This is a genomic window from Staphylococcus sp. FSL H8-0121 (assembly GCF_038008425.1).
In the GTDB taxonomy this organism is placed as follows: Bacteria; Bacillota; Bacilli; order Staphylococcales; family Staphylococcaceae; genus Staphylococcus; species Staphylococcus pasteuri.
In genome coordinates, this window is record NZ_JBBOZB010000002.1 from 1 (window position 1) to 57,671 (window position 57,671).

Sequence of the window (57,671 nt, forward strand, 5' to 3'; positions counted from 1 at the left end):
TTGTAAATATTGGAGCGGGTGATGGGAATCGAACCCACAACATCAGCTTGGAAGGCTGAGGTTTTGCCATTAAACTACACCCGCATGTAATTAAGTTATTTGGTGCGGCCGAGAGGACTTGAACCTCCACGGGATTTCTCCCACTAGGCCCTCAACCTAGCGCGTCTGCCATTCCGCCACGACCGCTGGCAAAACGCTTTAAAATATCGAACTACTTTTTAATAGCATAATATATTGTAAAACATTTGAAATGTTATGTCAACAAGTTTTTAATATTAAATTAATAATCTTAATTAACTTATAAAGTGATGTGTTTTGTTAACGCAACGTTATTTATAATAAATCATTGTAAAGACTATGTCAATAATAAAAATTATTAAAATTTCAAAAAGAGTACTATAGCAATATATTAACCATAGTACTCCTTGTTATATTTGATACTATTAATTTGCATTTAGATATTTGTAACTCATTTAGAAATGTGATCAGATAGTTTTAATTTTCCTCCACATTTTCCACATCTCATTTTATTTACATCTACTTTCCTAATTCTTAAATATTTTGTAAAACAATTTTTACATGAATATATATAATTAGCTCTTTCTTTATAAGATTTTGTAGGTGTACAAAATCTTGGTGCCCCTACTTTACTACTCAAAACTTTAAAGTCACTATCTCTATGTTTATAACCTTTTCCAGTTAAATGTAAATGATAATGGCATAATTCATGTTTTATTATATCAATAATTGCTTTCTTTCCATATTTTTCATATTGCTTAGGATTAACTTCAATGTTATGAGATTTTAACATATATCTGCCGCCAGTAGTTCTTAGTCGACTATTAAAGTATGCATCATGTTGAAAAGGAATTTTAAAATATTCAATGGATATTTCACACACTAAGTTTTTTAGTTCTTGATTATTCATTTGGGTTAATCATTGTCAATGCAACTTTATCCTTTTGTTTATCAATGCTCAATATCCAAACTTCAACTATATCCCCAACACTAACTATATCCATAGGATTTTTTACAAACCTTTTAGATAGTTTTGAAACGTGAACGAGTCCATCCTGTTTTACTCCAATATCTACAAATGCTCCAAAATCCACAACATTCCTAACGGTACCACTAAGTTTCATACCTTCTTTTAAGTCTTCAATAGATAGTACATCGGATTTTAATATTGGTGTTTCAAATTCATCACGTGGATCTCTATTAGGTGCTTTTAGAGAATTTATAATATCTTCGAGTGTTGGCTCACCTATATTAAGTTCTTCAGCCAATTCTTTTATATTAACCGAATCTAGTTTATTTTTTAATGTATCGTTACCTAAATCCTTAACTTTTAGATTTAATTGTTTAAGTAACTCATATGTTGCATTGTAGCTTTCAGGGTGAATAGATGTATTATCTAACGGTTCTGTACCATCAACTATTCTCAAAAATCCAATACTTTGTTCTAAAGTTTTTGCGCCTAGTCTTTTTACTTTTGCAATCTCTTTATGGTGCTTGATAGCTCCATTTTCTTCTCTATATTCAATAATATTTTGTGCTATTTGTGAAGTCAGACCAGATACATATTGTAATAATGAACGAGATGCTGTATTTACATCCACTCCTACTTGGTTAACCGCTGTTTCTACTACAAATGTTAATGCTTTTTCTAGTTCTTTTTGGTTAACATCGTGTTGATACTGACCTACACCAATTGATTTAGGGTCAATTTTAACAAGTTCACTTAACGGATCTTGAACCCTTCTTCCGATTGATACTGCACTTCTTTCTTCAACTTGGAAATCAGGAAATTCAGCTCTTGCAATTTCAGAAGCAGAATAAACTGATGCACCCGCTTCATTTACTATTATGAATTGAACATTCAATTTATATTTTTGTATAACATTAGCTATAAATTGTTCTGTTTCTCTACTAGCTGTACCATTTCCAATTGCAATAAGTTGAACACTATAATCATTAATCATCTTAACGATTACTTTTTCAGCATTATCTAATTTATTTACAGGTGGGTGTGGATATATCACATTTTTAGCTACAAAAGTACCATAAGGGTTAATCACCGCTAATTTACAACCAGTTCTAAACGCTGGATCCACACCTAATATTTGTTTACCTTTCATAGGTGGTTGTAAAAGTAAATTTCTTAAATTTTCACTAAACACATCAATGGCATGATTTTCAGCCTTTTCAGTTAAATCGCCTCTTATTTCTCTTTCTATCGAAGGCATAATTAACCTTTTTAAGCTATCTTTGATTGCATCTTTAACAATATATGTAGCTTCAGTTTCTTTTTTAATTTCTTGTTTTTCGATATCTTTTTCTACTTGCGTAGTATCAAATTCAATTTTTACAGTTAATACTTTTTCTTTCTCGCCTCTATTAACTGCTAATACCCTATGATTAGCCATTTTTTTAATAGGTTCAGCATAATCATAGTACATAGCGAAAATTTCTTTTTCATCTTCAGCTTTTTTCTTCTTAGTAGTAACTATTTGACCTTGGTGATAAACATTTTTCAAGATTCTTGAACGATATTTGGGGTTGTCAGAAATTTGTTCAGCAATAATATCTTGTGCCCCTTGAATTGCCTCGTCAATACTTTCAACTTCTTCATTAATGTAAATTTTAGCTTTAGCTTCAACCGCTTCGTCAAGTTGAGGTTGTAAAAGCCAAGTAGCAAAAGGTTCCAATCCTTTTCTTTTAGCTTCAGTAGCACGTGTTTTTTTCTTTTGTTTATATGGTCTATATAAATCTTCTACACGTTGCAATTTTGTTTGTTTTAGAATATCATTTTTCAGTTCATCAGATAGCATGCCTTGTTGTTCGATACTATGAATGACTTCTTCTTTTCTCTTTTGTAAGTTAACCATGTATTGATATTCATCTGAAATTTGTTTGATTTCAACTTCATCCAAGCCACCTGTTTGTTCTTTACGGTATCTTGCTATGAAAGGAACAGTATTTTTATCCTCTAATAATTTTAGTACTGATGTAATTTGTTTTTCAGAAAAATTGTACTTTTCGATGATTGATTTAATTAAATGATTGTCCATTGTTCTACCACACTTTTTCTTTAATTTATTTTTTTATTTTAACATAATCCGTTAATTTCTTATTGCTTAGATAGGTTTCATTAATAAATTTCTTTTTAAATGCTTGTTTAAATTAAAATAAGATTACTACTTCCTCAGAAATATAGTACTCATTTAGAATCTACATTTTGCTGAAAAAATAATAACCTTATTTTTTGTTATAATATTATATATTTAATTATTTACTGATTAGCTGCTTCTTGCAACTTTTTGATTGCAGTACGTTGTAATCTTGATACATGCATTTGGCTCAGACCTATACGTTCACCAGTTTCTTTTTGACTAAGACCTTCGATAAACGTACATTGTATGATTTCTTTTTCTCTATCTGATAATATTGGTAGAATTCTTTCTAGAATCATTCGTTTTTCAGTAAGGTCATAATTATCATCTTGTTGACCCATAATATCCAACAATGTAACTGTTGAACCATCTTTATCTGCTTCGATTGAATGATCTACACTTAGCGCATTATAACTTTGGCCCATTTCCATAGCTTCAAGAACTTCTTCATCAGTAACTTCTAAACGTTCAGCAATCTCACTAATTGATGGTGAGCGTTCTAATTCATTTGTAAGTTCATCACTAACCTTCTTTATACGAGGACCAATTTCTTTTATACGTCTTGGAACATGAACACTCCATGTTTTATCTCTCAAATATCTTTTAATTTCACCAATAACTGTTGGCACTAGGAATGCTTCAAATTTTCGATCAAATGACAAATCAAATCTATTTATAGCACCTATTAAACCAACCATTCCCACTTGAACTAAATCTTCATGATGTGATTGACCTTTAGAGTATTTATAAGCTAATGATTCAATTAGTTTTCGGTAATGACGAACTAATTTATCTTGAGCGCCACTACTTTGGTCTTCTTGGTGTTCTTTAATCCATTGGTTAATCTGTTCAGGTGATACATCATTAACTGATTTCGACTCTTTCGTCATTATTTCGCACCTGCTCTTTTTTAATATACTTAGTCATACTTATCGTAACACCAGATTCTTTGTAAACAGTAACCTCATCCATAAGAGATTCAATTAAGAATAAACCTAATCCGCCTTCACGTAAGAAATCTACATTTTCGTTATTATCATATGGTCCTAAGTTAGACTTAGTAGTTTCATAATCAAAACTTTCACCTTGATCTGAAATAACAATTTTAATTTTATCGTCAAATACTTCAAAGCACAAATTAATCATGCCTGTTTCAGGATTGTGTTTATAAGCATGTTTTACTGCATTAGTTACAGCTTCACTAACCGCAATTTTTGAATCTTCTATATCATCATATGATGCACCTGCTCTGGTAAACACACCAGACAGTGTTAATCTAATTAAACTTACATATTCGGCAGAAGCTGGTAACCGCATTTCAATATAATCTTGTTTTGATTGCATGTTACTCTACCTCCGTTCCTTCATTAACATGCATTAAATCTTTTAATCCAGTAATATCAAAGAGTCTTCCAATACGGTCAGATACTCCTAAGATATAAAGCTCTTTATCGTTTTGATTTAATGCTTTTAGTGTTCCTACAAATAGACCTAAACCTGTTGAGTCCATATAGCTTACATTTGCTAAATTTACATGGATGTCATGTGTACCTTCTTGTCTCATTGGCACAAGTACCTCTTCTAGTTCAGGTACTGTATAAACATCAAGTTCTCCGCCAACTTTAACTTCATAATATGTATCATGTGTGTCAGTTTCAATATTAAGATTCATTTAATTACACTCCTAATTGTATTTCGATTCTTCTAGTTTACTATTCAAGAATAATTATACCCATTGTCATAATTCCTTAATCATAAATTAAAGTTTAATTCACTCGTTTTATAATCAATATGGTCATATCATCTTTTTTATGAGGATTTTGTACTTTTAAAATAGCTTCATAAATAATTTGAACTATGTCCTGTGGGTGCATATGCTTATATTTTTTAATAAGATTCAATAATGTCTCTTTTTTTATAAATTCGCCTTCTTTATTTCTAGCTTCAGTTACGCCATCCGTAAGAATTATTACTAAATCATCAATATAAATAGGAATTTCTTGTTGGCTATACCGTGTTTGTTGACTAATACCTAACACGCGTCCTCTTACTTCTATTTCTTGAAATTCTTCAGTTTCAGCACGATAAACGTATCCAGGTTCATGTCCAGCTGAACTACAATATAATAAATGGTTCATTTCTTCATATAAACCATAGAACATTGTAACGAACATATTTTGATTTACGTTTTTTTCAACAACACGGTTAAGTCGCTTTAAACCTTCACTTGGTAATTGTGAATGTCCATAAGAATCCATACCAAATTTAATCATACTCATAGCTAATGCAGCTGGAATTCCCTTCCCAATGACATCTGCAACGGCAAAACTCATAGTTCCATCATTATGATCAATTAAGTTAAAATAATCTCCACTTACTTTTTGAGCAGCAACTGAAATAACGCCAATTTGTATACTATCAAACTGAGGAATATCTGTTTTTAACATAGTTTGTTGTAGTCTAGAAGCTAAATCAATTTCTTTATCGTGGTATTGTAGTTTATTGACTAATTTTTGATAGTCTCTATAACTATATCCAAATCCTTTAACAACTTCCTGTAAAACATCTAATGTGTTAAGTGCCTCATGTTCAGCTATGTCTAATGAAGAAATATAATTTTTATGTATTTCAACAATATCTTCTGGCAAAATATCTTTTTTTATAACTTCATTAGTGAATTCTTCACACTTCTTTATTAATTGTGTTTTGTTATTCGTGCTTAAGCTTTCATCTATCAATTTTTTATAATCTTTTTTAAATTCTTCCACGATTTTTGCCTCCTAACTACAACATTAATACTTGTTTCCCAATCGCTACATTTATGTTTTTTAATAGCATTACACAGTTTTGTTAACTATCTAAAAAAGACTTTAGGAGTGGAATACCTAAAGCCATATAACTAAACTTAAGACATCCTTTTATAATAAATAGTCCTTCGAAATAACTATCATTACTCTTAATATGTTAAAAATGCATGGTTCAACAATTAAAATAAATTAACTAGTTAAACATTCATGCAATTGTAATTATTATAAAGTTATTGTCTTTTATTTCATTATTTTATTTGTATTTGTTAAATACATACAATAATTTAAGTCTTTGGATGATTAAAATTATGTAATCCTAGACTGATGTCTAGGGCGTAATCTACTTCTTTCATTTTGTTATCTGACAAATATGTGAGCTTTTCTTTCAAACGATTTTTATCTAACGTTCGAATTTGTTCAAGTAAGATTACAGAATCTTTATCAAGTTTATATTTCTTCTTTTCTATTTCTACATGTGTGGGTATCTTAGCTTTGTTAATCCTTCCAGTAATTGCTGCAACAATTACTGTTGGACTATATTTATTACCTGTGTCATTTTGAATAATAACGACGGGTCTTACTCCCCCTTGTTCGGACCCTTGAACAGGTGATAAATCTGCTAGATAAACATCTCCTCTTCTAATCATTCATTCTTAGCGTTAGAAGTTAAATATGTTTCATTGCAATCGCACGCTTCACATTCAATTGGAAAAGCTTCGGTTGCTAGGGAGAGATTTAAATCAGCCATTTGTGCATAACCTTCTTTTAAAGATTGCTCTAAACTGTAACTTCTATTTTGATTAAAAGATAACATACAAAGAACCTCCATTGGTTTCAAAAGTAGCGTTTTTTAAGGTTTATTGATTTATCTTAATAATAACAAATTTTGAAAACAGTGACTATACTTATTTTAATAATTCATTAGTTATCTCAGTATTGTCATTTTCATAATAAATACGTGGCAATCTTCTTGATAAATTACATAAGACTTCATAATTAATCGTATCTTGTTTCTTAGCTAATGCTTCAACAGATTGATTCGTATCTGAATGATTATCTAATAATATAACTTTATCACCAACTTTAACTGTGTCTGGGACTTTTACAATTGTTTGATCCATACAGACTCTACCAATCACTTCACATTGATTCCCATTAACATTGACGAAAGCTCCTTGCATTGAACGTAAATAACCATCTGCATATCCTATAGGTAAAATAGCAATTCTTGTTGGCTCGGTTGCAGTAAATGTGCTGCCGTAACTAACAGATTCACCTTCATTTAATGTTTTTGTTTGAACAATTTCACTGACTAATTGTGTACTTGGCTTTAGATGAACTTTAACATTTTGATTTACATACTCTGATGGATAGTATCCATAAAGTGATATACCTAGACGAATGGCATTACAAAATTGTCCATCCATTAATAATGAACCAGCAGAATTTTGAGCATGAATATATGGTGGCTTGTCGACCTGATTAACTATATTTTGAAACAGTTGGTATTGGTTGGCCATAGAATCACCAGGTTCATCAGCGCTAGCAAAATGTGTATAAACGCCTTCGAACACTAAATCTTCATATTTACTAATAATATCTACGACTTCTTGATACTCTTCTACATCTTTCATTCCTAATCTGCCCATACCCGTATCAAGTTTTAAATGTAGCCATAATGTTTTTTCATTTTCTTCAGAAATATTTTTAATTGATTCTTTTAGCCATGCTTTTGATGGAACAGTCAATGCAACACGATGTTGTATAGCTTTATTAATATCTGTAGGTGGAATAACCCCTAATATTAAGATTTTAGCTTTAATACCATGCATACGTAGTTCGATTGCTTCATCTAAGGTTGCTACTGCAAAGAAAGAAGCCCCATGATCCATTAAATGTTGAGCGATCTTAACACTTCCTAAACCATATCCATTAGCTTTAATTACCGAGATAACAGTTTTATTAGCATGCAATTTATCAAAAGTTTGGTAATTGGATAAGATTGCATTCAAGTCTATATTTAAATATGTCGATCTATAAAATTTTTCTGACATAATCTTATTTCCTCCTTTAAAGCCTAACAACTCATTTCAAAACTCACCTATTTGAATTGTTTATTATCATCTAATTGTTCTAATAACACTTGGCTCATTGCATAATTATCAGTATGTGTAATACTTACATGAACTCGAAAATCCTTGTAATCAATACACGGTTTGCCTAAGTCATTGTTATAACAATTGATATCATTAAAAGCTATTGTTTTCCCCAAACCAGTTCCTAGCGCTTTACTAAACGCTTCTTTAGTTGAGAATCTTCCAGCTAAATATTCTATTTTACGTTTTTCCTGTGTGAATTGATTAAACGTCATTAATTCATCTTCTGAAAGAATTCTTTCCACAAATTTCATCTTTTGTTTATTAAATACTTTTCTAATTCTTTCTATCTCTATTAAATCTACACCTATTCCATATATCATTTTTCCGCCCCATTACTTTAGATGCTACATTACTTTTTTATTTTACATCATATTGATTATTATTTTGATTATTTCGTCTTTCTTTAATTAATCGTTTTATTTGCTGAGCATTCTTATTATTTATTAAAGAAATTTCAGAATTGCCACCTGCTGTTGATAAAGTAATTGTTGCAAGTTTGTATTTTCTCATTATTAAACCTTCATTAACATCAATGTTTTGAATTCTAAAGAAAGGAATGATATTCGTATTTATAAAAAATATACCTGTTCTAACATGGATCTCATTTTCATCAATTTTATATCTAAAGTTTTTATATCTAAATATAGGAATGATTATCAATGCTAAAATACAACATATAATAAACAATACAATTGCTCCTATTACTAGCGACCAAGAGTCTGATATATGGAAGAATTTACAGTTTAAAACCACAATAATAACGAGGATAACAAAGAGTATACTTAACCATATTAGATTAGCCATTATCATCACTTTTTTAGCTTTATCATCCATATATTTATAATTCGACATGTTGGTCACCTCCTACATACCAAGATTTTAGATATTTAATTGTTTTTTCATCCTTATATTTTAACCCTATCGATTGATGACTGGCTCCTTTTGCAATTAAAAATTCAAAATTACCAAGATGATTTCTAATTAAAAGTGGATGTGCATCAATTTCCATACCAATGATTTTGTCATATTTTACATAATATCTTTTGATGCTGAATAAATTTGATTTTTGAATTGTTAACTCATCATTTTTAAGCTTTAAGCCTGATAATTTAATATAAATTACAGCTTGTATAATTAAAGCTATAATGATAATACCTATAAAGAAAAATGACCATGCAGACCAGAAGTAACTACCTATTATCCCAATGATAACTAATATGATAGATGGAATTAAGAAATGTCTATGAAATCCTTTCCATGGCATACCTAAATTTGCAGTTTTAAACGCCATTTCAGGTATTAATTCATGTATAATCTCATAAGCCATTTTGCGCTTTATAAAAGGAATGATCATTATTTCACCATCACTACTAGTGTCGTCTTCAAGTTTTTCATCAATATCACTAGTTATTAATACATGTATAGCTGTAAAACCGAATAATTTTCTAATATAAGATTGGCGTTCAATAACAGCTTGTATGCGATTTGTAGGTACAGTTATATTCTTTTTTGTTAATAATCCATATTGAATTTTTAATTGATGTCCTTCTTGTGTCATGGTGTAACAATAATATCTAATTAAATTGATTAATGCCCCCACTATGTAACTTAATATCAAAATCAATCCTACTACTATGCTTATTACAATCGCTATAGCATTAGCAAAACTGAATAATTCATTTGTAATTCTATTCCATGGAATAAGATTAGAAAAACTACCTACAATTGGTGAAATAGTCGCTAATGCAACTCCTATAGCTCCGCTTGATAAAGACATTAATATTAAATTTTTAAATGATAATTTAAACACGCGTTTTCGTTGACCTGGCATATCATTTTCAAAATTCCCTTGAATGTTATCGACGCTTGAATCCACATTTAAATAAGAATCAAGATTAACATCCTTTTCATCATTATTACTTAATTGATTTTGTATGTCTTTAATTGTGTTTTCTATTTCAATACTTTGTGTTTTTGAGATGGTTGAAAGTTCTAAACCATCACTAGGTGTTTTTATCTGTAACTGCACACCACCAACAATCTGATTAATTATATCTTGAGAAGTGTCTACAGATTGAATACGACTTATATCTAATTCTTTACGTTCTTTATTAAATATTCCTGTAGTCAATATGAAATGATTGTTCTCTATCCAATACCGAGTATTATATACTTTTAAAATTTGACCAATAAACGATATTAAGAAAAAGATAGTTAATAATGCGGGAACAATATATTCACGTAAATTAGTAAAATCAAAATCTTTAAAATTAAAAACTAAAAAGATAATGATAACTATAAAATTTTGTTTGAAAGCTTCTATCAATCCGGAAACATATGATATCGGATGCAATTTTTGCGGACTATACATCATATTCTGCTCCTCTCAATTGACTAAATATCTGTTCTTGTATAAATTCTGCTTCTTCTTCGGATACAAATGGAAGTTCAAAACTATGACCAGCAGAAACAAATGTTATTTCATTAATTTTAAACTTTCTCGCTAAAGGATTAGTATTTATTTGTAAAAATTGTAGTCTTTCAATTTTAGAAATATCTTGATGTTTAAAGAAAAAAGTTGACTTAACTTCTATGACATTATTTTGAATTCTATAAAATAAATAATTGTATTTAAGTAAAGGACTTGAAATCAATCTAATTAAACTTACGATCCATAACACTATGTATATGTATATAATAAAGTGCCACCAATTAAATTGATACCAAAGATAAAAAAGAATAGCATAGATAATTATTTCAATAATAAAACTGAGTCCCGCTGTTAAGAAGTAGTATGTTAAAGCATTTTTTGGACTTTTATGAAATGTACTATTCATTAATTTAGCTCCTTTATAATTTTTAACCACATTATAGCATAGTCAATTTTTCTTCTAAATGTCGCTTCATTTTTATTAACGTTCATCACTTAAAAATTACTTTTATTTTCTATTCGCCAAGACAAAAGTAAGAAGCACACAATTAATTTAAATTAATTGTGTGCTTCTTTAGAAAACAAATTATATATTGAGTATTGATAAATTTTTATTTTTGATGGTCAGCGAATGTGCGACCTTTCATTGTTTTGTTTGAGTTTTGAGATGATTTATCTTTACGATCAAACTTTTTATTATTATTCTTCTTTGAAGAGAAACCTTTTGATGAACGTCTATTTTTATTATCGAATTTACCGCCACCACGTTTATTATTGCCTCTTCTAGAATTATTATTTCCTTTAGAGTTACGTCCTTTACGTGATAATGGTTTTTCGAATGTTAATTGAACTTCTACTTCATCGTTTGCTTCAACTAATTCTTGTAATAATGATGCAACTAGTTCAACATCATTATACTCTTCAAGTAATTCACTTGAAATTCGTTGTAAACGTGGTTCGTTTTCTTTAGACATCCAGTTTTGAACTTTTTCTTTGATGTCATCTTCACGTGCTTTTAAGACTTCTTTACGGTGAGGTGGTCTTAAAGCATTCATTCTTCTATTGTTAGCATCTTCGATTTGACGAATATAATCCATTTCAATTGGATTTACAAAAGTAACAGCGATACCTTCTTTTCCGGCACGACCTGTACGACCGATTCTATGAGTATAGCTTTCAGTATCTTGTGGAATATCGAAGTTATAAACGTGACTTACGCCTGAAATATCTAATCCTCTCGCTGCTACGTCTGTTGCAACTAAGATGTCGATTTGATCATTTTTGAATTTTTTCAATACTTCTAAACGTTTAGCTTGAGTAATATCACCATGTAAACCTTCAGCTTTATATCCTTTAGATAATAATGCACTTGTTAATTCATCAACACGGCGTTTTGTACGTCCAAATACAATTGCCAATTCTGGTTGATGTACATCTAGGAAGTTTGTGAAAGTATCGAATTTTTCTAATTCTTTAACAATTGTATAATATTCGTCGATTTGAGGATCTGACATTTCATTATTCATTGTTTTAATAATTTTAGGTGTTTTCATAAATTGTTGTACTAAAGTTTGGATAGCTTTAGGCATTGTTGCTGAGAATAGCATCGTTTGACGTTGCTCAGCTGGAATTTTATCCATAATAAATCTCATATCGTCGATGAATCCCATGTTCATCATTTCATCAGCTTCATCCAAAATAAGTGTATGAATATCATTAGTTTTTAATGTACGTCTATTTAAATGGTCAATAACACGTCCTGGAGTACCAACAACAATTTGTGGACCTTTTTTTAGTGCTTTAATTTGACGTTCGATTGGCATACCACCAAAAACTGTAACGACTTGTACATTTTGACCTTTACTAAATACTTTTAATTGCTCTGCAACTTGCATCGCTAATTCTCTAGTAGGCGCTAGAATTAATGATTGAACACCTTGTTCTCCAACTACCTTTTCAATTAAAGGTATTCCAAACGCACCCGTTTTACCAGTACCTGTTTGGGCTTGTCCAAGGATGTCGTATCCTTCTAACGCATAAGGGATACTATCTTTTTGGATAGGAGTTGGCTCTTTAAACCCCATTGATTCAAGTGTTTGAACCGTTTTATCCGAAATCCCTAGTTCTTTAAAATTTTGCAAAATAATTCTCCTTTTACCTGTTTATTTCTCAATATACTTATTTGCATATATGTTCATTTATGTTTTATCAACTTCTTAATAGTACCACCTAACATTTATTATAGCAATAAAGCAGTTGGTATATAGTGGTGAATAATGACTCTTAATTATGAAACATTTCCTTTTAAAATGGTGACGTGCATATATTGAAAGCGTTCCATAAATATATTTTATTTTTTAAATAAAAACAGTAAGACTACTATGTTATTCCCATTTAACTTAGAAATTAACATATGTCTTACTATTGGAATGTAATACTTTTTATTTAATTAGTGCATCGACTACATCTTCTAATTTCATGCCTCTTGAGCCTTTAATTAAAACTTTATCATTTGGTTGAACGATATCAGTAATATGAGAAATAAGTTTATTTTTATCTTCATAATGATAAGCCTCGCCCACAAATTGTTTGCCTGCACTATGAATAAATGCCGCTTCTTTACCAAACGTAAATAATTGGTTGACATCTTTATCGTGTAAATAATTTCCAACTTCTTCGTGCATTTGTTTACTATTGTCTCCTAATTCTAGAACATCACCTAGTACTAACAATTTGCGGCCTTCCATATTACTTAATGTATCTATTGCTGCTTTCATACTAGTCGGGCTAGCATTATAAGCATCATTGATAACAGTTATATGGTTCTCAGTTTCATGTCGTTCCATTCTCATACCAGTTAACTTAACGTTTTTTATATTGTTTTGAATGACGTTATAGGATAAACCTAACTCATGTCCTACAGCAATTGCTATAGCTGCATTTTTCATATTATGAATACCTAAAATGGGTAATTCATAATGTTGTTCTTGATTTATTGTAAAAGCAATACCTTCAGTTGAAACGTTATCATCAACTTGACACACTAATGTATTATCTTGTTCTAAACCAATACTTATACATTTAGCTTGTTTAATTTTATCAACATGAGGTTTTAAAAGCGGTTCATCGCCATCATATATAAATGTGCCTTGTGCTTTAAGACCAATAGTAATTTCTGATTTAGCTTGAGCAATACCTTCACGAGAACCTAAATCTTGCATATGTGATTCCCCAATATTAGTAATTACTGCGATATCCGGTTCTGCAATTGAAGACAATAATTCTATTTCATGGAAACCTGACATGCCCATTTCTAAGATTGAAATTTCAGTATCTATATCTAAATCTAAAATGGTTAAAGGCATTCCAATTTCATTATTATAGTTTCCTTGTGTCTTTTTCACTTTATATTCTGTATTTAAAACACTCTCTATCATGTCTTTAGTTGTCGTTTTACCATTTGAACCAGTAACTGCAATTACTTTTGGATTTACATGTTTTAAATAAGCTTTAGCCAAATCTTGTAATGCATTTAATGTATCTTCAACCCAAATAATTGGGCCATTTACTTGTTCAGGCGGTGTAACATCTTTTTGATAAAATGATGCACCTGCACCATCATTAAGTGCTTGTTCAACGAAACGATGACCGTCTACATTTTCGCCTTTAAAAGGTATAAAGAGCATACCTTCTTTTATCGCTCTGGAATCTATAGTGACACCATGAATGGAATGATCAAGATATTGTTCATCTATATCACAATCAATCCATTCTTTAATTTGTTTTAACGTTACGTTTATCATCTAAAGCAACTCCGTTTAATCGATTTTATATTTATTTTTCTTTTTATCTTCGTGTCGTTCTTTAGCTAAGCTTATTAATTTAGAAATTAAATCAGCATAAGATAAGCCCATATTCTCCCATAAACTTGGATACATACTAAATGAAGTAAAGCCTGGCATAGCGTTTGTTTCGTTAATATAAATTTGATTGTCTTTTGTAACAAAGAAATCCGCACGTACTAACCCTGAACAATCAGTTGCTTTAAAAGCTTCTAAAGCCATATTTCTTAATGTCATTTGAACATCTTGATCTAAGTCAGCAGGGATTTGTAATTGAATTTTACCGTCTTTGTATTTTGATTTGTAATCATAAAATGCAACATCTTTAACTACTTCACCAGGCCAAGTAGTTTCTGGATAGTCATTACCTAAAACAGCTACTTCAATTTCTCTTGCGTCTATTCCTTGTTCAATAACTAACTTACGGTCGAATTGGAAAGCTTCTTCAATACCTGATTTTAATTCTTCTTCATTATTACATTTGCTTATACCAACACTTGATCCTAAGTTTGCAGGCTTAACAAATACTGGGTAAGTTAATTTGTCATTAACTAATTTAAGAATATTATTTTCATATTTTTCGTATTCACTTCTTAAGAAACTTATATATGGTAATTGAGGTAAACCTCTATGTTCAAATAATTGTTTCATTACTAATTTATCCATTGAACTTGAAGCTGCTAATACCCCATTACCTACATATGGAATATCCAGTACTTCAAATAAACCTTGGATTGTACCATCTTCACCATTAGGTCCATGTAATAATGGGAATACAGCATCGTATGATTTGCCTAAACTACCATTGCTTAACAATTGTGAAATTTCTCCTGTTGGAATGTCATTAATACGTAATTCATCAGTTGATTCAATATGATGAGTAATATTATCTTGTTTTTTCCATTCGCCATCATTTGTTATATAAATAATATCTACTTGATATTCATTTTTATCTATTGCATTTAATACATTTTGGGCAGTTAAAATAGAAACATCATGTTCTGCACTTTTTCCTCCATAAACGATACAAATATTCTCTTTTGTCATTTCGTTTTCCTCCAATAAACGCTCATCTTCAGCGTTATATCATTTTAAAATTTTCACTATTTAATTATATGTATTTAGTCTATACATGCACTTCTCTGAAACTTAATATTATCATATTTGCTATGACTTTTGCATTTTATAATATAATAATGTAACGAGTATCTCTGACGAATTAAATAACCTTTCTAAACCTTGAACTAAACTTCACATTAACTTTTCAAAAATAAGGAATCGTTTTCAAACTTGATATTCTAGCAAATTTCAAAAAAGTCATGTAAAATCGTTATATAAATATGGATAAAATATTGATGCCTACATCTTAGATGAGACAAAAATAATTATCTTATAACGTGTTATAAAAGGAGTAAAATATGAAATATTCATCCCGTCAAGAGCCTAACAAACATTGGCTACTTAAAGTAGACTGGATATTAGTAGCAATTATTACATTGTTAGCAATATTTAGTGTCGTATTAATTAGTTCTGCCATGGGCGGCGGACAGTATAGTGCTAACTTTAGTATCAGACAAATCATGTACTATATTTTAGGTACTATAATGGCTATTATCATTATGTTCATTTCACCTAAAAAAATAAGAAATTATACATATTTGCTTTACACAATTTTCTGTATTTTACTGGTAGGTCTATTAATATTACCCGAAACAGCTATAACACCTGTGATTAATGGCGCTAAAAGTTGGTATAGTTTAGGACCTATAAGTATCCAACCATCAGAATTCATGAAAATTATTCTTATATTAGCATTATCAAAAGTAGTAGCACGTCATAACCAATTTACGTTTAACAAGTCATTTCAATCTGATTTAATGTTATTTTTCAAAATCATAGGTGTATCGATTATTCCTATGGCATTGATTTTATTACAAAATGACTTAGGTACAACTTTAGTTATTTGTGCAATTATTGCAGGCATCATGTTAGTCAGTGGAATCACTTGGAGATTGCTAGCGCCTATCTTTATTTCAGCAATAGTTATTGGTGCTTCTGTAATTCTTGCTATTATATTTAAACCTTCTTTAATAGAAAATTTATTAGGTATAAAGATGTATCAAATGGGACGTATTAATTCATGGTTAGATCCCTATTCATATAGTAGTGGAGATGGTTACCATTTAACTGAATCGTTAAAAGCTATTGGTTCAGGTCAATTATTTGGTAAAGGTTATAATCATGGTGAAGTCTATATTCCTGAAAACCATACCGATTTTATTTTTTCAGTAATTGGAGAAGAAATGGGCTTTATTGGTTCAGTTGTACTTATATTATTATTCTTAGTGTTAATTTTTCATTTAATTAGATTAGCTAGTCGAATTAATGACCAATATAACAAAGTATTTATTATTGGATATGTATCTTTAATCGTATTCCATATATTACAAAATATTGGTATGACTGTTCAATTACTTCCAATAACTGGTATTCCATTACCATTTATAAGTTATGGTGGTAGCTCACTTTGGAGTTTAATGACAGGTATTGGTGTTATTTTAGCTATCTACTATCATGAACCTAAAAAATACCAATCCATTGAAAAGTAACAGAAAATACGAAAAATAGAGTCAAATCCTATAAACTAGGACTGACTCTATTTTTAAACAAAAAAGGCGCCATTTTCAATGACGACTTCATCTCACAATTAAAATGCGCTTACTGACCTAAATCCAATTCACTTATTTACATTCGTGACTGATTTGTTTTGTTGCAGGCAATGTATTAATAATGTCTAAACGAGATTTAGTTTTTTTAATATTTACACCTAATGATGATAATAAATTAACCACATTTTGAATTTTCTCTGAATTCTTCACTAATAACACCTCGTTTGGTTGACTTCATATACATCATACCCCAAACAACATCACTTTACTACATGATTTTAAAAATTTATTATAATCTTTAACTTTTATAACTTAAACTTAGTCATATTAATATATAATACTAATGATTAATAAAGCACTTTAAATCCAGAATCATAAATTTCTTTTTCGATACTATTTAAATTAGCAGGTGTCTCAAATTCAACTGAAATGTGACCATTGCTTAAATCTACATTTGCATCATATACACCTATCATTTCCTTTAATATTGTTTCCATTTTGTTAGCTTGTTCAGTCGTTTTGATTCCTGAAGTATAAACGATTTTTTGTTGCACTTTATTTCCCTCAATCTTTCATTAATTTTTGAAAAGTTACAAGTAACTCTTCCATGGCTTCTTCTTGATGACCATTATTGACTTTTTCAGTTATACAACTCTTCATATGTTGTTCTAATAATTTAGTAGCTACACTATTTAAAGCTGAACGTGTTGCTCTAATTTGTGTTAAAACATCATCACAATAAACATCTTCTTCTATCATTCGGTTGATAGCACGAACTTGTCCTTCAATTCTATTTAATCTCGATTTCAAATTTGTTTTAATTTGTTCTGAGTGATGTGCATGATCTTGTTCTGTCACTTTCGTCACCTCTTAAATGATTTCCATTTTATCCTACTTCTCTATAACAAATTAGTCAATTGTAGCCCTTTCAAATCTCTCAACAGTATAATGATAAATATATGACTTCATGGTACAATTATATAGTTAAAAACTTTTTTAAAAGATTTTATTTTTACTAAAAATATAAAACAATAAGGAGGCATTTTATGTTCGAAATATTCACTATGACACTTGCTCAATCTAACCTCATTATTAATATTGTTTTGATTGGTGCATTTGTATTAAATTTGGCCTTCGCTTTTACAATTATATTTATGGAAAGACGCACTGCTAATTCAATATGGGCTTGGTTATTAGTTCTAGTATTTTTGCCTCTATTAGGTTTCATATTATATCTATTGTTTGGACGTCAAATTCAAAGAGACCATATTTTCACATTAGATAAAGAAGATAAAGTCGGACTTGAAATGATTGTGGATGAACAACTTGAAGCGATTAAAGATAAAGATTTTTCAAAAGGAAATCACCAAATCGTTAAATTTAAAGAAATGGTTCAAATGTTGTTATACAATAATGCCGCATTCTTAACGACAGATAATGAAGTTGAAATTTATACAGATGGTAATCAAAAATTTGATGATCTACTAGAAGATATTAAAAATGCTAAAGACTATATACATATACAATACTATATTTTTCACAGTGATGAATTAGGTAAAACGATTTTAAAAGCATTAGAAGATAAAGTTGAATCTGGCATTGAAGTTAAAATGCTGTATGACGATATGGGGTCAAGAGATTTAAGAAAGAAAGATTTAAAGTCTTTCAGAGAAAAAGGTGGCCATGTAGAAGCATTTTTCCCTTCTAAACTTCCCTTAATCAACTTGCGTATGAATAATCGTAATCACCGTAAAATAGTTGTTATAGATGGCAAAATAGGTTATGTAGGCGGATTTAATGTTGGTGATGAATATTTAGGTAAATCCAAAAAATTTGGTTATTGGAGAGATACTCATCTCCGTGTCGAAGGTGACGCAGTTAATGCACTACAATTAAGATTTATACTTGATTGGAATTCACAATCTACACGTGACAATATTACGTATGAAGAACGCTACTTCCCCGATGTTAATTCAGGTGGAACTATAGGTATACAAATTGCCTCTAGTGGACCTGATGAGGAGTGGGAACAAATTAAATATGGCTATCTCAAAATGATTTCTTCAGCCAAAAAATCTATATATATTCAATCACCGTATTTTATACCTGATCAAGCATTTTTAGACTCTATAAAAATTGCTGCCTTAGGTGGCGTTGAAGTAAATATTATGATACCTAATATGCCAGATCATCCCTTTGTTTATTGGGCAACTTTAAAAAATGTAGCATCACTACTCGAAGCTGGTGTTAACGTTTATCAGTATAATAATGGATTTTTACATTCAAAAACATTAATTATTGACGATGAAGTTGCTAGTGTTGGTACTGCAAATATGGATCATAGAAGTTTCACACTTAATTTCGAGGTAAATGCCTTTATATATGATGAAGGTATAGCTAGATCACTAAAACAAGCTTTTATTGAAGATTTAAAGGTATCAGATCAATTAACAAAAGAAATTTATGAACAACGTAGTTTATGGATTAAGTTTAAAGAAGGTATTTCTCAATTATTGTCTCCAATTTTATAGGAGGTATTTAGCCCTATAGATAGATCATAATCAAAGTTAACCTGAGACGTAAAAGTGTGAAAGTCTCAGGTTTCATTATGAAAAGGAAAGGATGTCTGTATGAAAGATGAAGAACGAATCAGTCTAGCTAGCCAGTATATGGAATCATTTCATAAAACTGACTATAGCGGTCATGACATTGCACATGTTTATAGAGTACATTCAATGGCAAAACATATTGCTTACAATGAAGCTATCAGCAACACTTTAATAATCGAATTAGCCAGTCTTTTACATGATACTATTGATGCAAAATTAGTAGATACAACGTCGGCTAAACAACATTTAAATCAATTTTTAGATAAACTTGAAATAACTCATTCAGATCAATCTCATATTCTTCATATCATTGAAAATATGAGTTATAAAAATGGTGCTAACAATCATGTTGAATTAACAGTAGAAGGACAAGTTGTTAGAGATGCTGATCGTTTAGATGCTATTGGTGCCATAGGTATAGCTAGAACTTTTCAATTTGCAGGCCACTTTAAAGAACCAATGTGGACTGAATCTAAATTACCCAAAAATTTTAATGATGATACTTTATCCACTTCATCACCTTCAGCAATTAAACATTTTTACGAAAAATTATTTAAATTAAAAGATTTAATGCACACGAATACTGCTAAACAAATCGCTATTCAACGTCATGATTTTATGGAACATTTTGTTTCACAATTCTTATCCGAGTGGCATCAATTATAGAAAAAAGCGACAAATCATTGATTTGTCGCTTTTTATTATTATTTTTTATTTTTTTTTGATACTACTTGAGTATTTTTACCTTTTTTATTTGATGACTTACCGTCTTGATCAAATTTTTGTAGTAAAGGTTCAACTTCTTTTTTAGCAAGTTTAGAATAGTACATATTAGCAAAGTGTGTTTGCACAACTAAGAATGCCGCACTGACTGACCAATATAAACCTAATGCTGAAGCAGAACTTAATGAAATCCAAATAATCATAATTGGTGACACAATCATCATCATGTATCCCATTTGACGTTGTTCTTGAGGCATTGTTTTACTTGATACATAGGCTTGGATAAAGTATAAAACACCTGCAATAATAGTAATCCAAATATCCGGTTTAGTTAAATTAAACCATAAGAAATGTGGATGTACTGATAAACCACTAACTAATTTATCTTTTAGAACAAAGTATAATCCCATGATAATCGGCATTTGAATGAGCATTGGTAAACAACCAAGCATACTCTTCATTGGATTCATATCATATTTTTTATAAACTTCCATTAATTCTTGGTTAGCAGCCATTTTCTCTTCTTGAGTACGAGCACGCTTAACTTTTTCCTGAATACCATCTACTTCAGGTTTTGCAACTTTCATTTTTTCACGCATCATATGACTATTTTTATAGTTTGATAACATGAATGGTAGTAACACTAAACGTATAACTATTACTAAAATGATAATAGCTAAACCATAATCATTGTTTAAAACATCGTTACCTAACCACTGTAATAAGTGTTTCATAGGTTCAACGAACGTATTATAGAAAAATCCACTACGAGCTCCAGGTTTAGAATAGTCACAGCCTGCTAAAAAGACCATTAAACCTAAAAACAAAGGTAGCAACGCTTTTTTCTTCATTTTTCCACCTCTATTGTAATATTCACATAGGTTTTATTCTATCATACTCATACCATGGTATAAAACAAAAAGTGGAAAAAATTAATGATTAATTGAAATATTTCTTAAATTCATTAACAGTGTTGTCAATATTCTGGCTTCTACTTATAGCTGAAATAATTGATATACCGTCTGCATTAGCATCTGCAATAGACTTAACATTTTCCTCAGTAATGCCACCAATTGCAACCATTGGAAATGCACCAATTCTTCGTCTTAACTGTTTAATCATCTCTGGACCAACTGGTTCACTTGCATCACTTTTTGAAGGTGTATTAAACATAGGACCTACACCTATGTAATCAACATTTGTTAAATCAGACGTTTCATATTCACTTATATTACCAACACTAAGTCCGATAATTTTGTCTTGAAAGTCATTGGCAAAAGCTTTCACGTCTTCATCATCCTGACCTACATGTATACCATCAGCATTAATTTTTTTTGCTAGTGATACATCATCATTAACAATAAAAGGTACATGATAAGATTGACATAATGATTGTAATTCTTTTGCTAATTTCTCTTTTTCATTATCTTTCAAAGCATTCTCGCCCTTTTCTCGAAACTGAAACATAGTTATTCCAGCCTCAAGTGCTTGGGTTAAAACTGTTTTTATTGATTTTTGTTCAGGTATATCTTGAGTTCCACAGATAAAATATATTTTTAATTGTGACGCTTTAAATTCCACCTAATCAACCTCTTCTTTTTTAACATATTTTTCATAAGTCTTATAATCGAGTAAATACATTTGATCTAATAATTCAGGTAAAAATGAACCCGGACCTTTTACTTTATCTTCACTTGCAGCAATTTCACCTGCTATATTATAAAAGCTTACTGCTTCGACAAGCGTTTCATGTTTAGGTTTAGTATTTCTGAATAAGAAACTCGCAATGATACCACCTAATAAACAACCTGCACCTGTAATTTTAGCTGACATAGATGAGCCATTTGAAAGTTTTGTCATTTTATTATCTTGCATCACAATATCATGTTCACCTGTAATTACTATAGCAGTTTGATATTTTTTATATGCATCATTTGCAATGTCTAATACATTTAATTCACTGTCTCCATCTGTACCTTTCATTGTTGTATTTGAATCGACTAGTGTTAAAATTTCAGAAGCATTTCCTTTGATTACAGATACATCCACTTCGTCTAAAAAGCGTTTACAAAAATCTTTTCTATACTGTGATGCTCCAACTGCGACTGGATCAAAAACAATAGGAGTTTCTAATTCGTTAGCAATTTTACCAATTTTTATTAAATCATCTTCATTATTATGTGTAAGTGTCCCAATGTTTATAAGCAAACCGCCCGCAACTTTATAGAAATCTCTCGCTTCTTCAGGCGCTTCACTCATTGCTGGACTTGCACCTATGCTTAATAAACCATTAGCAGTAAAATTTTTTACAACATCATTGGTATAACAGACGATTAGTGGATTTTCATTTCTAAGTTTTTCTAAATTATTCATCATCTAACCCTTCTTTCTTAAGATATGCGAAGTGATTAACAGGGCCACGACCTTTACCTATTTCTGGTGTATATTTGATACTTAATGAAATGAATTTTTTAGCTTTTTCTACCGCTTCATATATAGAACGACCTTTGGCTAATTCTGCTGTTATTACTGCTGAAAATGTACAACCAGTACCATGTGTATGTTTAGTGTCAAAACGTTCATCTCCAAATGTATAAACACCATCTTGCGTAAACAGAAAATCTTTAGCATTATTTAAATCTGCAGAATGTCCGCCTTTAATAACTACGCCCTTACTTCCAATTTCATTAATAAAGATATTACCTGCTTTACGTATATTTTCTTCTGTATCAATCTTGATACCAGTTATTTCTTCAGCTTCTGGTATATTTGGAGTAACGACATCTGCTAATGGCAATAAAGTATCTTGAAGTTTTTGTTTGGTTTCATCATCCATAAGAGAGTCTCCACTTTTAGCAAGCATAACTGGATCAATAACATATGGAATTTTGGGATATTGTTGTAAGTAACTTTGTACTAAATGCATTGTATCTTCAGTTGCAATCATTCCTGTTTTAATTGCATGAGGTAACTCATCATTAAATATACTTTCTAATTGTTCTTTTACCCATGATGTCTCAAGATTATGAATATGCTGAACCCCTAATGTATTTTGAGCGACAATACTAGTTATTGACGCCATGCCATACACACCACAAGAATGGAATGACTTAAGATCTGCCATAACACCTGCTCCACCTGTTGGGTCTGTACCAGCAATTGTTAAAGCTATTTTAGGCTTATTCATATTTATCACCTCGATAATTCCATTTTTCATCTATATAAGCCATATTGAAAAAGTTTCTCTCATGTAGTGTACTTTGCAAGAAGTTCTCTTTAATTTCATTTTTTTCATTTTCAGTACATTGTTGAGTTAAACGATCCATCAAGTCATCAAAGACACGGACTAATTCATCCATTTCTGTACTATAAAATTCAAACCAATCAACTGTTTTTTCATCACGATTTAAATTTTGATCTTGCATTGCTCTTTTAGCAATAACGGCATAAACATAAGGGCATGGCGCCATTGCAGCAATCGTATAAGCAGCGTTTTCATGTGCATAAGCATTATAATACATATGTTTGATGTAGTGATCTCCACTTGGTGGCCATACTTTTTCTTTAACAATTTCATCATATGGTTCATTTATGAAAGCAGCTAAAGATTCATGAGCGGCCACTTCACCTTCTAACATAAATTCTATTTGATCAACTAAAAATTTCACATCTTCTAATTCTGACATTTTAGGTATCAATAATGCATATAAATTAGCAAATTCCTTTAAATACGAAGCATCTGCACGTAAATACTGTCGAACGGCTTGTTTCGATAATTCACCATGCAATAAATCTTGAATAAAACCATCGTTGTAAATATCTTCAATAATTGGTTCTGCAGCTACCCTTAATTCTTTAGAAAAACTCATCACAAATTGCCTCCTTGAAATAAAAAACTACTTCCCAAATAGGAAAGTAGTTAATATCAAGGTTAATATGCGCCTTTAATAATAAATACTACTTTCCTACGTTGGTGCTAACCAAATCAGGTTGTAAGGGTCTGAATAAAATTCATCTCAGCCATAAGGCTCCCCTAGTAGTTTTCTTTTAAATTACTGTCATATATAACATTAGCAAAATAAATACATGAAATCAATTATCTAAAAGTTTCATTTATTAATTTAATAAAAATTCATAGACAATTGAAATTTCCACGTTTTTAAACTAAGTCATTTTTATGATAAAAAAATTCACCCTATCAAAATAGGGTGAAAGAAATATCTTATATTATGCAGTTACCCATTGGCTTGGGCCAGCTGTATCATATAATTTTTGAGCTGCAGCGTCTTGAACGTGTTCAGGAGCACTTGAAGCTGGTTGACCTTGATATTCAGATGGAGCTACTGAATCCCAAGTTGATTGTAAGAATTGATACTTACCTGAAGCACCAGTTGATGGGTTTGTAGCATGAATGTCGCCACCTGATTCACGTTGAGCGATTTGTTTTAAGTGATCATTTACGTTTACAGATGAACCACTTGAAGCTTCGCTTGAGCTTGATTGATTATTTGAAGTAGTTTCTTGTTGTGGTTGTTGAGTTTGTTCAGTTTGTGGTGCTGAAACTTGTTCAGGTTGAGCTGATTTTGATTGTTGTTGATTGCTTACTTCTTGTGCAGAAGTTTCGTTAGTTGATGCTGAAGCTTGTTCACTTACATCTTGTTGTGGTTGAGCTTGAGTATTTGAAGCTTCAGTTGATTGACCAGATTGGTGATAATCCCATGAGAAGTTTGTACCATCTGATTCAAAGTGATAAGTGAAACCATTGTAATCGAATGTATAGTTATAAGCACCTTCTTGGATAGGGCTTTCGTTTAATGTTTGATCATTTGATTGAGCTTTTTGAGCTAATTCTGCTTCATTAATATTTGCTTCGCTTGCGTGTGCGTCGTGTCCAGCATTACCTGCTACAACGCCTAATCCTACTGCTAGTGATGATGCAATAATTGTTTTTTTCATTATTAAAAAATCCTCCTAAAAGTGATTTGTTTTCTTTAACTAATTTACAAATACTACTGTAACATCCATAAATTCCTTGCAGGTTACAGCCAAATAAAAATGAAAGCTATTTTTTTACGTGCGAATTACATTATATTTTAGTGTAATTTTAAATTTTATCCTTTATGAAAACTGCCATGACAGTTTATATAATACATATGTCTGTGATGTGTTTGTAATACAATTGAAATCTATCAGATAATTCTGACGTGAATTGAATCAATTTTCCTGTATAAACTAATAAATAAACGACCTTTTTTAATATTAATTTAAAAAAGGTCGCTCGAGTATAATTGAAAGATGATAATTTATATTAAGATAGGATAAAGTATAAATAATTGGGAGTTATTGAATAATTAATGGATGTCTAACCTATATTAAAGAGTTCATTTGACTCTTCATCATATTCGTTAGAGAGGATATTGGATTCTTTTGCCTTAGAGGACATAAATTTAATTGTTTCTACATATAGTTCTGTTACAAAATGAGTCTGGTTATCTTTTTCATATTTTCGCGATCGCATTTGACCAGTTATTCCTACTAGTGAACCTTGATGTGTATATTTTTCAATGTTACTTGCAGTTTTGCCAAATGCTTTACAATATAGATAATCGCATGCAATCTCATTATTTTGATCTTTATAATTTCTTTCAGTAGCTACACAAAAAGTTGCTACTTTATTACCGTCCTCCTTTTCATAAATTTGGGCATCTTTAGTAAGTCTGCCAACTATAACTATTTTGTTTAACATGTGTCACCTCCTCTTACCTATTATAATAATTATTTCTCTCATTACCGTCAAAATGCTATTTTTTCAAAATATATAGCTATTTACCCTTAATTTTTGATATATTTAAAGAAAATAATCAAAAATTGTATACTCCAATTAAAAATAAATCATTTTTTGTAAATATAAAACAAATGGGAAGTGACTTTATGAAGACATTTAAAGCTGTACGTTTTCAAATCGTAAGTGAAAACGGTGGTGTGACTGAATATGAGTTAGAAGATGGTGTCATTATTAATAAAGAAGGTAGTGGCACTGGTTGGTTACTAGAAATTGTAATTTCAAATGAACATTATCACACGTTTAAAGACTATATAGATAATGATAAATTATTAGATATTCGTGTCGTAATTACTAGACCTGCAAATGATCCTGCATTATTTGATGCCACTGTTAAAAGTGTTAAGCAATTTGATAAAACAATGTCAGTCGTATTTGAATGCCATATCTATACTTTACGTCAAGTTTATGCCGAAAGTTTATTAGAAGAACTTGTCGATGATGGATTAACTGGTGAAGAATTGAAAAAAACATTCAACCGTATGATGCAATCTAAACCTAAACTTAAAGATGAAAAATTTGAAAGATAATGACGCATATTAAAAGCCTACAGTCAGAATATCCTGATTGTAGGCTTTAGTTTATGATTTATTTTGCATCTTGTATTGCAAATGTTAGTTCACAACTACAAGCCAATTGGCCATCTACAGTTGCTTTTGCAGTTCCTTTACCAATTGGTCCTTTAATTTTAGTTATTTCTACTTCTAACATTAGTGTATCTCCTGGTGTAACCTGTCTTTTAAATCGACATTTATCAATACCTGCGAATAAAGCTATTTTACCTTTATTTTCTTCACTGTTTAACATTGCTACTGCACCAGTTTGAGCTAATGCTTCAGTAATTAATACACCAGGCATAACAGCGTAATCTGGAAAATGCCCTTGGAAGAATGGTTCATTACCTGAAACTTGTTTTAATCCAACGCAACGTTTACCTTCTTCGTATTCAACTACTCTATCTATTAATAAAAATGGTTGTCTATGAGGGATAATTTGTTTTATTTGATTATAATCGAAAATTGTTTCCATGATGTTTAAACCTCCATATTTGAATGAAAAATTAATTAGTCATTAATGCGTTTGATATCTGCACCTAATGATTTTAATTTACCATGTAAATCTACATAGCCTCTGTCTAAGTGTTTTAATTCAGTTACTTGTGTTGTTCCTTCTGCAACTAAACCAGCTAAAATTAATGCTGCAGCAGCTCTTAAGTCAGTCGCTTTAACTTGTGCACCTTGAAGATTGCTTTTGCCTTCAATTTTAGCACTTCTACCTTCTACATCGATATTTGCATTCATTCTACGAAACTCAGCAACGTGCATAAATCTATTTTCAAACACTGTTTCTGTGATTACTTTGTGACCATTTGCAGTCAATAGTAAAGCCATCATTTGAGATTGCATATCTGTAGGGAATCCTGGATGTGGTAATGTTTTAACATCTACTGGGTTTAAATCTCCATCAGCAGATACTCGGATACCATCTTCTAAATATTCTAAGTTAACTCCCATTTCTTCAAGTTTATAAACTAAACTAGACATGTGTTCTTTGATTGCGTCACGTACAATGATGTCTCCACGAGTGATTGCGCCAGCGATTAATAATGTACCTGCTTCAATTCTATCTGGAATAATAGAATGTTCTACACCAGTTAAATGATCGACACCATGAATTGTAATCGTATCAGTACCTGCTCCAGTGATTTTACCGCCCATTTCATTGATATAATTAGCTAAGTCAACAATTTCTGGTTCTTTTGCAGCATTTTCTAATACTGTTTTTCCTGAAGCTAATGAAGCAGCCATGATTAAGTTTTGAGTACCGCCTACACTTGGAAAATCTAAATGTATAGAAGCACCTTTTAAACCATCTTTAGCATTTGCATAAATATTTCCATTTTCTAAATGAATTTCTGCACCTAATGCCTCGAATCCTTTAATATGTTGTTCAATTGGACGACTTCCAATTGAACATCCACCTGGTAAAGCCACTATTGCATGGCCTAAACGAGCTAATAAAGGTCCCATTACTAAGATACTTGCACGCATTTTACTCACATATTCATATGGTGCTTCTTCATTTAATGTATTAGTAGCATCAACTACTACCGCATTTTCTTCTTTTTTATACGTAACATCAGCATTTAAAGTTGATAATACGTTGTTTATAGTTTCTACATCGCTTAATGCTGGTACATTTACTAATTTACTAGTACCTTCTGAAGCTAATAATGAAGCTGTTAATACAGGTAAAACTGCATTTTTAGCACCTTCTACTTTAACTTCACCTTTTAGTTGGTTACCACCATTAATTACTATTTTATCCATCTTAAATCCTCCACTTAAATCTCCTAGTTATTTACATTTCCCTACTATATAAAATTTATCATTCAATAATATATTATATCCGTTTTTCATTATGAAAAAACTAAAAAAGAACTATTTCATTATATATTTTAATTGAGTGGAAAACTGTAACAAATCAATTATAAAATTACTAACACTAGTACCTAATAATATAGCAAAAAATATCATGCATATTTGAATTTGTTTCGTATAACCTTTTTTAAAAAATTGATCGAGGCGAATTGCATTTAATGCCCAGTAAGCTATACATATACATATCACATGTAAAATTAAATGTATTATCGCAAATTGTCCTAGATAATCCATATTTTACTCCTTAGAATTGATTACTGTATAACATTGTACATGAAATAACATAATAATGATACTACTATTAACTGCAAAAACAGAAGATTTGTATGTATATTAAAAGGCTTGGAAATACCTTAAATGGTGAATTTCCAAGCCTTTTATAATTTATTTAAGTTCAGCCACACGTAAACGGTTATTTGCACGTTCTAACGCTCTTTTGGCTCTATTTATGTCACTATTATCATCATTATCTAAATGTGATTCTGCTCTTGCTTTCGCTAATTTAGCTCTTTCAACATCGATTTCAGTAGCAGTTTCAGCTGTTTGGACAATAATTGATAGTTGATGTTGTCTAACTTCTACAAACCCATCACTAACAGCTACATATTCATTTCCATTATGAAAATTCACTTTTACGTAGCCAGTTTTTAATGCAGAAACGGTTGGAATGTGTCCATTCATCACACCCATTTCGCCAGCTGTAGTTTGTAAAACAGCTAGTTCTACATCATCTCGTTCATAGATAGAACCATTAGGAGTGACAATTTCTAGGCTTAATGTATTCATTATCCATACCTCCTAATTATTAGACTTCAACACCCATGTCTTTAGCCTTCGCAATTACATCTTGCATGCTACCTACTAAACGGAATGCATCTTCAGGAATATGATCATATTTACCTTCTAAGATATCTTTGAAATCAGCTACAGTTGTTTTAACTGGAACATAAGATCCTTTTTGACCAGTAAATTGTTCAGCAACGTGGAAGTTTTGTGATAAGAAGAATTGAATTCTACGTGCACGTTCTACTGTTTGTCTATCTTCTTCAGATAATTCATCCATACCTAGAATCGCAATAATATCTTGTAATTCTCTGTATTTTTGTAATGTAGATTGTACATCACGTGCAACTTCATAATGCTCTTGTCCAACTATTGAAGGTTCTAATGCTCTAGAAGTTGAAGCTAATGGGTCAACAGCTGGGTAGATACCCATTTCTGTTAATTTACGCTCTAAGTTTGTAGTTGAATCTAAGTGAGCAAATGCTGTTGCTGGTGCTGGGTCAGTATAGTCATCGGCTGGTACGAACACTGCTTGAATAGATGTTACAGAACCTTTATTTGTAGACGTAATACGTTCTTGTAATTGACCCATTTCTGTAGCAAGTGTAGGTTGGTAACCAACGGCTGAAGGCATACGACCTAATAACGCTGATACCTCTGAACCTGCTTGCGTAAATCTGAAAATGTTATCAATGAATAATAAAACGTCTTGTCCTTGTTCATCACGGAAGTATTCTGCCATTGTTAAACCAGATAAAGCAACACGCATACGTGCGCCAGGTGGTTCGTTCATTTGACCAAATACCATTGCTGTTTTCTTAATTACGCCACTATCGCTCATTTCATAGTATAAATCATTACCTTCACGAGTTCGTTCACCAACACCGGCGAATACTGAAATACCACCATGTTCTTGAGCAATATTGTTAATTAATTCTTGAATTAATACTGTTTTACCTACTCCGGCACCACCGAATAATCCAACTTTACCACCTTTAATGTAAGGTGCTAATAAATCTACAACTTTAATACCTGTTTCAAGAATTTCTACTTCAGTAGATAATTCATCAAATCCAGGTGATTGTCTATGAATAGGATCACGACGAACTGAATCATCAAGTTTTTCTTCTAAGTCAATCGTGTCACCTAGTACGTTAAACACTCTTCCTAGTGTTTCGTCACCAACAGGTACACTAATGTCTTTACCTGTATCTTTAACATCCATGCCTCTTTGAACACCATCAGTTGAATCCATTGCGATTGTACGAACAACGTCATCACCTAATTGTAGTGCAACTTCTAGTGTTAAGCTAACTGTTCCTTCTTCTTTTGGAACTTCAATAATAAGGGCATTATTAATATCAGGGACTTCGTTATGTTCAAAACGAACATCAATGACAGGACCCATAACTTGAGTTACACGGCCAATTCCCATGCTATTTTCCTCCTTTTAATTTTATTCAAGTGCTGCCGAACCACCAACAATTTCAGTGATTTGTTGTGTGATTGCTGCTTGTCTAGCTCTGTTATATTCTAATGATAAGTCATCAATAAGTTCTGTAGCATTATCAGAAGCATTTTTCATTGCAGTCATACGTGACGCATGCTCACTTGCTTTAGCATCTAAAATCGTACCATATATTAAACTTTCAACATATTGCGGTAAGATGACGCTTAAGATAGATTCTTTATCGGGTTCAAATTCATATGTAGACATATGACCATGACCTTGACTTGAATCTTCTTGAGATAATGGAAGAACCTTTTTAGTAGTAGGTTTATTTTCTAATACACTGACATAATGACTATAGTAAATATTCAATTCATCAATATTTTCTTCACTATATAAATCAATTGCGTGTTTTGCTAGCGCTTGAACAGATTTAAATGAAGGTTGGTCTGGTAGTTCAACTAATGAATTTTCTATTTCGTAGCCTCGTGTTTTAAGGAAGTCAACACCTTGTTGACCTAAAACAACAATGCTATATTCACTACTATCATTATGCTTTTCTTTGATGTCACTTATTAATTTTTTAAGAACGTTGGCACTATAAGCACCCGCTAATCCTTTATCACTTGTTATGACAAGATAACCACTACGTTTTACATCTCTTTGACGAAGCATAGGATGGTTTGAATTCTTGTTAGAACCAGCTACTGCTGTAATAGCATCTTGCATTTTATCCATATAAGGCTTGAATTGTTTAGTATTGTTTTCAGCTCTACGTAATTTAGAACTTGAAACCATGTTCATCGCCTTAGTGATTTGTTTCATCTTTTTGGTTGATTTTATACGTGTATCTATTTCTTTTAGAGAAGCCACTATCTCACCACCTTTAATTACTATTCTTTATTATTCTGATTTACTAAAGCTTTTTTTGAATTCGGTAATTGCAGAATCAAATTTATCAGCATCTGGTAAAGCACCAGTTTCTCTGATTTCAGAAAGTAATTCTGTCGCATTTGAAGCTGCCCAGTGGTTTAATTCATCCTCAAAACGAGTAATATCTTCAACAGGAATATCGTCTAAATATCCTTTAGTTAATGCAAAGATAATTAATACTTGGTTTTCTACAGGAAGTGGTTTATTTTGATCTTGTTTTAAGATTTCAACAGTACGTTTACCACGTTCTAATTTTTTAGCTGTGAATTCATCTAAATCAGAACCAAATTGAGCAAATGATTCTAATTCTCTATAAGAAGCAAGGTCTAAACGTAAAGTACCTGCTACTTTTTTCATCGCTTTAATTTGAGCAGAACCACCAACACGTGATACTGATTGTCCAGCGTTAATCGCAGGTCTTACACCTGAGAAGAATAAATCAGATTGTAAGAAAATTTGTCCATCAGTAATTGAAATAACGTTTGTTGGAACATAAGCTGAAATGTCTCCTGCTTGAGTTTCAATGATTGGTAACGCAGTAATAGATCCGCCACCTAAATCATCATTTAACTTAGCTGCTCTTTCAAGTAATCTACTATGTAGATAGAACACATCACCAGGGTATGCTTCACGGCCTGGAGGTCTACGTAATAATAATGAAAGTTCACGATAAGCTGATGCTTGTTTAGTTAAATCATCATAAACGATTAAAACATGTTTACCGTTAAACATGAACTCTTCGCCCATTGTTACACCTGAATATGGCGCGATATATAATAATGGCGCTGGTTCAGCTGCTGATGCAGATACAACGATTGTATAATCTAAAGCGCCAGCTTGTCTTAATTTTTCTACATTGGCTCTTACAGTTGAATCTTTTTGACCAATAGCTACATAGATACAAATTGTATCTTCATTTTTTTGGTTTAAGATTGTATCAATTGCAACAGTTGTTTTACCTGTTTGACGGTCACCAATGATTAACTCACGTTGACCACGTCCAATTGGCACTAATGCATCGATAGCTTTAATACCAGTTTGTAATGGTTCATCAACTGATTTACGATCCATTACTCCAGTTGCTTTTTTCTCAACTGGTCTTGTTTTTGTTGCGTTGATAGGACCTTGTCCATCGATAGGTTGACCTAATGGATTTACTACTCGTCCAATTAGTTCGTCACCTACAGGTACTTCCATAATACGTCCTGTACGTTTAACTTCGTCACCTTCACTAATATCTGTGTATGGTCCTAAGATAACCACACCAACATTAGATTCTTCAAGGTTTTGTGCTAAACCGAGCACGCCGTTTTGGAATTCTACTAGCTCACCAGCCATAACGTCATTTAATCCGTGAATTAATGCGATACCATCACCAATTTGTAATACTGTACCAACATCTGTTACGGACATTTCTGACTCATAATTCTCAATTTGTGAGCGAAGTAATGCACTGATTTCTTCAGCTTTTATGGCCATCTATGTCACTCCTCTTTATTAATTAGTTTGCTCTTTTAAATTTACGTTGTAATTGAATAAGATCATTTTTAACACTGCCATCCATAACAGTCGTGCCGACCTTAACTCTAAAACCACCAATTAAATCTTGATTAATTTTAGTACTAACAATTACTTTAGATAAGTTTGTTTGTTGTTTAACTAGTTCAACGATTTTTGATATTTCTTCATCATTTAAATCATATGTTGATTCTATTAATGCGAAATCTTGATTGTTATGTTGATTATACTGTGATTGAAAAGCTTTAAAGACATCTTCAATGTGTGAAAGATGACGATTTTCCGCTAGCACTTTCAACATATTAACAATGTACTGATTAGCATTACCATAAACCTCTCCTACAAAGTTTTGACGCTTTTGTAATGTAAGTTTAGGATTGCTATCAATGGCTTTTAAATCATTAATGTAATCGAATGAAGAATGACTAATTGTTTCTAATTCTTCATAAATGCTATCCAATTGATTTGTATCTGCAGAAACATCAAACAATGCCTTTGCGTATTTGTCAGCGATTTTTGTCATTATTTATCGCCTGCCTCTTTTAGATACTTTTCAACTAATTCTTTTTGATCTTGCTCTGAAATTTCTTTTCTAAGAACTTTAGAAGCAATAAGAACTGATAATTCAGATACTTGGTTATTAATATCTGCAATGGCACGTTCTTTTTGACTATTAATTTCACTTTGAGCAGTTTCAATCATGCCATTAGCTCTAACGTTTGCTTCATGAATGATTTCTTCATGTTGTTTACGTGCTTGAACTTTCGCATCTTCTAGAATTTTTTGAACTTCATCTTGAGTTTCTTTAAGTGTCTGTTTATTTTCTTCTTCAAGTTTTTGTGCATTTAATTTAGCTTGTTCCGCATCGTCGATATCTTTGTTGATATCACGTTCACGTTTATCCATTATTTCTTTTAATGGACCCCAAGCAAATTTTTTCAATAACGCTAATAGGACAATAAAAGTAAAAATTTGAACTATTACTGTGCCCCATTCAACGCCTGAAGCTGCACCGATAACGAACATATTAGCTGTTGCAGTCACGGGATCATGACACTCCTTTCGTCAAAATAATCATTAAGCAATAAAAAATAAAACGAACGGCGAGAGTCTATTAGACTTCGCCTTAAATAAATGTCTTATCCAGCAAATGTCATGAATGCAATTACAACACCGATGATAGGTAAAGCCTCAACTAAACCAACACCAATGAACATAATACCCATTAATTGACCACGAGCTTCTGGTTGACGTGCTACACCTTCTACTGTTCTAGATACGATAAGACCGTTACCGATACCTGCACCTAATGCTGATAAACCAATTGCGATTGCCGCTGCGATTAAATTCATAATAAATTTTCCTCCTAAGATTGTATATAATTTTTAAATTTAGTGTCCATCTGCCACTTTGTGTGACATGTAAACCATTGAAAGCATAATGAAGATATATGCTTGTATTGTACCTACAAAGATTGAGAATCCTTGCCAAACAATTAAACCAGGTATACTAATTATCCAACCCCATGCTGGTTCTTGGAAGAATAATCCAGCTAATAAGCTTAGTAATAGTTCACCTGCAAAGATATTACCATATAAACGTAGTCCAAGTGTTAATGTTGAAGTAAACTCTTCAAACACGTTTATAATTGCAAGTGGCCAAAACGGTTGAACATAACCTTTGAAATAATTCTTTGTACCACGCATTTTAATACCATAATAATGTGTTAATAGAATAACAGTAGTTGACAATGTCAATGTAACTGTTGCATCTGCGGTAGGTGATTTCCACCATAAGTAGTGATCTTTAGTTACTATTGCAAATGGTAAACCTAACATATTAGAAATGAAGATGTATAAAATTAATGTCACTGCTAAGAAGTGAAAATGTCCACCTTTTTTCCATGCCATATTACCTTCGATGATGCCTCTAACAAAGTCAAAAACCCATTCAATAAAGTTCTGTTTACCAGTTGGTCGTTTCTTTAAATTACGTGTACAAATAATTGCTAGTAAAAAAACGAGAACTGCTGTAATTAACACCATCATTACACTTGCCATGTTAAATACAAGGTCAAAACCGAAAATATCCAAACTTACTTTCGGGTCTTTATGATCCATATTCTCACCTCTTTCGTTTTAAATTTTACTCCCTATTAAGTAGAGGGCGACAGATGATTACGATATAAGAAATCATTAGCCCTATTAACACCCCAATGATATTGATGTGATCTTTAAAGAAAAACCATATTATACACACGACAATAGCCACTAAATATCTCCACATATTTCCTGTTGATATATGGTTTGACTCAGCTTTTTGTGCATGAAATAAATAGATCTCAAAGATGTATGTATTAACTAAAGATCCACATGTACCAATAATCAAACCTAATAAAAAAGGATGGGGTGAAAAGAGATACAATATACCTAATAATATCAATAAATAGAGATAATATTGTATATATTGTTTGAAAATGATGTAGAAACGACCCATTTGTTTGCCTCCGAGTGTCTTATACAATCATGTAAACCGTTCCACTCATACAATCTAAATGATAATATAGCGCCTACAACGGTGTCAATTCTATTCAAATTGTTGTTGAATTTTAAGCTAAAATTGTCACAAATTAGCCACATTTAAACGGTATACATCTTTTATTGTTTAAAATCTTTTGGTTTTTCACTTATTAAATCAAAATAATATTTGATATGATTTACAATTCTATTAGAAGCGCTTCCATCTCCATATGGATTATTTGCCTCACTCATACTCTTGTAAAGGTTTTTATCTTCTAACAATTTTTTGGTTTCTTTATAGACATTATTCATCGAAGTACCAACTACTTTTAATGTACCAGCTTCAACACCTTCAGGTCTCTCAGTATTATCTCTTAATACTAATACTGGTTTGTGTAATGAAGGGGCTTCTTCTTGAATCCCTCCAGAGTCTGTCAAAATGAGATGCGCTTGTTTAGCAAAATTGTGAAAATCTAAAACATCTAAAGGTTCAATAAGTTCTATTCTGTCATGTTTGCCTAAAATATGTTGTGCAATATCACGAACTTTAGGATTCATATGCACTGGATAAACAACTACGAGTGACTCATCTTCATCTACAAGCTTTCTAACAGCTTTAAAAATATGTTCCATTGGTTCACCAATGTTTTCGCGACGATGTGCAGTTAATAACAATATTCTTTTATTCTTATGTCTATTTAAAATGTCAGAATGATAATCGTCATTAACTGTATAATTTAATGCGTCAATCGCTGTATTACCAGTTACCACAACTGAGTTTATATCCTTACCTTCGTCAAGCAAATGTTTCCTAGCATTGAAAGTCGGTGCAAAATGAATGTCAGTTAGTACGCCTACCATTTGTCTATTCATTTCTTCTGGATAAGGTGAATATTTATCATAACTTCGTAATCCAGCCTCAACGTGACCTATTGGTACTTGATTATAAAACGCTGCTAGACTTCCTGAAAATGTAGTCGCTGTATCTCCGTGTACCAATACCATATTAGGTTTAACATGTTTGATGATAGATTCCAGTTCAATCATTGATTTTGAAGTTATTTCTGAAAGTGTCTGTCCTTCTTTCATAATATTCAAATCATAATCAGGAACAATATCAAACGTTTTTAATACAGCGTCTAGCATTTCTCTATGTTGAGCTGTAACAACCACGCATACTTCCAACTGCTCATCGTTTTCAATTGCTTTAACTAGTGGCGCCATTTTAATAGCTTCCGGCCTAGTTCCAAATATAGTCATAATTTTTTTCTTCAAACGTATCTATCTCCGTTTTCAATATCTATTTCGTACCGAATAATCGATCTCCTGCGTCACCTAATCCAGGTGTAATATAAGCTTTGTCATTAAGTTTCTCATCTAATGCTGCAATATAAATATCAACATCATCATGAGCTTCTTTCATTTTTTCAACACCTTCTGGGGCAGCAATTAAGCACATGAAACGAATATTTTTAGCACCTTTGTTTTTCAATGAAGTAATAGCTTCAATTGCAGATGCTCCTGTTGCCAACATCGGATCCACAACGATGATTTCTCGTTCATCAATATCTTGAGGCATTTTAGAGAAGTATTCTACTGCTTTAAGTGTTTCAGGATCACGATATAAACCGATGTGCCCTACTCTTGCTGCAGGAACTAAACTTAAAATACCTTCAGTCATGCCTAGTCCAGCTCTTAAAATAGGTACAATTGCTAATTTTTTACCTGCTAAGCGTTTAGCTGTCATTTTAGTTACTGGAGTTTCAATTTCAACATCTTGTAACTCTAGATCTCTTGTAACTTCGTATGCCATAAGCATACCAACTTCATCTACTAGTTCTCTAAACTCTTTAGTTCCAGTACGAGCATCACGAATGTAACTCAATTTGTGTTGAATTAATGGATGATCAAATACATGTACTTTACTCATTTTCATTTCCTCCAATATTCTGTATATCCTTGTATTTTATTGATATAAAGGATATTTTTCAGTTAACGCTAAAACACGCGTTTTTGCTTCTTTTAATTTAGCTTCATCTTCATGATTGTTTAAAGCTAAACCAATAATTTTTGCTACTTCTTCAAATGCTTTTTCATCAAAACCACGAGTAGTGGCTGCTGGTGTTCCTAATCTAATACCACTTGTAACAAATGGCTTTTCTTGATCAAATGGAATAGTATTTTTATTGCAAGTAATGCCAACGCTATCAAGTGTTTCTTCTGCAACTTTACCAGTAATATTTACAGAGCCTTTAACGTCTACAGCTACTAAGTGATTATCTGTACCACCTGAAACGATTCTAAATCCTTCTTTTGAAAGGGTATCCGCTAATGTTTGTGCATTTTTAATCACTTGCTTTTGATAAACTTTAAAATTATTGTCTAAAGCTTCACCAAATGCTACTGCTTTTGCTGCGATAACATGTTCTAAAGGACCACCTTGAATACCAGGGAAAATCGTTTTATCTATTGCCTTTTTGTATTCTTCTTTACATAAAATCATGCCACCACGTGGTCCACGTAATGTTTTATGTGTTGTTGTAGTAACAAAGTCAGCATATTCAACTGGGTTTTGGTGTAAACCTGCAGCGACTAAACCAGCAATATGAGCCATATCCACCATTAATTTAGCGCCAACTTCATCAGCTATTTCTTTAAATTTTTTGAAATCAATTTGACGTGAATAAGCAGATGCACCTGCGACAATTAATTTAGGTTTATGTTCAATTGCTAATCTACGTACTTCGTCATAATTAATAAGTTCTGTATCTTTATCTACACCATATTCGACAAAATTATAAGATTTACCACTAAAATTAACTGGTGAACCATGAGTTAAATGACCACCGTGACTTAAATTCATGCCTAAAACAGTATCTCCATATTCTAATGCTACTAAATAAACTGCCATATTAGCTTGAGAACCAGAGTGAGGCTGAACATTAACATGTTCTGCTCCAAATAATGCTTTAGCACGGTCGATTGCTACTGATTCTGTAACGTCTACAAATTCACAGCCACCATAATAACGACGGCCTGGATAACCTTCCGCATATTTATTAGTTAATACAGATCCTTGTGCTTCCATAACAGCTTCTGAAACAAAGTTTTCAGATGCAATTAACTCAATATTATTATTTTGTCGATTAAACTCTTTCTCAATAGCTTCAAAAATCACTTTATCTTGCTTTTCGATGTAAGACATATAATCCCCTTCTTTCAACTAATTAATTATATTTTGCACGTTCGCCACCAATTTTTTTAGGTCTTGATGTAGCAATAGTAACGATTGCTTCCCCCACTTGCTTAATACTAGTTCTAACTGGCACACAAACATGTTTAATGTGCATGCCTATTAATGTTTGACCAATATCTATACCTTTCGGAACTGAAATATGTTCAACAACAACTGGGTCTTCCATATGTTGATATGCGTATGTAGCTAAGCTACCACCTGCATGAACATCTGGTACAACTGTAACTTCTTCCATTGTTAGTGGATTAAAATCGGATCTTTCAATAGTGATTGCTCTATTAATATGCTCACACCCTTGAAATGCGAATGAAACACCTGTCTGTTGTTTCACTTTTTCTAACTCTTTAAATATTGATTCAGCCACTTCCATTGATCCAACAGAACCAATTCGCTGACCAATAACTTCAGAAGTTGAACAACCAATCAAGCATATCTCATTTTCATTAAAAAAGGACATTGCTTTTAATTCGTCTAACAACATTGAAAAATCTTGCATTTGAAACCCACCCCCTAAAAAAATAAAAAGGAACATAGCAAAATTGCTATACTCCCTTATTATAACGTATTTAAAGCGTAACATATACTAATTATATATAATTCTCTAACAGAACTTTTGGGTCGATTTTCATAATTAAGTCATAAATTTGGTTAAATGTTTGTTGATAAGTAAACTTGTCTCCACCATAAGGATCATAAATATCATCTACTTCCCCTACAAATTCACTCAAAGTAAATACATTTGGAAGAGCATCAGTACCATATTGAGACAATATAATGTCCTTATGCGATTTAGACATTGTTAGAATAATATTAGCATCTATATCTTCTCTAGAAAAACTCTGTGTTAATGAAGGTTGAGGCAAATCATTTTCATTTAATATTTCTTCAGATAACTTTGAAATAGGTTGTTGTTCCATAGCAAATATGCCTCTTGACTCAATGGTAATGTCTAATTTATTAAAAACTGATTGTGCAATACTTTCAGCCATGGGACTACGACAAGTATTACCAGTACATACAAATATTAATTTCATAAAGACACCTCATTAACAATTTGATTTCCAGCAGCTTTTAACATTCTATTCATGATAGCTTCAGTGTTATCATTTTTTTCAAAACCAAAAATATATGCTTGAACAATATCATTCCGCTGATCTATATCATGTAAAATACTATATAATAAATGATTTGCTTGTTTGATATCATCTTTATCTTCACATAATTTAATAAAAATAGATTCTTTAGGTAAATAATGACTTAAACTTTTTGGAACAACGAAAGCTGTTTGATTCCATTTATCATTATCCGGAATTTTCTGGCTTAATCCTTCTAGAATAGTTACCGGAGTATCTGGTGAATAATGTTTATATTTCATACCAGGAGCAATAGGTTTAGCACTTTCATTAAAATCTGATTGTGCAATACTATGAGGTATAATTGTTTCAATCATAGATTGTGTAACTGATCCTGGACGTGCAATTCTAAAAGGATACTGTGTACAATCTAATACAGTACTTTCTAATCCTTCTTCACTTTGGTCACCATTTATAATGCCATCAATTCTTCCATTTAAATCATTAAACACATGATCAAAGGTTGTAGGAGATGGTCTACCACTAATATTTGCACTTGGTGCAGCTATAGGCTTATTAATTAATTGTAATAAACCCCTACCAATCAAGTGGCTAGGCATTCTTACAGCAATAGAATTTAGTCCACCTGTTACTTTTTCACATAAATATCCTGATTTTAGAGGTAAGATAAATGATATAGGTCCCGGCCAAAAAGCATCCATTAATTGTCGTACTTTTGGGTCTAACTTATCAATGAAACGATCCATTTGAGAAATATCATGTATGTGTACAATTAACGGATTATCTGATGGTCTTCCTTTAGCTTGATATATTTTACTAACCGCTTCTTGATTAGTAGCATCAGCACCTAAACCATATACTGTCTCTGTTGGTAGTGCTACAAGACCACCATTTAACACGACATCTTTGATCTCTTTAATATATGGATATTCTTCGATATTTTTACTATATTCTCTCAAATCCCATATCTTAGTTTCCAATTTCAAATCACACCTCTTTCCCATAGTTAAATTAAAAATAAAAAGGAGTGGGATAGCTTTATGTCTTTCATTTTATACATGAAAGAATGCTCATTCCCACCCCATTGATAACAAAGTTTATTATACATCAAATTTCGATTAACCTTGCAGATTCATATTAAAACAAATAGAAATAACAACGATTCTTATCTATTATCACTTTTATTTACCATTTTATTTCTAAAATTCTATCAAGTTGATTGATATCTTGATAAACTGCTACTTCTTTATCAGGATACATGTTATGAACGATTTCTTTTAAATTTTGCCCTTGGTTATAGCCAATTTCAAAAACAACATGTGCCTTTGGAAGTAACACTTTAGGTAAATCTTCTAATATAGACTTATAAATCGCATAACCTTCACTTTTAGCAAATAAAGCTTGATGCGGTTCATAATCGACAACTGTTTTAGACATATCTTTTACATCTTTCACATCGATGTATGGTGGATTAGAAATAAGGCCGTTTAGTTTAATGTTTTGTTCAATCAACGGTTTTAAAGCATTTCCCTGCATTAAATTAATATACACATCAAATTGTTCTGAGTTACTGCGTGCTACATCTAATGCATCCTCATATAAATCTGTAGCGATAACTTTTAAAGAAGGCTTTAACATTTTCAAACTAATGGCTATAACACCACTACCAGTACCAATATCAGCTATAGTATCGTCATTTTGACATAAATTTAAAAAGTGTAGCATGACTTCTTCTGTTTCTGGTCTTGGGATTAAACATTGATCAGAAACTTTAAAACGTTGTCCATAAAATGATTGAAAACCAACAATATATTGTATTGGTTCACCTAATAACATCCTTTGTAAATTCAATCCGAATTTAGCTTTATCAGCCTCAGACATCTCATCATTCATATGTATGAGATAATCTGTTCGTGTCCAATTAAATGTATCTAATAATAACCACTCAGCTCGTGTCTGTTCAAAACCCTTCTCTTTTGCTAAAGAAATAGCGTTTGCCAAATAATCTTTATAACTCACCATTGTTTAATTCTTTCAATTTATCTGTTTGTTCAGACAATGTTAAAGCATCAATAACTTCATCTAAATTTCCTTCCATGATTTGACTTAATTTTTGTAAAGTTAAGCCAATTCTATGGTCAGTTACACGGCTTTGAGGATAGTTATATGTTCTGATACGTTCTGAACGATCTCCTGTACCTACTGCTGATTTTCTTTGTGAAGCATATTTTTGTTGTTCTTCTTGTAACTTCATGTCATATAATCTTGCTTTTAATACTTTTAAAGCTTTTTCTCTGTTTTGTATTTGTGATTTTTCTGAAGAAGTAGCTATAATACCTGTTGGTAAGTGAGTAATACGTACTGCTGAATCGGTAGTATTGACGTGTTGTCCACCTGCACCACTAGAACGATACGTATCAATTTTCAAATCTTCATTTCTAACTTCAATTTCAACATCTTCTACTTCTGGCAATACTGCAACGGTTGCTGTGGAAGTATGAATTCTACCACCTGATTCTGTTTCAGGTACACGTTGAACACGGTGTGCGCCATTTTCAAATTTTAATTTACTATACGCACCATTACCTGATACTGAAAAACTAACTTCTTTATAACCGCCATGATCACTTTCAGAAGCTTCAACAATTTCAGTTTTGAAGTTATGCATTTCTGCGTACTTAGAATACATTCTCATTAAATCACCAGCAAAAATTGCCGCTTCATCCCCACCAGCTGCTGCTCTAATCTCAACGATAACATCTTTCTCATCATTAGGGTCTTTAGGAATTAGTAATAATTTAAGTTGTTCTTCCATTTCTGGTAATTCATTTTTCAATGTTGCACTTTCTTCTTTTAACATTTCAACTTCTTCTTTATCCGAAGTTTCATTCAACATTTCTTCAATATCACTTAATTCTTCTTTTTTGCTTTTGTAGCTTCTGTAAACATCTACAGTTTTTTGTAAATCTGCTTGTTCTTTAGAATATTTACGTAATTTATCTGAATCATTAACGACATCAGGGTCACTTAACATTTCATTTAATTGTTCATATCTTTCCTCTACAATTTCTAATTGATCAAACACTACATTTCCTCCTTCTCATTTTCACTTGGAGCCACTATGTGATGTGCTCTACATCTAGGTTCGTAACTTTCATTTGCACCGACTAGAATTATTGGATCATCTGCTTTAGCCGGTTGCCCATCTATAAGTCTTTGTGTTCTACTTGAAGGGCTACCACATACTGCACAAACAGCTTGTAATTTAGTCACGTGCTCACTTAAAGATAATAATTTAGGTATAGGTTCAAAGGGTTCTCCTCTAAAATCCATATCTAATCCGGCTACAATAACCCTGTGACCATTATCTGCAAGTTGTTGTATGATACTTACAATATTTTCATCGAAAAATTGAACTTCATCAATCCCTATAACATCTACGTGTGATACATCATGAATGAGTATTTCTCTAGCTGTTGCAATATTGATTGCTTCAATAGCATTTCCATTATGTGAAACTACCTTTTCTTTATGATAACGATCATCTATAGCTGGTTTAAAAACAATGACTTTCTGTTTAGCATAAATACCTCGTCTTAAACGACGAATAAGTTCTTCTGATTTACCACTAAACATACTTCCGGTAATACATTCGATCCATCCGGAATGATAAGTTTCATACATTAAACGTTCCACCTTTTTTCAAAACATAATCGCTTAATTATATCATATTTTGAAATTTCATAAATGCTATTTTAACAATTGATTCGTTAAATCATTTTTGAAAATTTGCTTATAACTTATTTACTGGACTGGCTTATTTAAATGTTATATTAACAATCATACTTTTTCACTCACTTTAAGTTATATATTAATTACGGTAAAAATGCATTATTAACATGATTGATTTCTCACTATAAAATAAAAAAACTGCCTACAAATCCATTACAATGGCGTAGACAGTCTAAACTTAAATTAGTTATTATTTGATTTAAGACCAAATTTTTTGTTGAAGCGTTCCACACGACCATCCGCAGCAGCGAATTTTTGACGTCCAGTATAGAATGGATGTGAATCAGAAGAAATATCTAAACGAATAACTGGGTATTCATTTCCATCTTCCCACTCCATTGTTTCTGAAGATGTTTTAGTAGAACCACTTAAAAATTTAAAATCTGTAGTAGTATCTAAAAAGATAACTTTATGATACTCAGGATGAATTCCTTGTTTCATTGTTTTCAGCTCCTTTGCCCTGAACCATCTGGAACAGAGTTATTTGTGAGTTTTTTACCCAATACTGTGTAATTATAATAGTATTTAATGTAAAACGCAACCCTTTGTAACATTAAATAATAGGTTTACCTGTTTTCGTACTTTCTTCAGCTGATTTTTGTAATTGTTCAAAGAAATCTTTATTATTTTTTGAACGTTTTAACTTACGAATAAATCTTTCTGTAAAATCAGTAGAATCAGTAAATAGATTTCGAAGTTGCCATAATGTATCTAGTTCTGCTTTGCTAATTAATAATTCTTCTTTACGAGTTGAGCTTCTACCAATATCAATGGCAGGGAAAATACGACGTTCAGATAATTTACGGTCTAGATGTAATTCCATATTTCCAGTTCCTTTGAACTCTTCATAAATCATATCGTCCATTCGTGAACCTGTATCTACTAGTGCTGTAGCTAAAATAGTTAAACTACCACCCGCTTCGATATTTCTAGCTGCACCAAAAAAGGCTTTAGGTTTGTGTAGTGAAGCTGGATCAAGACCACCAGATAAAGTACGACCACTTGGAGGAATAACTAAGTTATAAGCTCTAGCTAAACGTGTGATAGAATCCATTAAAATAATAACATCTTCACCAATTTCTACTAGACGCTTTGCTCTTTCTAATAATAGCTCTGCAACTTTAACATGATGTTGAGGTGGTTCATCAAACGTTGAATGTACAACTTCTGCAGATTCTACAGAACGTTCAATATCTGTAACCTCTTCGGGTCTTTCACCTACTAATAAAACAAATAATTTAGCATCTGGTTTATTTGTAATAATTGCGTTAGCTATTTCTTTTAGTAAGGATGTTTTACCAGCTTTTGGTGGCGCTACAATAAGACCACGTTGACCTAAACCAATAGGCGTAACTAAATCCATAATTCGTGTGGAATAATTCTTAGGTTCTGTTTCTAGTAAAATTCTTTCATCTGGATACAAAGGCGTCAACGCTTGGAAGTGAGGACGTTTTTTTACTTCTTCAGCATTATGATCGTTTACAAAGTCGACCTGTAACAAACCATAATATTTTTCATTATCTTTTGGCTTACGGACTTTTCCTGTTACTTTATCGCCTCTTTTTATTTCAAATCGACGAATTTGACTTGCTGAAATGTAGATGTCTTTTTCACCCTTAGAATAGTTTACAGTTCTTAAGAAACCATAACCATCGGGTTGGATATCATCTAAAATACCCTCCATATAATAATTGCCATCTTTCTCCATTTGAGCTTCCATGATAGCTAGTACAAGTTCTTTCTTATTTAATTTGCTGTAATTAGTTAATTTTAAAGATTTCGCTTTTTGAGTGAGTTCTTTTGTAGTGTTGTTCTTGTATAGTTCGTGGAAAGATTCATATTGAGGAGATGTTCGTTCTCTTTCAGGCATAGACTTGCACCCATTTCCTTATTTTTTGTGGTAAAAAGATGATGATAGAACAGTGAACGAAAATGATTTCAAAGTTTTTCGTTAATGTAATTCATTACCTTCTAAATACTAGAATAACTATAGCAAATTTTTAATTTAAATACAAAATGATTTTTTGAAAAGTTAATATAAAAATGCCAATGCACAAATATTATTCAATATTGTACATTGGCATGATTGATATTAAACCTTATTCAGATTTAACTTTATTTATTTATAATAACCTGCGATTGATTTAACTTCTAAGAATTCTTCGATACCATAGTCGCCCCATTCACGACCTAATCCAGATTGTTTATAACCACCAAATGGTAGATCTGGTTTACGACCTGCTTCGTTAATTTCCACTGTACCAGCTTCAATTGAACGAGCCACTTTGTGTAATGTGTCTTTGTCGTTACCAATAACATATCCAGCTAAACCATATTTAGTATCATTTGCAATTTCAATAGCTTCGTCTAAATCGTTATAAGTGATAACTGACATTACTGGTCCAAAGATTTCCTCTTGAGCTATAGTCATATTATTATCTACATTGATGAAAATAGTTGGACGTGCGAAATATCCTTTTTCTAATCCTTCTGGTTTACCAGGGCCGCCATAGAATAATTCAGCACCTTCTTCAATACCTTTATCAATATATGATTGAACTTGGTCAAATTGTTTTTTACTAATAATAGGACCAACTTGAGTACCTTCTTCTCTAGGGTTACCTACTTTAACAGAACTGAATTGTTCTTTAACCGCTTTTAAGAAGTCTTCTTTAATACTATTAGGTACTAAAACACGTGTACCTGCAGTACAAACTTGTCCTGTATTATTAACAACTTTACCAGTAGTTGCTTTAGCTGCGGCTTCAATATCTACATCGTCTAATACGATATATGGTGATTTACCACCAAGTTCTAGTGATACTTTTTTGAAGTCTTTAGCTGCTTTTTCCATAATTTTTGAACCTGTAGGACCAGAACCAGTAAATGACATCATTCTTACTTTTGGATGTTCACTAAGTGGATTACCTACGCCTTCACCATCACCATTTACTAAGTTAAATACGCCTTTTGGCATACCTACTTTATCGAAAATTTCAGCTAAAATTACTGCTGCGAATGGTGTTTCTTCAGATGGTTTCAACACTACTGGACTACCTGCTGCAAAAGCTGCAGCTAGTTTAAGTGATGTTTGGTTTGTAGGGAAGTTCCAAGGTGTTACTAATCCTGACACACCAATCGCTTCTTTAACAACTAAATCATCACCACGACGTTCTTCAAATTCGAAATTATCTAAAGCGTCTCTTGCTGCTGTAAAATGGTTAAGACCCATTTGGTAGTGTACATTTTCAGAAACTGATAATGGTGCACCTAATTCATCAGTAATCGCTTGAATTATATCTTCTTTTCTATTTTCATATTCTTTAACGATTTTATCTAATAAATCTCTTCTATATTCAACCGTACTATGACGGAAATCTAAATATACATTATCAGCTGCTTCTACAGCTTTGTTGACATCTTCTTCATTACCTTTGGCTACTGAGCCAATAACTTCTTCAGTTGCAGGGTTAATTACATCTATTGTTTCACCGCTAGTACTATCAACCCATTCACCATTTATATATTGTTTAGTGAATTGTCTCATCAAACTTCACTCCTTAGAATTGTTATACAACTATTCTAACCACTTTTATTAAAAGTTAAACATATCTGCTCATCATATTAAATTGAACTTGATTTGTTTTGTTTTCACTTTTTATTTAAATTAAGTAACAAAAAAAGAGATAGAGACATAAAAGTTCAACACTTCAGACAACCAATCAATGCTTTCCGAAGCAGGATTTTTAACAAACACTCAATAATGTTGTTCTAATCCTAAACGTTTATGTCCCAATCTCTTTCAAAAATCAATCACACCATCAAATACTATATGCAATTAAGTATTTTAACGGTTTAGAAACTATACGTAGTACAATTTATAAGTACTATTTAACAGTTTCAGTTTCAGGTTCTGGTTCAAGATTTATATTATTTTGAGCCCATTCTTCAATTGGTTTTAAAGATGCGGCTAATGAACGTCCTTTATCAGTTAGTTCATAAATAATAGTAACCGGACTAGTAGAAATTATTCTTTTTTCTACTAAACCCCAATCTCCTAATTCAGTCAATTTTATACTTAGTGCACGAGGCGTGATTGTTTTTAAGTCTCTTTTCAAATCGGAAAAATGTGCAGATTGATCTTCACATCTTGATAAATAATTAATAATCAAGCCATTCCAACTGCGTCCTAAAATTTTAAAAGTTTCTTCTAAATAAGGACAAACTTCCATGATATTCACCTCTCACTCTAATATCTTAATACTAATGCACTTAAATAAGTGCTTATAATTTTAAGTATATTAATTATACCACATTTTTTAAATAGTTTCAGTCCAAATATCTGCACCTAATTGTTTTAAATGCTCAACGATTTGTGTATAGCCACGATAAATATGTTTCACATTATAAATAGTCGTTACACCTTCGGCAATTAAACCTGCTACTATTAAGCAAGCCCCTGCTCTTAGGTCACTTGCATATACTTCTGCTCCTTTAAGTTTTGAAGGTTTAATCGTCGCAGTACCATTATCTTTATTAATGTCCGCTCCCATATGTTGTAACTCCTCAACATGCTTAAATCTCTCAGGATAAATCGTATCAGTTACAAAAGATGGCCCTTTAGTCATAAATAATAAAGGTGTGATGGGTTGTTGTAAATCCGTTGCAAAACCAGGATATACTAATGTTTTAATATCAACGCTTTGGTAAGGTTCATTCTTTCTGATAATAACCTTTTCGTCGTTCAACTCAATATCGACACCCATTTCCTTTAATTTAGAAGTTAAAGCTTCTACGTGTCTTGGAACTATATTATTGATGACTACTTCTTCACCAGCAGCTGCTGCCATACACATATATGAGCCTGCTTCTATACGGTCAGGAATCACTTGATATTCAGTACCATGTAATGTATCAACACCAGTTATTTTAATTGTTGTTGTACCTGCTCCTTTAATTTGTGCTCCCATACTAATCAAGAAGTTAGCTACATCCACTACTTCTGGTTCTTTTGCTGCATTTTCTATAACCGTTTGCCCCTCTGCATGTACTGCAGCTAGCATAATATTAATAGTGGCACCAACACTTACCATATCTAAAAAGATATTTGCACCTTTTAATTGTTTAGCTTCAATTTTCATTGATGTATTACTTGATTCATCTATTTCAGCACCTAAAGCTTTAAATCCTTTTATATGCTGATCAATTGGACGGGGACCTAAAGGACATCCACCCGGAAGACCAATAACGCATTTTTTAAAACGACCGAGCATCGCACCCATCATATAATATGAAGCTCTTAAAGATTCAACTTTGTTATTTGGAAGTGGCGCGTTTTCTATTTCAGTGGTATCAATATCTAATTTTTTACCATTTAATTTAGTTTTAATATTTAAATCTTCTAGCAAGCTTACAAGTGTTTCTACATCAGAGATTTGTGGTAATCCATCTAAATTTACATGCCCTTGAGCTAATAAAGTAGCCGGAATAATTGCTACTGCACTATTTTTCGCACCACTTATCTCTACTTCACCATTAAGCTTCTTTCCACCTCTAATTTTGATTACTTCTTGAGCCATATTTTTATCTCCTTTGTTTCTATCGTTTATTAAAATTTTACATTATTTGCATTATAAAATAGTTTTACTTTATTTGTAAAATAGTTCATAAATATTAAACCATCATAGCGATTTTATTCAATATACACCATTAAATATGATTAAAATGTTATTTACTTTTACCTCATGCGATTTACTTGTTTTTATTAAAAAATGACGTTTGCCTTATAAAATACGTAATAATTATAGCATAAAAAACAAGCCATTAAACCTAAGTTTAATGGCTTGTTCATTGATATTAATTATTTAGCACGGTTTGAAGTACCGAATTCTTTAATTTTACCTTTAACTGTTGCTTTAATAGCTTCACGAGCAGGTCCTAAATATTTACGTGGGTCGTAAACTTCAGAATCATTGTTTAATACATCGCGAACAGCTTTTGCTGAAGCAATTTGGTTTTCAGTGTTTACGTTAATTTTAGCTGTACCGTAAGGAATTGCTTTTTGAATGTCTTTAGTTGGGATACCAGTACCACCATGTAATACTAATGGTAATCCAGTTGATGCACCAATTTCTTCCATTTCTTTGAATCCTAATTTAGGTTCGCCTTTATATGGACCGTGAACTGAACCTAAAGCAGGTGCTAAAGTATCAATTCCAGTTTTTTCAACTAGTTCTTGACATTCTTTAGGGTCTGCGTAGATAACACCGTCAGCTACTACATCGTCTTCTTGTCCTCCAACAGTACCTAATTCAGCTTCTACTGATACGCCTCTTTCGTGAGCATATTCAACCACTTTAGAAGTGATTTCGATATTTTCTTCGAATGCACTATGTGAAGCGTCAATCATAACTGAAGTGAATCCAGCGTCGATAGCTTCTTTACATTTTTCAAAGCTTGAACCGTGGTCTAAATGGATTGCAACTGGTACTGTGATGTTTAAGTCATGCATTAATCCTTCTACCATTTTAACTACAGTGTAGAATCCGCTCATGTAACGAGCAGCACCTTCAGATACACCTAAAATAACTGGTGCATTTTCTTCTTGTGAAGCTTCTAAAATTGCTTGAGTGAATTCTAGGTTATTTAAGTTGTATTGACCAACTGCATAACCATTTTCTTTTGCATCGATTAACATTTCTTTCATTGAAACTAAAGGCATTATAGTTCCTCCTTGAGTGCTTATGCACGTATTTTTCAAACTCATTATAACAAACTTAATCCTTAATTGCATTCGAATAGATGATTTAAAATTTACAATTTTCACAATCCTTACTACATCTCATTTTGCAAACGTATACAATTAAAATTATTTTTAATCATTGCATTCAATGAGACGTTTATTTAAAATATTTTAATGAATAGAATGGAGGTTAATTATGTCAAAAATACTCAATACACAATTAATTGGCATCTTCGATAGGATCGAAAAACAGTCTTTAGATATACAAATGGGAGCTCAATGCTTAGTCCAAGCTATTGGTGGCGAAGGTCATGTATATATTAAAGGATATGAAGATTTAAAATTTTACGAAGACTTTATATTGAATAGTAATGAAAAATTAAAATCCAGTCGTGCATTAGCAGATTTAAAACATATGAATGATTTAGATACGACTGATAGAGTATTTTTATTTTCTCCTACATACAACGATGACGTTGAAAAAGATGTTCAACAATTAATTGATTTAGATGTTGATTTTGTCCTTATATGTAATCGCCCAAAAAGTGATGACTTTCCAGAGCATTTAATGCATTTCATCAATTTATCTACCCCAAGACCTATCGTTTACACTGAAGACTACGATAAAATTGTTCAACCTCACCCTATCGCGTTTAACTACATTTATTACGACATTTATACACAAATGATCGAAATGACACGTGATTTAGAATTATAAAATATTTATCAAAAAAACGCAGAACATAAAATTCTTCGACAAGTGAAAAAAGGTAATTTCTATTGAAATAATATAGAAATTACTTTTTTAGTATTTTAAATGTAAAGTTACTTATAAATACGTAGTATTTATGGCAAGACTCCTGAGGGAACAGTACTAGTTGAAGACCTTACAAATTCTCACAGATTTATCTGTGTAGTATTTCTGGCTGAAACTGTACCCTCGGAATGCGAAGCCATACAATACGAAGTATTGGGTATAAAGAAAGCACTAAGATGATTAAAATAAATCATCTTAGTGCTTTTATTTTGAGATTTATGTCCTGTCATGTTTTTCGTATTATTTTTGTTGATGTTTTAATGATGCTTCAACAAAAGCTTTAAATATTGGTTGAGGTCTGTTAGGTCTTGATAAGAATTCTGGATGGAATTGACAAGCAATAAAGAAATCTTTTTCAGGAATTTCTACCATTTCGATTAATCTACCATCTGGACTAGTACCTGAGAATACCATGCCATTAGCTTCTAATTGTTCTCTATAATTATTATTAAATTCGTATCTATGACGATGTCTTTCTTCAATATTATTTTCATTGTAAATAGAATGTGCTAACGTACCATCTTTAATTGCACATGGATATAAACCTAATCTTAATGTGCCACCTAAATCTTCAATATCTTTTTGTTCTGGTAATAAATCGATGATTGGATGTGGTGTACTTGGATCTAACTCTGCTGAATGTGCACCTTCTAAACCTAATACATTACGTGCAAATTCTACTGTAGCTAACTGCATACCTAAACAAATACCAAAATAAGGAACATTGTTTTCACGTGCATATTTAATAGCTGAAATTTTACCTTCACTTGCACGGAAGCCAAATCCACCTGGTACTAAGATACCGTCTACATCTGATAAATAACTCTCAACATTATCATCTGTTACAAGACTTGAATCAATCCATTTAACAACGACATCTTTTTTGAAAGGATAGCCTGCATGTTTAAGTGATTCAACAACTGATAAATAAGCATCTTGTAAGCTTACGTATTTACCTACTAAACCGATAGTAATTTTACCATCCAAGCTATTTACAGTATCAAGTAAATGCTGCCATTCATCTAATTGAGTTTCATATTTAGCATTTAATTGTAAACGTTTGATGACAATGTCATCCATATCTTGTTTACTCAATTGTAACGGGATTTCATAAAGTGAGTCTGCATCACGACACTCAATAACGCTTTCTTTATTAATATCACAGAATAATGCAATCTTATCTTTTAAATCTTGAGTCATTTCATATTCTGAACGAACTACAATCAAGTCTGGTTGAATACCTAAACCACGCAATTCTTTAACACTATGTTGTGTTGGTTTTGTTTTCATTTCACCGGCAGCTTTAATATATGGTAATAATGTACAATGTACATACATAACATTTTCTCTACCTAAGTCGCTTCTAATTTGACGAATTGCTTCTAAAAATGGAAGAGACTCAATATCACCTGTTGTACCACCAATTTCAGTGATAACTACATCTGCATTTGTACTTTCTCCAGCTAATAATAAACGTTCTTTAATTTCATTTGTAATGTGTGGAATAACTTGCACTGTTCCACCTAAATAATCACCGCGACGTTCTTTTTTCAGCACGTGAGAATATACTTTACCAGCAGTTACGTTTGAATATTTATTTAAATTAATATCAATAAAACGTTCATAGTGACCTAAGTCTAAATCTGTTTCAGCACCGTCATCTGTAACGAATACTTCACCATGTTGATATGGACTCATAGTACCTGGATCAACGTTTAAGTATGGATCAAATTTTTGAATCGTAACTTCAAGACCTCTATCTTTTAATAATCTACCTAATGATGCAGCAGTAATTCCTTTACCTAAAGACGAAACTACGCCACCTGTTACAAATATAAACTTTGTCATAATTTGACCTCCTGAATTTTTAATAAAGCATTTAAATTAAGTATGTATTTAGTTTATGAGGAACGATGTGTACGTGCGATTTACTTTGATTCGTTTTATATCATAGTCTATTTAATCATTCGTTTTAAATAATACTTATTCTACAATATTAATTACCTCATTGGAATCTTGTTTAATTAAAAATAAAAAAAGCTCCCTCTCACATATCAGTAAGGGGAGCGTATTACATTTATACACGTGTCCTATTTAAAGGAGCCCAAATAAAATTCTATCATTTTTAGGATAAAAGTCAATTAGAAATTTAACTTTGATATTCTTCGTCATCTTCCTCATCGTCGAAGTCATCTTCGTCTTCATCTTCTTCGTCAATGACAATATCATTTTCATTAATATCATCTTCAACTTGTTCATCTTCAGGATCATTTAATGTTTCTTGATCATCTGTGACTGCTGGAATATCATCATCGTCATCCGCTTCATCTTCACCTAATAATTTAAGGTTTTTATCTTCTTCATCGTCATCATCAAGAATATCAAATTTTTGAATCGTTGGCGCGATTTTTTCTTCAATATCATCTACTGAGTACCAATCACGAATACCCCATTGGTTTTCACCAACATTTAAAAATCGACCATCTGTATTTAAATCAGTATAGAATTGTACTACACGATTCTCGATTTCATCGTATTCATAATTACCTAATTCTCTAAATTTATCGATAATATCGTATAAATTCATTGTGTCGCCTTTTTCATTTAAAAGCGTATAAGCCATATCAATAAATGATTTCTCATCTACCATTTCTTTTGTGTAATCTTTAATTTTCATTATAAAATACTTCCTTTCAAAGGATTTTCATCTTAAATAAGTTGGTCAAATTTCATTAATTAATAGTAACAAAAATAAATTATAAATGACAATCGGTGTTTACGCAATCTCTGTTAATAATTTATATACTTTTCAAATAAAATATAATCTTCTGCTTGTTCTACTTCTACAAAATTACTATTAATACATAATGGACTTAATTCGTTATTTTCTCCATATAGTGTAATGGATAATACTTTAATATTATCAAAATGTTTACGTATATAGGTTGGTAATTGTCTTAACGCGCTTTCAGCAATACCTTCATTCCGATGTGTTTTATTTACTTCAATGCCTGAAATACGCATACGGTCTTCAACTTGTTCAATACCTATGAAACCAACTTTTTCATCATCTTTAAGTAAGTTGATTAAATGAATATTCGCCTCTTCTGAAGACTCATTTTCTTCTAGTTTCAAAGAGGATACATGTTTAGAATCCAAGTCCAAATAATATAATCGTTCTTTTCCAATTGGCCCTTCCTCTTTAGTAGCTGCATGCATAAAACCTGCACGTTCATATACATTCCAAGCAGATTGATTTTCAGCATCGACCACTAAATATAAGTGGTTAAAATCTGGGAATAGTGTTTGGACATACTGAGGTAGATACATCATCATTTTAGTACCGTATCCATGCCCTTGATATCGCTCATTTACTGATAATGATCGTACATAGACGACATTTTCTGGGGTTTCATAGCCTTCATGTTGATAATATTGATGTAAAACAAAGAAACCGACAACTTCCCCTTCGCTATTTTTAGCTATATTAGCAACTCGGTCTTCATCATTAAGTGCCTCTTCTAATACTGATTTAGGCAAGGAAGAATATATTTGTTGTCTTTCACTCAATTCAAAATTTAATATATCTTCACGGTATCGCTCTTCAAAAACTTGAATTGTAATATCTTCAAATTGCTTTTTTGTAGTCATAAGTCAATCCCCTATTCATTTAATACTCACTTATTATATATTACTTTACCCTATTGTAATACTATTTCTCATATTAATCGAAATTACTTACACTTAAATTATCATTTTAAATATAACTGTCTTAATTAAACAATTCATTTAATAGGTCTAACTTCAACTTAATAAATAATGCAATACGTTTGATAAATTTGTATTTTAAGTTGAATATGAAATAAACTCTTGTATTTCGTTTAATTTATTATACTATTATGGGTGATGCATTTTTGATTTGAGGTGGGAGTAATATGAAAATAGGAATCGATGCTGGTGGAACGTTAATCAAAATCGTTCAAGAATCTGAACACCAACGTGAATATCACACTGAATTAACTGTCAATATTGATAAAGTAATAAAATGGTTAAATGAAATCGATTTTGAAAGTTTAAGCTTAACTGGAGGTCAAGCAAGTATTATTGCAGAACACATCTCCAAACCAACACAAATATATGTTGAGTTTGATGCTGCTTCAAAAGGGCTTGGAATTCTACTAAATGAACAAGGACATGACATCAATCAATATATTTTTGCTAATGTTGGAACAGGTACGTCTCTTCATTATTATGACGGTGAGCAACAACAACGCGTAGGCGGTATCGGTACTGGTGGCGGAATGATACAAGGTTTAGGTTATTTATTAAGCCAAGTAACAGATTATAAACAATTAACAGATTTAGCTCAAAATGGTGACAGGGATTCAATAGACTTGAAAGTAAAACATATCTATAAAGATTGTGAACCCCCTATTCCTGGCGACTTAACTGCAGCTAATTTTGGAAATGTCTTACATCATGTGAATGAAGATTTTTCAATTGAAAATAAACTCGCTTCTGTAGTTGGTGTTGTTGGCGAAGTGATTACCACAATGGCAATTACTGTTGCTCGAGAACATCAAACAGAAAATGTAGTTTACATAGGATCTTCATTTAATAACAACCCATTATTACGTAAAGTCATAGAAGATTATACTGTATTGAGAGGATTTAAACCTTATTATATTGAGCATGGTGCGTTCTCTGGAGCTATAGGTGCTTTACATTTAACATTAGATCATTAACTCATAAAAGGAGTGAATTGAAACTTATTTATTTCAATTCACTCCTTTTTATCTTAGCAAATATACTATTCAATTAGGTTGTCATTTCATTTGATAGTTTTTGTGCGGATACCACTGTACCAATCACACCAGGTTTTAAATCTATGCCTACCGCTTTGTCATCATCGCGTAATTTATCAAGCCAGTCGTCAAATACACTTGTCTCAATCTCAATTAAATCGCATTCTTCAAAATCTTCTTCTTTTACTTTTTGCGCTCTTTTCTTCAAGCTCCATACAGGCATAATTTGAGGTTTATTTTCTCTATCATCTTCAATTAAGATAAAATTCTTTTCACTTTTATTTGTCAGACCATAAACATGGTCATATTTAGCAACATCTTTAACAAATTCTTTAATTCTAATTTTATCTAGTTCAGACATTAACTCTCTCGAAATTTCATAAATATTGACTAGTTTTCCACTCTGTTCATTAGTTATATCTATGAGTACTTTATCTGTTTCATCAAATAATTCATCTAAATCATATGCGACAAAACGGTCTAAATCTATTTTCACTATCTTATCATAACTAATGTCATTATCATTTAAATATTGTTTCGCCGTTTCATCATCAGTCCAAACAGTTACATATAATTGTTCATTTTTCGTTAAACGTACTATTTTTTTATTTTTAGAAGCAAAATATAAATGTTCATTAATTAACATTTCTTTGAAAAATGGTTCTTCTTTGTAAGACATTTTACACCCTCGATTCATATATTATATTTTATCACTTAATAAAAATATTAAATGACTCATTTTCGTTAGTCAACAGAGCGATGATGCTATACCGTTCTTATTCATTGATTGGATTAATCATTTATACTAATTAATGATATTATTAGTGTTTCTTTTTTATAAAATACCCTTGAAAATTAAGCTATTGTACTTAAAATTCAAGGGTCGCTATTTTATTTAACTTTTAAATCATTTAAAAATGCTTCTTCCATTTGTTGAATATATGCTTTATCTTTACCATGCCATATACATCCAAATCTTGAATTGACTTTATTGACGCCATACCAGTCACCATCGTAATAAGATAACGGATATAATACACCTTTTTTCACGTATTTAAGAATGGTGTTAAAGAAATGGTCATTATTACCATCAGAAAAGTAACTATAAAATTTATGGTATCCATTAGTTAATTCATCAGCTAGTAATAACATACTAGTAGAACCATTTTGTCTAAAGTTTAAATCTATTGCGTAAACATCATTATGTTCATCTAATAACAAGTCAAACCCTGCCACACCGAAGAAACCTAAACTTACTCCTATTGA

64 protein-coding genes, 2 tRNA genes and 1 riboswitch (1 of these 67 running past the window's edge) are annotated in these 57,671 nt (G+C 31.6%); of the genes, 6 read left to right on the forward strand and 60 right to left on the reverse strand.

Annotated features, from left to right (window positions below; genetic code table 11):
* Window positions 1–10: 10 nt before the first annotated feature.
* From LFT63_RS05355 to LFT63_RS05440, 18 genes are all read right to left on the reverse strand, one after another.
* Window positions 11–84: transfer RNA gene (locus LFT63_RS05355), tRNA-Gly, on the reverse strand.
* Window positions 85–100: 16 nt separating this feature from the next.
* Window positions 101–186 (reverse strand) — tRNA-Leu (locus tag LFT63_RS05360).
* A 283-nt stretch (window positions 187–469) separates the two neighbouring features.
* The gene (locus LFT63_RS05365) at window positions 470–928 is read right to left on the reverse strand and encodes a SprT family protein (protein ID WP_029056202.1); all 459 of its coding nucleotides are present in this window, start codon (window positions 926–928) and stop codon (window positions 470–472) included.
* Window positions 921–3,071 carry a Tex family protein gene (locus LFT63_RS05370; protein ID WP_213406307.1) on the reverse strand — a complete coding sequence of 717 codons (2,151 nt, stop codon included), beginning with the start codon at window positions 3,069–3,071 and terminating at the stop codon, window positions 921–923. The genes LFT63_RS05365 and LFT63_RS05370 overlap by 8 nt, the downstream gene beginning before the upstream one ends.
* A gap of 221 nt (window positions 3,072–3,292) precedes the next feature.
* Entirely contained in the window at window positions 3,293–4,063 is a 771-nt protein-coding gene (gene sigB, locus LFT63_RS05375; protein WP_029056200.1) for an RNA polymerase sigma factor SigB, read from the reverse strand.
* Window positions 4,038–4,517, reverse strand: coding sequence for an anti-sigma B factor RsbW (gene rsbW / locus LFT63_RS05380; protein WP_017637328.1), 480 nt, complete (start codon window positions 4,515–4,517; stop codon window positions 4,038–4,040). The genes sigB and rsbW overlap by 26 nt, the downstream gene beginning before the upstream one ends.
* Window position 4,518: 1 nt before the next feature.
* Window positions 4,519–4,845 carry an anti-sigma factor antagonist gene (locus LFT63_RS05385; protein WP_340768234.1) on the reverse strand — a complete coding sequence of 109 codons (327 nt, stop codon included), beginning with the start codon at window positions 4,843–4,845 and terminating at the stop codon, window positions 4,519–4,521.
* 94 nt (window positions 4,846–4,939) lie between these two features.
* Entirely contained in the window at window positions 4,940–5,941 is a 1,002-nt protein-coding gene (locus tag LFT63_RS05390) for a SpoIIE family protein phosphatase (RefSeq protein WP_017637330.1), read from the reverse strand.
* Between the two features lie 323 nt (window positions 5,942–6,264).
* On the reverse strand, window positions 6,265–6,627 hold the full coding sequence (locus LFT63_RS05395; protein ID WP_029056198.1) for a type II toxin-antitoxin system PemK/MazF family toxin: 363 nt from the start codon (window positions 6,625–6,627) through the stop codon (window positions 6,265–6,267).
* Entirely contained in the window at window positions 6,624–6,794 is a 171-nt protein-coding gene (gene mazE, locus LFT63_RS05400) for a type II toxin-antitoxin system antitoxin MazE (protein ID WP_002451626.1), read from the reverse strand. The genes LFT63_RS05395 and mazE overlap by 4 nt, the downstream gene beginning before the upstream one ends.
* Before the next feature lie 91 nt (window positions 6,795–6,885).
* A complete protein-coding gene (gene alr, locus LFT63_RS05405; protein WP_029056197.1) occupies window positions 6,886–8,034 on the reverse strand; it encodes an alanine racemase in 1,149 nt (382 codons plus the stop codon).
* Window positions 8,035–8,081: 47 nt separating this feature from the next.
* A complete protein-coding gene (gene acpS / locus LFT63_RS05410) occupies window positions 8,082–8,459 on the reverse strand; it encodes a holo-ACP synthase (protein WP_029056196.1) in 378 nt (125 codons plus the stop codon).
* Between the two features lie 37 nt (window positions 8,460–8,496).
* Window positions 8,497–8,991, reverse strand: a complete 495-nt coding sequence (locus LFT63_RS05415; RefSeq protein ID WP_029056195.1) for a PH domain-containing protein — start codon at window positions 8,989–8,991, stop codon at window positions 8,497–8,499.
* Window positions 8,978–10,510 (reverse strand): PH domain-containing protein, encoded by a 1,533-nt coding sequence (locus tag LFT63_RS05420; protein ID WP_340768238.1) that lies wholly within the window; start codon window positions 10,508–10,510, stop codon window positions 8,978–8,980. Before LFT63_RS05420 ends, LFT63_RS05415 begins: the two co-directional genes overlap by 14 nt.
* Window positions 10,503–10,976 carry a PH domain-containing protein gene (locus LFT63_RS05425; RefSeq protein ID WP_029056193.1) on the reverse strand — a complete coding sequence of 158 codons (474 nt, stop codon included), beginning with the start codon at window positions 10,974–10,976 and terminating at the stop codon, window positions 10,503–10,505. Before LFT63_RS05425 ends, LFT63_RS05420 begins: the two co-directional genes overlap by 8 nt.
* Before the next feature lie 205 nt (window positions 10,977–11,181).
* The gene (gene cshA, locus LFT63_RS05430; RefSeq protein WP_017636747.1) at window positions 11,182–12,711 is read right to left on the reverse strand and encodes a degradosome RNA helicase CshA; all 1,530 of its coding nucleotides are present in this window, start codon (window positions 12,709–12,711) and stop codon (window positions 11,182–11,184) included.
* 300 nt (window positions 12,712–13,011) lie between these two features.
* Entirely contained in the window at window positions 13,012–14,373 is a 1,362-nt protein-coding gene (locus LFT63_RS05435) for a UDP-N-acetylmuramoyl-tripeptide--D-alanyl-D-alanine ligase (RefSeq protein WP_017636748.1), read from the reverse strand.
* Between the two features lie 15 nt (window positions 14,374–14,388).
* Window positions 14,389–15,459, reverse strand: coding sequence for a D-alanine--D-alanine ligase (locus LFT63_RS05440; RefSeq protein ID WP_029056190.1), 1,071 nt, complete (start codon window positions 15,457–15,459; stop codon window positions 14,389–14,391).
* Between the two features lie 371 nt (window positions 15,460–15,830).
* Between LFT63_RS05440 and LFT63_RS05445 the strand changes: the two genes are divergently transcribed.
* The gene (locus tag LFT63_RS05445) at window positions 15,831–17,021 is read left to right on the forward strand and encodes an FtsW/RodA/SpoVE family cell cycle protein (RefSeq protein WP_017636750.1); all 1,191 of its coding nucleotides are present in this window, start codon (window positions 15,831–15,833) and stop codon (window positions 17,019–17,021) included.
* 132 nt (window positions 17,022–17,153) lie between these two features.
* On the opposite strand, the gene LFT63_RS05450 is transcribed toward LFT63_RS05445, so the two are convergent.
* The 3 genes from LFT63_RS05450 to csoR all read right to left on the reverse strand — a co-directional run bounded on the left by LFT63_RS05450 (window position 17,154) and on the right by csoR (window position 17,939).
* Complete coding sequence (locus LFT63_RS05450) at window positions 17,154–17,291, reverse strand: Lmo0850 family protein (RefSeq protein WP_017636751.1); 138 nt, start codon at window positions 17,289–17,291, stop codon at window positions 17,154–17,156.
* A 137-nt stretch (window positions 17,292–17,428) separates the two neighbouring features.
* Window positions 17,429–17,635, reverse strand: coding sequence for a putative copper chaperone CsoZ (gene csoZ / locus LFT63_RS05455; protein ID WP_017636752.1), 207 nt, complete (start codon window positions 17,633–17,635; stop codon window positions 17,429–17,431).
* A gap of 10 nt (window positions 17,636–17,645) precedes the next feature.
* On the reverse strand, window positions 17,646–17,939 hold the full coding sequence (gene csoR, locus LFT63_RS05460) for a copper-sensing transcriptional repressor CsoR (protein WP_017636753.1): 294 nt from the start codon (window positions 17,937–17,939) through the stop codon (window positions 17,646–17,648).
* Between the two features lie 188 nt (window positions 17,940–18,127).
* On the opposite strand from csoR, the gene cls reads away from it, so the two are divergent.
* Both cls and LFT63_RS05470 read left to right on the forward strand, forming a co-directional pair.
* On the forward strand, window positions 18,128–19,612 hold the full coding sequence (cls, locus tag LFT63_RS05465) for a cardiolipin synthase (RefSeq protein WP_029056189.1): 1,485 nt from the start codon (window positions 18,128–18,130) through the stop codon (window positions 19,610–19,612).
* Window positions 19,613–19,711: 99 nt separating this feature from the next.
* Entirely contained in the window at window positions 19,712–20,356 is a 645-nt protein-coding gene (locus tag LFT63_RS05470; protein ID WP_340768240.1) for an HD domain-containing protein, read from the forward strand.
* A gap of 38 nt (window positions 20,357–20,394) precedes the next feature.
* Here the strand turns inward: LFT63_RS05470 and yidC are convergent, their stop codons facing one another.
* From yidC to LFT63_RS05505, 7 genes are all read right to left on the reverse strand, one after another.
* Window positions 20,395–21,264 (reverse strand): membrane protein insertase YidC, encoded by an 870-nt coding sequence (gene yidC, locus LFT63_RS05475; protein ID WP_017636756.1) that lies wholly within the window; start codon window positions 21,262–21,264, stop codon window positions 20,395–20,397.
* A gap of 88 nt (window positions 21,265–21,352) precedes the next feature.
* A complete protein-coding gene (gene thiE, locus LFT63_RS05480; protein ID WP_046466906.1) occupies window positions 21,353–21,994 on the reverse strand; it encodes a thiamine phosphate synthase in 642 nt (213 codons plus the stop codon).
* On the reverse strand, window positions 21,995–22,786 hold the full coding sequence (thiM, locus tag LFT63_RS05485; protein ID WP_046466905.1) for a hydroxyethylthiazole kinase: 792 nt from the start codon (window positions 22,784–22,786) through the stop codon (window positions 21,995–21,997).
* Window positions 22,779–23,600: a bifunctional hydroxymethylpyrimidine kinase/phosphomethylpyrimidine kinase gene (gene thiD, locus LFT63_RS05490; RefSeq protein ID WP_029056186.1), complete on the reverse strand. Its 822-nt coding sequence runs from the start codon at window positions 23,598–23,600 to the stop codon at window positions 22,779–22,781. The genes thiM and thiD overlap by 8 nt, the downstream gene beginning before the upstream one ends.
* On the reverse strand, window positions 23,593–24,282 hold the full coding sequence (gene tenA / locus LFT63_RS05495) for a thiaminase II (RefSeq protein WP_017636760.1): 690 nt from the start codon (window positions 24,280–24,282) through the stop codon (window positions 23,593–23,595). Before tenA ends, thiD begins: the two co-directional genes overlap by 8 nt.
* A gap of 76 nt (window positions 24,283–24,358) precedes the next feature.
* Window positions 24,359–24,458, reverse strand: a riboswitch (TPP riboswitch).
* Window positions 24,459–24,640: 182 nt separating this feature from the next.
* Window positions 24,641–25,369: a transglycosylase family protein gene (locus LFT63_RS05500; protein ID WP_029056185.1), complete on the reverse strand. Its 729-nt coding sequence runs from the start codon at window positions 25,367–25,369 to the stop codon at window positions 24,641–24,643.
* A gap of 406 nt (window positions 25,370–25,775) precedes the next feature.
* Window positions 25,776–26,159 (reverse strand): single-stranded DNA-binding protein, encoded by a 384-nt coding sequence (locus tag LFT63_RS05505; RefSeq protein WP_017636762.1) that lies wholly within the window; start codon window positions 26,157–26,159, stop codon window positions 25,776–25,778.
* 185 nt (window positions 26,160–26,344) lie between these two features.
* Here LFT63_RS05505 and LFT63_RS05510 point away from each other — a divergent pair, with 185 nt between their 5' ends.
* Entirely contained in the window at window positions 26,345–26,785 is a 441-nt protein-coding gene (locus tag LFT63_RS05510; RefSeq protein WP_017636763.1) for a YwpF-like family protein, read from the forward strand.
* A 58-nt stretch (window positions 26,786–26,843) separates the two neighbouring features.
* Here LFT63_RS05510 and fabZ read toward each other — a convergent pair whose 3' ends face one another.
* The 27 genes from fabZ to fdaB all read right to left on the reverse strand — a co-directional run bounded on the left by fabZ (window position 26,844) and on the right by fdaB (window position 50,762).
* Window positions 26,844–27,284 carry a 3-hydroxyacyl-ACP dehydratase FabZ gene (gene fabZ / locus LFT63_RS05515; RefSeq protein WP_002451649.1) on the reverse strand — a complete coding sequence of 147 codons (441 nt, stop codon included), beginning with the start codon at window positions 27,282–27,284 and terminating at the stop codon, window positions 26,844–26,846.
* Window positions 27,285–27,319: 35 nt separating this feature from the next.
* Window positions 27,320–28,585: a UDP-N-acetylglucosamine 1-carboxyvinyltransferase gene (gene murA / locus LFT63_RS05520; RefSeq protein WP_340768243.1), complete on the reverse strand. Its 1,266-nt coding sequence runs from the start codon at window positions 28,583–28,585 to the stop codon at window positions 27,320–27,322.
* A gap of 111 nt (window positions 28,586–28,696) precedes the next feature.
* A complete protein-coding gene (locus LFT63_RS05525; RefSeq protein ID WP_017636765.1) occupies window positions 28,697–28,930 on the reverse strand; it encodes a DUF1146 family protein in 234 nt (77 codons plus the stop codon).
* Between the two features lie 150 nt (window positions 28,931–29,080).
* On the reverse strand, window positions 29,081–29,482 hold the full coding sequence (locus LFT63_RS05530; protein ID WP_017636766.1) for a F0F1 ATP synthase subunit epsilon: 402 nt from the start codon (window positions 29,480–29,482) through the stop codon (window positions 29,081–29,083).
* A gap of 19 nt (window positions 29,483–29,501) precedes the next feature.
* Window positions 29,502–30,914 (reverse strand): F0F1 ATP synthase subunit beta, encoded by a 1,413-nt coding sequence (gene atpD, locus LFT63_RS05535; protein WP_017636767.1) that lies wholly within the window; start codon window positions 30,912–30,914, stop codon window positions 29,502–29,504.
* Between the two features lie 21 nt (window positions 30,915–30,935).
* Entirely contained in the window at window positions 30,936–31,802 is an 867-nt protein-coding gene (gene atpG / locus LFT63_RS05540) for an ATP synthase F1 subunit gamma (RefSeq protein ID WP_017636768.1), read from the reverse strand.
* Window positions 31,803–31,832: 30 nt separating this feature from the next.
* Window positions 31,833–33,341 (reverse strand): F0F1 ATP synthase subunit alpha, encoded by a 1,509-nt coding sequence (gene atpA / locus LFT63_RS05545; protein ID WP_017636769.1) that lies wholly within the window; start codon window positions 33,339–33,341, stop codon window positions 31,833–31,835.
* A 22-nt stretch (window positions 33,342–33,363) separates the two neighbouring features.
* Window positions 33,364–33,903, reverse strand: coding sequence for a F0F1 ATP synthase subunit delta (locus tag LFT63_RS05550; RefSeq protein ID WP_017636770.1), 540 nt, complete (start codon window positions 33,901–33,903; stop codon window positions 33,364–33,366).
* Window positions 33,903–34,424: a F0F1 ATP synthase subunit B gene (locus tag LFT63_RS05555; RefSeq protein WP_017636771.1), complete on the reverse strand. Its 522-nt coding sequence runs from the start codon at window positions 34,422–34,424 to the stop codon at window positions 33,903–33,905. Before LFT63_RS05555 ends, LFT63_RS05550 begins: the two co-directional genes overlap by 1 nt.
* 95 nt (window positions 34,425–34,519) lie before the next feature.
* Entirely contained in the window at window positions 34,520–34,732 is a 213-nt protein-coding gene (gene atpE / locus LFT63_RS05560) for a F0F1 ATP synthase subunit C (protein WP_001048816.1), read from the reverse strand.
* A gap of 39 nt (window positions 34,733–34,771) precedes the next feature.
* Window positions 34,772–35,500: a F0F1 ATP synthase subunit A gene (atpB, locus tag LFT63_RS05565; RefSeq protein WP_017636772.1), complete on the reverse strand. Its 729-nt coding sequence runs from the start codon at window positions 35,498–35,500 to the stop codon at window positions 34,772–34,774.
* 25 nt (window positions 35,501–35,525) lie between these two features.
* Complete coding sequence (locus LFT63_RS05570; RefSeq protein WP_081581205.1) at window positions 35,526–35,876, reverse strand: ATP synthase subunit I; 351 nt, start codon at window positions 35,874–35,876, stop codon at window positions 35,526–35,528.
* Between the two features lie 161 nt (window positions 35,877–36,037).
* A complete protein-coding gene (gene wecB, locus LFT63_RS05575) occupies window positions 36,038–37,174 on the reverse strand; it encodes a non-hydrolyzing UDP-N-acetylglucosamine 2-epimerase (protein ID WP_029056182.1) in 1,137 nt (378 codons plus the stop codon).
* 25 nt (window positions 37,175–37,199) lie between these two features.
* On the reverse strand, window positions 37,200–37,829 hold the full coding sequence (gene upp, locus LFT63_RS05580; protein WP_017636774.1) for a uracil phosphoribosyltransferase: 630 nt from the start codon (window positions 37,827–37,829) through the stop codon (window positions 37,200–37,202).
* A 36-nt stretch (window positions 37,830–37,865) separates the two neighbouring features.
* The gene (glyA, locus tag LFT63_RS05585) at window positions 37,866–39,104 is read right to left on the reverse strand and encodes a serine hydroxymethyltransferase (protein WP_029056180.1); all 1,239 of its coding nucleotides are present in this window, start codon (window positions 39,102–39,104) and stop codon (window positions 37,866–37,868) included.
* Window positions 39,105–39,126: 22 nt separating this feature from the next.
* Window positions 39,127–39,651, reverse strand: coding sequence for a TIGR01440 family protein (locus tag LFT63_RS05590; RefSeq protein WP_017636776.1), 525 nt, complete (start codon window positions 39,649–39,651; stop codon window positions 39,127–39,129).
* 91 nt (window positions 39,652–39,742) lie between these two features.
* Window positions 39,743–40,189, reverse strand: a complete 447-nt coding sequence (locus LFT63_RS05595) for a low molecular weight protein arginine phosphatase (protein ID WP_029056179.1) — start codon at window positions 40,187–40,189, stop codon at window positions 39,743–39,745.
* A complete protein-coding gene (locus tag LFT63_RS05600; protein ID WP_340768247.1) occupies window positions 40,186–41,229 on the reverse strand; it encodes an L-threonylcarbamoyladenylate synthase in 1,044 nt (347 codons plus the stop codon). Before LFT63_RS05600 ends, LFT63_RS05595 begins: the two co-directional genes overlap by 4 nt.
* A 205-nt stretch (window positions 41,230–41,434) precedes the next feature.
* Window positions 41,435–42,271 (reverse strand): peptide chain release factor N(5)-glutamine methyltransferase, encoded by an 837-nt coding sequence (prmC, locus tag LFT63_RS05605; protein WP_029056177.1) that lies wholly within the window; start codon window positions 42,269–42,271, stop codon window positions 41,435–41,437.
* Entirely contained in the window at window positions 42,258–43,334 is a 1,077-nt protein-coding gene (gene prfA / locus LFT63_RS05610; protein ID WP_017636780.1) for a peptide chain release factor 1, read from the reverse strand. The genes prmC and prfA overlap by 14 nt, the downstream gene beginning before the upstream one ends.
* The gene (locus LFT63_RS05615) at window positions 43,334–43,933 is read right to left on the reverse strand and encodes a thymidine kinase (RefSeq protein ID WP_017636781.1); all 600 of its coding nucleotides are present in this window, start codon (window positions 43,931–43,933) and stop codon (window positions 43,334–43,336) included. Before LFT63_RS05615 ends, prfA begins: the two co-directional genes overlap by 1 nt.
* Window positions 43,934–44,224: 291 nt before the next feature.
* Entirely contained in the window at window positions 44,225–44,482 is a 258-nt protein-coding gene (locus LFT63_RS05620; RefSeq protein ID WP_017636782.1) for a type B 50S ribosomal protein L31, read from the reverse strand.
* Between the two features lie 112 nt (window positions 44,483–44,594).
* Window positions 44,595–45,911: a transcription termination factor Rho gene (rho, locus tag LFT63_RS05625; RefSeq protein ID WP_017636783.1), complete on the reverse strand. Its 1,317-nt coding sequence runs from the start codon at window positions 45,909–45,911 to the stop codon at window positions 44,595–44,597.
* A gap of 249 nt (window positions 45,912–46,160) precedes the next feature.
* Window positions 46,161–47,588, reverse strand: a complete 1,428-nt coding sequence (locus tag LFT63_RS05630) for an aldehyde dehydrogenase family protein (protein ID WP_029056175.1) — start codon at window positions 47,586–47,588, stop codon at window positions 46,161–46,163.
* Between the two features lie 340 nt (window positions 47,589–47,928).
* Complete coding sequence (locus tag LFT63_RS05635; RefSeq protein ID WP_340768249.1) at window positions 47,929–48,273, reverse strand: winged helix-turn-helix transcriptional regulator; 345 nt, start codon at window positions 48,271–48,273, stop codon at window positions 47,929–47,931.
* Window positions 48,274–48,360: 87 nt separating this feature from the next.
* Window positions 48,361–49,620: a UDP-N-acetylglucosamine 1-carboxyvinyltransferase gene (locus tag LFT63_RS05640; RefSeq protein ID WP_029056174.1), complete on the reverse strand. Its 1,260-nt coding sequence runs from the start codon at window positions 49,618–49,620 to the stop codon at window positions 48,361–48,363.
* Window positions 49,621–49,901: 281 nt separating this feature from the next.
* A complete protein-coding gene (fdaB, locus tag LFT63_RS05645; RefSeq protein WP_017636787.1) occupies window positions 49,902–50,762 on the reverse strand; it encodes a class IIb fructose-bisphosphate aldolase FdaB in 861 nt (286 codons plus the stop codon).
* 217 nt (window positions 50,763–50,979) lie between these two features.
* On the opposite strand from fdaB, the gene LFT63_RS05650 reads away from it, so the two are divergent.
* Entirely contained in the window at window positions 50,980–51,501 is a 522-nt protein-coding gene (locus LFT63_RS05650) for a DUF2529 domain-containing protein (RefSeq protein WP_017636788.1), read from the forward strand.
* Window positions 51,502–51,840: 339 nt separating this feature from the next.
* Here the strand turns inward: LFT63_RS05650 and LFT63_RS05655 are convergent, their stop codons facing one another.
* From LFT63_RS05655 to LFT63_RS05665, 3 genes are all read right to left on the reverse strand, one after another.
* Window positions 51,841–53,448 carry a CTP synthase gene (locus tag LFT63_RS05655; RefSeq protein ID WP_017636789.1) on the reverse strand — a complete coding sequence of 536 codons (1,608 nt, stop codon included), beginning with the start codon at window positions 53,446–53,448 and terminating at the stop codon, window positions 51,841–51,843.
* 301 nt (window positions 53,449–53,749) lie between these two features.
* Window positions 53,750–54,277, reverse strand: a complete 528-nt coding sequence (gene rpoE, locus LFT63_RS05660; RefSeq protein WP_017636790.1) for a DNA-directed RNA polymerase subunit delta — start codon at window positions 54,275–54,277, stop codon at window positions 53,750–53,752.
* 113 nt (window positions 54,278–54,390) lie between these two features.
* Window positions 54,391–55,251: a GNAT family N-acetyltransferase gene (locus LFT63_RS05665; protein WP_340768253.1), complete on the reverse strand. Its 861-nt coding sequence runs from the start codon at window positions 55,249–55,251 to the stop codon at window positions 54,391–54,393.
* Window positions 55,252–55,535: 284 nt separating this feature from the next.
* Here LFT63_RS05665 and coaW point away from each other — a divergent pair, with 284 nt between their 5' ends.
* Window positions 55,536–56,345, forward strand: a complete 810-nt coding sequence (gene coaW, locus LFT63_RS05670; protein ID WP_017636792.1) for a type II pantothenate kinase — start codon at window positions 55,536–55,538, stop codon at window positions 56,343–56,345.
* Between the two features lie 73 nt (window positions 56,346–56,418).
* Here coaW and LFT63_RS05675 read toward each other — a convergent pair whose 3' ends face one another.
* Both LFT63_RS05675 and ldmS read right to left on the reverse strand, forming a co-directional pair.
* Window positions 56,419–57,084, reverse strand: a complete 666-nt coding sequence (locus tag LFT63_RS05675) for a DUF2750 domain-containing protein (protein WP_017636793.1) — start codon at window positions 57,082–57,084, stop codon at window positions 56,419–56,421.
* A 212-nt stretch (window positions 57,085–57,296) separates the two neighbouring features.
* A protein-coding gene (gene ldmS, locus LFT63_RS05680; RefSeq protein WP_208970317.1) for an L-aspartate--L-methionine ligase LdmS crosses the window boundary here: on the reverse strand, window positions 57,297–57,671 show its end. The gene runs 819 nt beyond the window's last position; 375 of the gene's 1,194 nt are visible here — the last part of the coding sequence; the start codon falls outside the window, past its right edge — the gene reads right to left on this strand; the stop codon is at window positions 57,297–57,299.

Bases quoted from the DNA above. Each gene is read 5' to 3' on its own strand.
- LFT63_RS05415 (WP_029056195.1), bottom strand. From the start codon at position 8,991: ATGTCGAATTATAAATATATGGATGATAAAGCTAAAAAAGTGATGATA.
- fdaB (WP_017636787.1), bottom strand. From the start codon at position 50,762: ATGCCTTTAGTTTCAATGAAAGAAATGTTAATCGATGCAAAAGAAAAT.
- LFT63_RS05655 (WP_017636789.1), bottom strand. From the start codon at position 53,448: ATGACAAAGTTTATATTTGTAACAGGTGGCGTAGTTTCGTCTTTAGGT.
- glyA (WP_029056180.1), bottom strand. From the start codon at position 39,104: ATGTCTTACATCGAAAAGCAAGATAAAGTGATTTTTGAAGCTATTGAG.
- LFT63_RS05500 (WP_029056185.1), bottom strand. From the start codon at position 25,369: ATGAAAAAAACAATTATTGCATCATCACTAGCAGTAGGATTAGGCGTT.
- LFT63_RS05525 (WP_017636765.1), bottom strand. From the start codon at position 28,930: ATGGATTATCTAGGACAATTTGCGATAATACATTTAATTTTACATGTG.
- tenA (WP_017636760.1), bottom strand. From the start codon at position 24,282: ATGAGTTTTTCTAAAGAATTAAGGGTAGCTGCAGAACCAATTATTGAA.
- rpoE (WP_017636790.1), bottom strand. From the start codon at position 54,277: ATGAAAATTAAAGATTACACAAAAGAAATGGTAGATGAGAAATCATTT.
- sigB (WP_029056200.1), bottom strand. From the start codon at position 4,063: ATGACGAAAGAGTCGAAATCAGTTAATGATGTATCACCTGAACAGATT.
- LFT63_RS05470 (WP_340768240.1), top strand. From the start codon at position 19,712: ATGAAAGATGAAGAACGAATCAGTCTAGCTAGCCAGTATATGGAATCA.
- prmC (WP_029056177.1), bottom strand. From the start codon at position 42,271: ATGGTGAGTTATAAAGATTATTTGGCAAACGCTATTTCTTTAGCAAAA.
- LFT63_RS05650 (WP_017636788.1), top strand. From the start codon at position 50,980: ATGTCAAAAATACTCAATACACAATTAATTGGCATCTTCGATAGGATC.
- LFT63_RS05420 (WP_340768238.1), bottom strand. From the start codon at position 10,510: ATGTATAGTCCGCAAAAATTGCATCCGATATCATATGTTTCCGGATTG.
- LFT63_RS05570 (WP_081581205.1), bottom strand. From the start codon at position 35,876: ATGGGTCGTTTCTACATCATTTTCAAACAATATATACAATATTATCTC.
- LFT63_RS05630 (WP_029056175.1), bottom strand. From the start codon at position 47,588: ATGAGACAATTCACTAAACAATATATAAATGGTGAATGGGTTGATAGT.
- LFT63_RS05385 (WP_340768234.1), bottom strand. From the start codon at position 4,845: ATGAATCTTAATATTGAAACTGACACACATGATACATATTATGAAGTT.
- LFT63_RS05620 (WP_017636782.1), bottom strand. From the start codon at position 44,482: ATGAAACAAGGAATTCATCCTGAGTATCATAAAGTTATCTTTTTAGAT.
- thiD (WP_029056186.1), bottom strand. From the start codon at position 23,600: ATGAATAAGCCTAAAATAGCTTTAACAATTGCTGGTACAGACCCAACA.
- LFT63_RS05665 (WP_340768253.1), bottom strand. From the start codon at position 55,251: ATGACTACAAAAAAGCAATTTGAAGATATTACAATTCAAGTTTTTGAA.
- LFT63_RS05510 (WP_017636763.1), top strand. From the start codon at position 26,345: ATGAAGACATTTAAAGCTGTACGTTTTCAAATCGTAAGTGAAAACGGT.
- rsbW (WP_017637328.1), bottom strand. From the start codon at position 4,517: ATGCAATCAAAACAAGATTATATTGAAATGCGGTTACCAGCTTCTGCC.
- LFT63_RS05435 (WP_017636748.1), bottom strand. From the start codon at position 14,373: ATGATAAACGTAACGTTAAAACAAATTAAAGAATGGATTGATTGTGAT.
- LFT63_RS05675 (WP_017636793.1), bottom strand. From the start codon at position 57,084: ATGTCTTACAAAGAAGAACCATTTTTCAAAGAAATGTTAATTAATGAA.
- yidC (WP_017636756.1), bottom strand. From the start codon at position 21,264: ATGAAGAAAAAAGCGTTGCTACCTTTGTTTTTAGGTTTAATGGTCTTT.
- LFT63_RS05550 (WP_017636770.1), bottom strand. From the start codon at position 33,903: ATGACAAAAATCGCTGACAAATACGCAAAGGCATTGTTTGATGTTTCT.
- LFT63_RS05615 (WP_017636781.1), bottom strand. From the start codon at position 43,933: ATGTATGAAACTTATCATTCCGGATGGATCGAATGTATTACCGGAAGT.
- coaW (WP_017636792.1), top strand. From the start codon at position 55,536: ATGAAAATAGGAATCGATGCTGGTGGAACGTTAATCAAAATCGTTCAA.
- LFT63_RS05445 (WP_017636750.1), top strand. From the start codon at position 15,831: ATGAAATATTCATCCCGTCAAGAGCCTAACAAACATTGGCTACTTAAA.
- LFT63_RS05640 (WP_029056174.1), bottom strand. From the start codon at position 49,620: ATGGCTCAAGAAGTAATCAAAATTAGAGGTGGAAAGAAGCTTAATGGT.
- LFT63_RS05395 (WP_029056198.1), bottom strand. From the start codon at position 6,627: ATGATTAGAAGAGGAGATGTTTATCTAGCAGATTTATCACCTGTTCAA.
- atpB (WP_017636772.1), bottom strand. From the start codon at position 35,500: ATGGATCATAAAGACCCGAAAGTAAGTTTGGATATTTTCGGTTTTGAC.
- alr (WP_029056197.1), bottom strand. From the start codon at position 8,034: ATGTCAGAAAAATTTTATAGATCGACATATTTAAATATAGACTTGAAT.
- LFT63_RS05590 (WP_017636776.1), bottom strand. From the start codon at position 39,651: ATGCAAGATTTTTCAATGTTGTTAGACGAATTAAAAGCAATGTCCTTT.
- LFT63_RS05595 (WP_029056179.1), bottom strand. From the start codon at position 40,189: ATGAAATTAATATTTGTATGTACTGGTAATACTTGTCGTAGTCCCATG.
- atpD (WP_017636767.1), bottom strand. From the start codon at position 30,914: ATGGGAATTGGCCGTGTAACTCAAGTTATGGGTCCTGTCATTGATGTT.
- LFT63_RS05440 (WP_029056190.1), bottom strand. From the start codon at position 15,459: ATGACAAAAGAGAATATTTGTATCGTTTATGGAGGAAAAAGTGCAGAA.
- upp (WP_017636774.1), bottom strand. From the start codon at position 37,829: ATGAGTAAAGTACATGTATTTGATCATCCATTAATTCAACACAAATTG.
- LFT63_RS05530 (WP_017636766.1), bottom strand. From the start codon at position 29,482: ATGAATACATTAAGCCTAGAAATTGTCACTCCTAATGGTTCTATCTAT.
- rho (WP_017636783.1), bottom strand. From the start codon at position 45,911: ATGCCTGAAAGAGAACGAACATCTCCTCAATATGAATCTTTCCACGAA.
- cls (WP_029056189.1), top strand. From the start codon at position 18,128: ATGTTCGAAATATTCACTATGACACTTGCTCAATCTAACCTCATTATT.
- LFT63_RS05505 (WP_017636762.1), bottom strand. From the start codon at position 26,159: ATGTTAAACAAAATAGTTATAGTTGGCAGACTTACTAAAGATGCCCAA.
- thiM (WP_046466905.1), bottom strand. From the start codon at position 22,786: ATGAATAATTTAGAAAAACTTAGAAATGAAAATCCACTAATCGTCTGT.
- murA (WP_340768243.1), bottom strand. From the start codon at position 28,585: ATGGATAAAATAGTAATTAATGGTGGTAACCAACTAAAAGGTGAAGTT.
- LFT63_RS05425 (WP_029056193.1), bottom strand. From the start codon at position 10,976: ATGAATAGTACATTTCATAAAAGTCCAAAAAATGCTTTAACATACTAC.
- LFT63_RS05365 (WP_029056202.1), bottom strand. From the start codon at position 928: ATGAATAATCAAGAACTAAAAAACTTAGTGTGTGAAATATCCATTGAA.
- atpE (WP_001048816.1), bottom strand. From the start codon at position 34,732: ATGAATTTAATCGCAGCGGCAATCGCAATTGGTTTATCAGCATTAGGT.
- acpS (WP_029056196.1), bottom strand. From the start codon at position 8,459: ATGATATATGGAATAGGTGTAGATTTAATAGAGATAGAAAGAATTAGA.
- LFT63_RS05370 (WP_213406307.1), bottom strand. From the start codon at position 3,071: ATGGACAATCATTTAATTAAATCAATCATCGAAAAGTACAATTTTTCT.
- LFT63_RS05635 (WP_340768249.1), bottom strand. From the start codon at position 48,273: ATGGAAGTTTGTCCTTATTTAGAAGAAACTTTTAAAATTTTAGGACGC.
- atpA (WP_017636769.1), bottom strand. From the start codon at position 33,341: ATGGCCATAAAAGCTGAAGAAATCAGTGCATTACTTCGCTCACAAATT.
- mazE (WP_002451626.1), bottom strand. From the start codon at position 6,794: ATGTTATCTTTTAATCAAAATAGAAGTTACAGTTTAGAGCAATCTTTA.
- fabZ (WP_002451649.1), bottom strand. From the start codon at position 27,284: ATGGAAACAATTTTCGATTATAATCAAATAAAACAAATTATCCCTCAT.